This is a genomic window from Flexivirga sp. B27 (assembly GCF_052905685.1).
In genome coordinates this window covers 681,623-728,733 of the sequence record NZ_JBPYUM010000002.1, presented here as the reverse complement: position 1 = coordinate 728,733, position 47,111 = coordinate 681,623, and the positions used below count along the sequence as shown (strand labels likewise).

The following is a 47,111-nucleotide window of genomic DNA, read 5'->3' as shown; positions in this document are numbered from 1 at the left end:
TGGCATCAATCATTCGACACGCTGTTGAGTTCTCAAAAAACGACCGCGCCCTTTTGCTCCGCTTTTTTGTGCTTCGCTCTTGGGGCTTCTTAAACTTAACACCCTCTCCGGCGCCTTCCAAATCGGTGTTTTCGGCGAAACCGAAAGCGATCTGAAAGATCGTGAGAAAGTGGATTTGCTGCTCTGGGACCGGCCACCGTGACTCACGTCGGGGTGTCCGTGCCTCCCTGGGCAACGAGGGTCAACCTTACCTGATGTCCGCTGCTGCAGACAACCTGGGGCCGTCCCTGCGCTTCGTGATGTCGAGCACTCCGGCTGTGAGCCGTGGTGCGCTTCGTCCGAGGCGCGAGGCGAAACATTACCCAGCGGCGGAGGCGCACGCAAATCGGCCCCGTCCCGCGCTTTTCGCGCGGAACGAGGCCGACGTGGGTCGCCCGTTGGGCCGGTCGCAGATCAGCCCTCGGAGCGGGCTGCGGCGAGGTGCTTGCGCCCCCGCTTCAGCAGGGCGACACGGCCGTGCAGGAAGTCCTCCGCCGAGAGCTCCGCCTCGGCATCGGTGACCTTGACGTTGTTGACCGAGACGCCACCTTCACCGATGAGCCGGCGCGCGGCGTTCCGTGACTCGGCGATCCCCACCGCGATCAGGGCGTCCACCACGCTTGTTCCGGGTGCCACTTGTCCGCCAGGCAGCTCGGCCGTCGCGTCCTGCAGTGTGCGCTCGTCGAGGCCGGCGACGTCGCCCTTGCCGAAGAGCGCCTCCGACGCTGCCTGCACAGCGGCCGTGGCGTCGGCACCGTGCACGAGAGTGGTCATCTCCGCCGCGATCGTCTTCTGCGCGGCGCGTCGGAAGGGCTCCTCCGCGACTTGGCGCGCGTAGTCGTCGATCGTGCTCTTGTCGAGGTCGGTGAAGACGCGCATCTTGTCGATGACATCGGCGTCGTCCAAGTTGATCCAGAACTGGTAGAAGGCGTATGGCGACATACGGTCCGGGTTGAGCCAGAGAGCATTGCCTTCCGACTTGCCGTATTTGCGGCCTGCAGCGTCGGTGATCAACGGCGTCGTCATCGCGTGCACGGAGACACCCTCCGCCGAGTGGATCAGGTCGACGCCGGCAAGGAGGTTGCCCCACTGGTCGCTGCCGCCGAGCTGCAGTGTGCAGCCCTCTGCCCGGTAGAGGTGCAGGAAGTCCAGGCCCTGCAGGATCTGGTAGCTGAACTCGGTGTAGCTGATCCCCTGGTCGCTGTTCAGCCGGCGCGACACCGCGTCCTTCTTGAGCATCGCGTTGACGCGGAAGTGCTTGCCGTAGTCACGCAGGAAGTCCAGCGCCGAGATCGGCTCGGTCCAGTCGAGGTTGTTGACCATCATGGCCGGGTTGTCGCCGTCGAAGTCGAGCAGTGCCTCGGCCTGCTGACGGATGAGGGCGACGGCTGCCGCGACCTCGTCCTTGCTGCGCATCACCCGCTCGGAGTCGGGTTTGGGGTCACCGATCAGGCCTGTCGATCCGCCGACCAGGCACAGCACCCGGTGGCCGGCGCGCTGCATCTTGCGCGCGACGATCAACTGCACGAGGTTGCCGATGTGCAGCGAGTCTGCGGACGGGTCGAACCCGACATACATCGTCAGCGGCCCGTCGGCGAGTGCCTTTCGCAGCGCGGACTCATCGGTGGTCTGCGCCACCAAGCCACGCCACTGCAGCTCGTCGAAGATCTCGCTCACGATGTTTTCCGTCCTCTCGGGTTGTATGGCGGAGGTGACCGCCGGGACAAGCCTGCCGTATCAGCTCTTGCGGCGACGACGCGGTTTCGCCGATCGGTATGCCGACACCGTCGGGTCGCCGTCGATCCAGAACCGCCAGGGGTATGTCTCGCCGTCGCCGCCGGGACCGCTCACCCCGACCCGCGGGCCGCTGCGGATCAACGCCGCAGGCACCGGCTCACCCCACTGGACCTGCACTGCGGACGTTCCGTCGTGCAGGTCGACCCCGTTGTCGTCCAGGCCGATGCCGAGCGCGCGCGTCAGGCAGGCAGGTCCGCGTGCCAGGTTGCGATCGGGCGCGGACCCGCGGCGTTCCCGGGCGAGATCGATCCCCTCCACGACCTCCCCGGCGCGCAGCAGCACCGCGGCGGCCGTGCCGTCCGGGCCACACACGTAGTTGCAGCACACGTGCATGCCGTAGCTGAAGTAGCAGTAGAGGTGCCCGGCCGGGCCGAACATGATCTCGGTGCGCGGAGTGCGGCCGCGGAATGCGTGTGAGCCTGGGTCACGCTCACCGGCATACGCCTCGACCTCCGTCACGCGTATGGCGACTCCGCGCCCGACCAGTCGCGAGCCGAGCAGCGCGTGCGCGGTCCGGAACGGTTCAGTGGTGCGCATCGATCCAGGCCAGAATCTCTGCCGCTGCCTCGTCGGCGTCGAGCTGCGTGGTGTCCAGTTGCAGAGCGTCGTCCGGCGTCGGGAGCACGGGCATCCGGATCAGATCGGCCAGGGCATCCGGGTCGCGCATCTTGTTGCGCGTCCGGCGCTCCGGCAGGACCACCCGTCGGCACAGCTCGTCCGCGTCGCAGGTCAGCCAGACCGGATAGAAGGGCACACCGCGACGCTGTGCCAGTGCACGCATCTGAACCTCCTGCGCGGCGTCACCCGGCTCGTCCACCCAGAATTTGGTGAAGATGTGGCCGAGCTCGGCGGGCGCGGCCAGGACGGCCTCGTGGACCACCTCGGCGACTCGTTTGGCCAGTACGAACGCCGACTTCGGTAGCTGTCCGAAACCGTCGGCGCCGATCGCGGTGAAGACGGGGTCGTTGACCAGGTGGTTGTCGATCAGCGCGGCGCCGGTCCGCTCTGCGAGAAGCGCACCGATGGTCCGCTTGCCGGACGCCGGCGGGCCGACCAGTTGCACGATGAAGGTCACGACCGCAGTGTCGCAGACCTCAGCGGACCCGCTGCGGGAAGTCGAGCTCCTGCCCGGCCCACTCCCGAACTGCGGCAGAGGCGTCTCGTGCCTGCTGCAGTTGCTCGGCCACCCGGACCGGCGCCGTGCCACCGACACCATCGCGCGAGGAAAGCGAGCCCTCGACGCTCAGGACCGAACGCACCTCCGGTGTCAGCGCCGGGTTGATCGCAGCCAGGTCCTCGTCGGTCAGGTCCCACAGCTCGATGTCCCGCGACTCGCAGACCCGAACGCACTCCCCTGCGACCTCGTGCGCGACCCGGAAGGGAACGCCCTGCTTCACCAACCACTCCGCCACGTCGGTCGCCAGCGCAAACCCTTGCGGGGCAAGCGAATTGAGCCGATCCGGGTGGAACGTCAGCGTCGCGACCATCCCGGAGAAGGCCGGAAGCAGCACCTCGAGCGTGTCCACGGCGTCGAAGACCGGCTCCTTGTCCTCCTGCAGGTCCCGGTTGTAGGCCAGCGGCAGTGCTTTCAAGGTGGTCATCAGTCCGGCCAGGTCGCCGACCAGCCGGCCGGCCTTGCCTCGGGCGAGCTCGGCGACGTCGGGGTTCTTCTTCTGCGGCATGATGCTCGACCCGGTGGAGAAGGCGTCGTCGAGCGTGACGAAGGAGAACTCCTTGGTCGCCCACAGCACGACCTCTTCGGCAATACGAGAGACGTCGACCGCGGACATCGCTGCCACGAAACAGAATTCGGCGACGAAGTCACGGCCCGCCGTGCCGTCGATGGAGTTGCGGGTCGACCGGCTGAACCCCAGGTCGGTGGCGACGGCGAGCGGGTCCAGCCCCAGCGAGGATCCGGCCAGCGCCCCTGAGCCGTATGGCGATTCGTCCGCACGCCGGTCCCAGTCCCGGAACCGCTCGACGTCCCGGAGCAACGCCCAGGCGTGCGCGAGCAGGTGATGGGCGAGCAGAACAGGCTGTGCGTGCTGCAGGTGCGTGCGCCCTGGCATCGCCACCGTCAGATGCGTATCCGCCTGCGCCACCAGCGCGTCGACGACGTCCAACAGCAGGCCGGAGACGAGCCGGGCGTGATCACGCAGGTACATCCGGAAGAGCGTCGCCACCTGGTCGTTGCGGGACCGTCCGGCACGCAGTCGACCACCGACGTCGGCACCGGCTCGCTCGATCAGCCCGCGCTCCAACGCCGTGTGCACGTCCTCGTCATCGGTGGCCGGCGCGAAGCTGCCGTCCTTGACGTCCGTCGCGAGCTGTTCGAGTGCGGTGAGCATCGCCGCCAGGGCGTCCTCGTCGAGCAGGCCTGCTGCATGCAGCACCCGGGCATGTGCCTTGGAGCCGGCGATGTCGTATGGCGCCAGCCGCCAGTCGAAGTGTGTCGACTTCGACAGCGCTGCCAGGGCGTCGGCCGGCCCGCCGGCGAAGCGGCCGCCCCAGAGGCTGAGTCGTTCTGCTGCGTCGGTCACGAGTGCTCACTCTCATCTGTCGTCGTGCGGTGGTGATTTCGATTGTGCGGCCTCCGGCGGTGCACGGGTCAGCCGGCCAGCTCCAGCAGCTGCTCGCCGACCGCGTCCGCTCGCTCGTCGGCCGCGATGATCAGGATCGTGTCGTCTCCGGCGATCGTGCCGAGCACGTGCTGCAGATCGGCATGGTCTATGGCGGAGGCAAGGAAGTTCGCTGCGCCCGGAGGGGTGCGCAACACCACCATATTTCCCGAAACTGTTGCGGTCACGAGCAATTCGCCGCAGATCCGCCGAAGTCGAGAGTCCGCATCCGCGGTGGCACCACTGACCAATGACCGGTCCCCGCCTTCACCGGGAAGCGCGTAGACCAGCTCTCGGCCGTGGCGCACCTTGACGGCACCGAGCTCCACCAGGTCACGGGAGAGCGTCGCCTGCGTCGTCTGCACACCGTCGGCCTTCAGTCGCTGCGCGAGCGACGCCTGCGAGCCGATCGCCTCACGGGTCAGGATCTCGACGATCCGCTGCTGGCGAGCAGTGCGGTTGGCGGCGAGGGAACTGTCGTTGGTCGTCATGTCAGTGTCCGATCCGGTTGCCGCACATCATGATTCGAGCAGGAACGACAGCACGGCCTTCTGCGCGTGCAAGCGGTTCTCGGCCTCGTCCCAGACGACAGACTGCGGGCCGTCGATCACGTCGCCGGAGATCTCGAAGCCGCGATAGGCCGGAAGGCAGTGCATGACGATCGCGTCAGTGGCTGCATGGCTGACCAGGGAACTGTCGACCGCGAACTTGGTGAAGGGGCTCTCGTCCCCCTTGCGGTCACCGGCTTCCGCCTCCTGGCCCATCGACACCCACGTGTCGGTGATGACCACGTCGGCTCCCAGGACCGCAGCCACCGGATCGTCGGTCACCTGCACGGACCCACCCGTCTCGGTGGCGATCTCGGCGGCGCGCTGCAGGATGTCGGCGCGGGGTTGGTGCGTCGTCGGCGCACCGATCCGCACCTTCATTCCCGCTGTGGCACCCCCGAGCAGGTAGGAGTGCGCCATGTTGTTGGCGCCGTCACCGACATACGTCATCGTCAGTCCGGCGAGCTCCCCCTTGTGCTCGCGGATGGTGAGCAGGTCGGCGAGGATCTGACACGGGTGGAAGTCGTCGGTCAGCGCATTCACCACCGGCACAGAGGAATTCGCGGCCATCTCCTCGATGCTGGCCTGCGCGTAGGTGCGCCATACGATCGCGGCGACCTGACGCTCGATCACCCGAGTCACGTCGGCGACCGACTCGCGCGAACCGATCTGTGCGAGCTTGCCGTCGACGGCCATCGGGTGCCCGCCGAGCTCGGCGACACCGACGGTGAAGGACAGTTGCGTGCGCAGCGTCGGCTTGTCGAAGATCAGCGCCACGACTCGCGGACCGTCCAGCGGTCGCAGCGCGAAGCGGTCTGCCTTGAGCTGCGCGGCCCGATCGAGCACTGCCGCCTGCTCCGCCGGTGTGAGGTCGTCGTCGCGCAAGAAGTGCCTGGTGGTGCCTGGTGCGCTGGTCATGCGGTCGCCTCTTCGATGATGTCGGGGAGCGCGGCGACGAAGTCGTCCAACTGCTCCGGTTGTATGACGAGCGGCGGTGCCAGCCGGATCGCGTCCGGCGCCACGGCGTTGATGATGAATCCGCCCGCGCGGGCAGCTGTCATCACCGCGGCGGCGATCGGCTCGTCGAGGGTGATCGCGCGCAGTAGGCCGGCGCCGCGCACGCCTGTCACGTGCGGAATCTTCGCAGCCGCAACGGATTCCGCCAGATGATCACCGGCAGCTTCGACGTGTGCCAAGAGGTCCTGCTGCTCGATCGTGTCCAGCACGGCGAGGCCGGCTGCAGCGGCCAGTGGGTTGCCGCCGAAGGTCGTGCCGTGCTGACCGGCCGTGAGCAGACCCGAAACGTGCGGGCCGAAGGTGATCAGCGCACCGATCGGCACACCGCCACCGAGTCCCTTGGCCACGGTGACTGCGTCCGGCACGATGCCGGCGTGCTGGAAGCCGAACCACTGCCCGGTGCGCCCGATGCCGGTCTGGATCTCGTCGATGATCAGCAACGCCCCTGCGGCCGTGGTGATCTCACGGGCCTCCTGCAGGAAGTCGATCGCGGGAGCAATGACACCCGCCTCTCCTTGCACCGGCTCGAGCACGACAGCGCTGGTCGTCTCGTCCACCGCGGCACGCAGCGCTGCGACGTCGTCATACGGGACATGTGTGACGCCGGGGAGCAGCGGCTCGAACGGCTCGCGGTAGGCGGCTTTGTGCGTCAGTGCCAGAGCACCGGTCGTCCGGCCGTGGAAGGCGCGCTCCGCTGCGACGATGCCGGTGCGGCCGGTCCGCCGCGCGAGTTTGATTGCAGCCTCGATGGATTCGGCGCCGGAGTTGGCGAAGAACACCTTCGAGCCGTCCGGCGCACCGGACACCTGCAGCAGCCGCTCGGCCAGTGCGATCTGTCCCGGCGAGGTGAAGAGGTTCGAGACGTGCACTGCCTCGGCAGCTTGCTTGGAGATCGCCGACACCAGGGCAGGGTGGCCATGACCGAGCGCGTTGACCGCGATGCCGCCGACCAGATCGAGGTAGCGTCGCCCGTCGACATCCCACACGTAGCAACCGTCGCCGCGGTCGAGCACCAGCGGCGGCGTGCCGAACACGCCGAGGATGCTGTCCGAATAGCGTTGCAAAAACTCAGTATTCGATGTCACGGTGTCTCCTTCTCGTTGGTCTCGATACGGGCAGAGTCGTCTCTGTCGGCGCTGCGCCCAACTCGACCAGCGGTGTCGGGATCATCGGGCGTGACCATGGTGCCGATGCCCTCGTCAGTGAAGATCTCCAGCAGGATCGAATGCGGCGATCGCCCGTCGACAACGTGTGCCTGCGGCACCCCACCTCGTATGGCGCGCACACACGCCTCCAACTTGGGGACCATGCCCGCGTCGACGCGGCTCATCAACTCCACCGCCTGGGTGACCGGCAGCGCGCTGAGCAGACTGTCGCGATCCGGCCAATCGGCATAGATGCCTTCGACATCGGTCAGCACGACCAGTTTGTGTGCATCGAGGGCGACGGCCAGCGCGGCGGCAGCGGTGTCGGCGTTGACGTTGAGGACGTCGCTGTCGGAGTCGATGTCGGGAGCGACCGATGACACGACCGGGATCCGACCCGCCGCGAGCAGGTCCTGCACCGCGTCGGGGTTGACCGTGACCACGTCACCGACGTGTCCGATGTCGACCGTCTCGCCGTCCACCACGGCACCCCGCCGGCGCGCGCCGAACAGTGCACCGTCCTCCCCCGACATGCCGACGGCGAGCGGACCGTGCTGGTTGATCAGGCCGACCAACTCGCGAGAAACCTGTCCGGTCAACACCATTCGCACAACGTCCATCGCCTCCGAGGACGTGACCCGCAAGCCCGCCTTGAACTCCGAGGCAATGTCCAGCCGGTCGAGCATCCGCTGGATCTGCGGGCCGCCGCCGTGCACGACCACCGGGCGCAGCCCGGCATACCGCAGGAACGCGACGTCCTGGGCGAAGGCCGCCTTCAGCTCGTCGTCGATCATGGCGTTGCCGCCGTACTTGATCACGACCAGCGCGCCACGGAAGCGCTCGAGCCACGGCAATGCCTGGACGAGGGTGGTCGCCTTGGCGGCCGCGGTGGCGAGGTCGGTGGGTATGCGTTTCATTGCGTGTGGGTCTTCATGTGGAGTAGGCCGAGTTCTCGTGGACGTAGTCGTGGGTCAGGTCGTTGGTCCGGATCGTCGCGTGCTGATCGCCGGCGGCCAGGTCGACGACCACGTGGACGTCACGGCCGCTGAGGTCGACGAGCGAACGGTCCTCGCCGACACCGCCGTCGCGACAGACCTGGATCCCGTTGATCGACACCGCAAGTCGATGCGGCTCGAACTGGGCGGATGTCGTGCCGACCGCAGCGAGAATCCGGCCCCAATTGGGGTCCTGACCGAAGATCGCGCACTTGAAGAGGTTGTTGCGCGCGATGGACCGGCCCACCTCGAGCGCATCGTCGAGGTCCGCCGCGTGGACGACCTCGATCGCGATGTCGTGCGCGGCCCCCTCGGCGTCGCTGATCAGTTGCTGCGCCAGGTCCGCGCACACCTGAGTCAGCGCTGCATCGAAGTCTGCGGGATCCGGTCGGACCCCGGACGCCCCGGACGCCATCAGCAGCACGGTGTCGTTGGTCGACTGGCAGCCGTCGGAGTCGATCCGGTCGAAGGTGACCGATGTCGCCGCGTGCAGCGCCTCATCGGCCTCGGACTCCTCCAGCAGCGCATCGGTGGTGACGACGACCAGCATCGTGGCCAGCGCGGGAGCGAGCATGCCCGCGCCCTTCGCCATACCGCCGACGGTCCAGCCGTCCTTGCTGACCACTGCCTGCTTCGCCACGGTGTCGGTGGTCATGATCGCTTCCGCAGCCGCCGAACCGCCCTCTGCGGACAGCGCATTCACGGCATCGTCAGCACCTGCAAGGAGTTTCGGCATCGGCAGCAGCTCACCGATCAGACCGGTCGAGCAGACCACGACATCCCCGGCGGACACCTCGAGCAGGCCCGCGACGTGCTCTGCAGTCGCGTGCGTGTCGGCGAAACCCTGCGCCCCCGTGATCGCATTGGCGCCGCCGGAGTTGAGGATGACCGCGTCGGCGCGACCGTCGGTGGCCACCTGCCGTGACCACGTCACCGGCGCAGCCTCGACCCGGTTGCTGGTGAACACCGCGGCGGCGACGTGTGCCGGACCGTCGTTGACCACCACGGCCACGTCGGCCTTGCCGCTGGGCTTCAGCCCGGCAACCACTCCCGACGCCCGAAATCCTTGTGCTGCAGTCACACTCACGGTTTGTCTCCGTTGCTGGTCTCGATCCGGGTCGCTACTCCACCGACGCGTGTCATGGGGCGACTCCGACCGTCGGCAGCGCGAGGGACTCCTCGAATCCCTTTGCCAGGTTGAGGCATTGGACCGCTCCCCCGGCCGTGCCCTTGGTGAGGTTGTCCTCGGCGGCGATCACGATCACCCGACCGACCCGCTCGTCGACCGTCACCTGCACCTGCACGTTGTTGGAGCCGAGCACTGCAGCGGTCGAGGGCCAGGAACCCTCCGGCAGCAGCTGCACGAACGTCTCGTCGTCATACGCCTCGGCGTATGCGGCACGCACCTGCGCGGTCGTCGTGCCGGGTGCGACCGCGGCCGTGCAGGTCGCCAGGATGCCGCGGGGCATCGGCGCGAGCGTCGGGGTGAACGACACCGAAATGTCCTGCCCGCTCGCCCGGGAGAGGTTCTGCTCGATCTCGGGCGTATGACGATGGCCGCCGCCCACGCCATACGGACTCATCGACCCCATCGACTCGGCGCCGAGCAGGTGCGGTTTGAGCGATTTCCCGGCACCGGAGGTCCCGCTGGCAGCCACGATGACGACGTCCCCTGCCGCCAGGCCCGCCGCGAAGGCCGGAGCCAGCGCGAGCGAGGCCGCCGTCGGATAACAACCCGGGACCGCGATGTGCCGGGCGCCGGCTAGTTGGGCCCGCTGCTTGCCGCCGCCCTCCACGACCAGCTCCGGCAGGCCGTAGGCCCACGTGCCGGCGTGGGTCGAGCCGTAGAACTCCTGCCATGCATCGGCGTCGGCGAGCCGGAAGTCGGCGCCGCAGTCGATCACCGTCACCTCGTCGGCGAGTTGTGTCGCCAGACTCGCCGAAGCCCCGTGCGGCAGCGCGAGGAACACCACGTCGTGCCCGGCGAGTGTCTCCGCGGTCGTCGGTTGCAGGACCCGGTCGGTCAGCGGTGCGAGGTGCGGCTGGTGCGCGCCCAGCGGGTCACCGGCCGAGGATGCCGCCGTGACGGCACCGATCTCCACCTCCGGGTGACCGACGAGCAGGCGCAGGATCTCTCCACCGGCATACCCACTGGCTCCGGCGACGGCGACTGAAGTCATGTGCATGACTATACACGTCAGCGAATATCAATGCACGATGTTTCTCTCGCCGACAGGCCCGCCGATTGCCGAGAGGACCACCGATTGGGCCCATTTCCCGACGGAATCGACGGTCCGCTCGGTAAAAGGGGTGCCTCTCGGCGAAGGAGCGGGGCTCAGGCGCGCTGGGTCGCGCCCGTCGCAGCGCCCGCCGACGCCACCGCGGCGTCGCGCGCCTTGTTGACCTCCTCGGTCTTCAGCGTGCGGTCCGCAGCGCGGAACACCATCCGGTAGGCGAGCGACTTCTTGCCGTCACCGGCCTGGTCACCCTGATAGGAGTCGAAGAGCTGGATCGACTCCAGCATCGGCCCGGCACCCTCGCGCAGCGCGGCCTCGACCGACGCAGCGACGACCTCCCGGTCGACGACGAGAGCGACATCGCTGGTGGCCGCCGGCATCGTGCTGATCGGCGTCGAAGGAACCGCACGGTCGCTCGCGGCGATCAGCACGTCGAGGTCGATCTCGGCGCCGACGGTGCGCGGCGGGATGCCTACTTTCTGCACGACCTTCGGGTGCAACTCACCCGCGTGGCCGACGAGGGTCCCGTCGGCCAGGGTGAACTCCGCGCAGCGCCCCGGGTGGTATGGCGTCGCGTCCGACGCAGCGACCTGCAGCGGCACCGCGAGGGCCTCGGCGACACCGCGGACGGCGGCGACCGCGTCGCTCCAGTCGGCCGGACGACCGCTGCCCCACCACCCGCCGTGGGTGGCCTCGCCGCTCATCAGCACCGCGAGGTGGCGCGGCTGCGGTGGCACCGCTGCACGGATGCGGTCCAGCAGTTCGGGGTCGGGCAGCACACCGACCGGCGAGGACGGCGCGGGCTGCTGCGGGCCGTCCAGCGCGACGACCAGACCCTGCTCGAAGAGTGCGACGTCCTTGAAGCCGCGTGCGACGTTGCGCTTCAAGGCGTCGACCATCGTCGACAGCAGCGAGATGCGCATCAGCGGCTGCTCCTCGGACAGCGGGTTGGCGATCCGCACGGTCCGCGCCCGGGCTGCCTCGACGGGGTAGCCGAGCGCCGCGTGCCGCTCGTCGCTGGTGAACGGCGCGGACCAGATCTCGCTGAACCCGCGCGCCGCAAGGAGGTTGGCCACGACCCGGCGAACATGTTGGCCGTGAGTCAGACCGCGGCCACCGGGCGGGGTTGGCAGCACCGAAGGGATCTGGTCGTAGCCGACGACCCGCGCGACCTCTTCGACGAGGTCCGGTCCGGTGTGCAGGTCGGGGCGCCAGCTCGGCGGGGTCACCCGCCATACCTGTGCAGCGTCGTCGACCTCGCAGCCGACGTCGCGCAGCACCTGCGCCACCTGCTCGTCGGTGTAGGGCATGCCGATCAGGCGGGACGCGAGTTGCGGCTCGAACGCAATCTCCTCCGGCGCGCTGACGTTGTCGAGATCCGTGACCCCGGCGTCCACGGTGCCGCCACCGAACTCGACCAGCAGCCGCACGACGAGCTCGACCGCGGCGGGAGCGAGCTGCGGGTCCACGCCACGCTCGAAGCGCTTGGACGCCTCGGAGGGCAGCTTGTGCCGGCGGGCTGAGCGCGCCACGGTGATCGGGTCGAAGTGCGCACCCTCGATGAGGAAATCGGTGGTGCTGTCGCTGACCTCGGAGTCGAAGCCGCCCATGACACCTGCGATGCCGAGCCCGCGCTCGCCGCCGTCGGTGATCAGCAGGTCCTCGGGAAAGAGCGAACGCTCAGTGCCGTCAAGGGTTTTCAGCTTCTCACCGGCACGCGCGCGACGCACCACGATCGGTCCGTCGATGGTTGCGAGGTCGTAGGCGTGCAGCGGCTGGCCGAGGCCGAGCATGACGTAGTTGGTGACGTCGACCGGCAGCGAGATCGGGCGCATCCCCGCCTCGGTGAGCCGGGTCGCCATCCAGGCCGGGGTCGGCGCCGACACGTCGACACCGCGCACGATGCGCGCCACGAACCGGTCACACCCGACGACACCGCGCAACGGCGCGTCGTCGCGCACCTGCACCGGATGACCGTCGGCGTTGCCGGCTGGCGCCGCGGCGGCGAGCTCCGCGGCCGGGTCGGTGAACGCGTTGCCCTCGGACAGCGTGTATTCCCGCGCCACTCCTCGGATGGCGAAGCAGTAGCCACGGTCCGGCGTGACGTTGATCTCGACGGTCTCGCGGTCCAGCCCCAGCAGCGGTATGGCGTCCTGACCGGGCTTGAGGTCAGCCCCCGGCAGCCGGTCGGCCAGCCGGATGATCCCACCGGATCCGTCGTCGGGCAGACCCAGCTCGTCGGCCGCGCAGATCATGCCGGCCGAGACGTGCCCGTAGGTCTTGCGGGCCGAAATGGCAAAGCCACCAGGCAGTTCCGCGCCCGGCAGCACCACCACGACCTGGTCACCGACGGCGAAGTTGTGCGCTCCGCAGACGATCCCCTGCGGCTCGCCGGTGCCGTTGGCGTCGCCGACGTCGACCGTGCACCAGTTGATCGTCTTGCCGTTCTTCTGCGGCTCCGGCTCCATGGTCAGCACAGTGCCGACGACCAAGGGCCCGGTCACCTCGCCGCCGTGCAGGCCCTCCTCCTCGAGGCCGACACGCACCAGTGACGCCGCCACGGAGGCGCCGGTGACGTCGTCGCCGAGCTCGGCGTACTCCCCCAGCCAGTCCAACGGAATCCGCATCAGATCTCCATCCCGAACTGCGCGTCGAAGCGCACGTCTCCCTCGATCAGCTCCCGCATGTCGGACTGCCCGGTGCGGAACTGCAATGCCCTGTCGATGCCCATGCCGAAGGCGAAGCCGGTGTAGACGTCGGGGTCGATCCCGCACGCCTGCAACACATTTCGGTTGACCATGCCACAGCCGCCCCACTCGATCCAGCCGGTGCCGCTGCAGGACCGGCACTCGGGATCCTCGCCGCGACAGACGAAGCAGCGCAGGTCCATCTCGGCGGAGGGCTCGGTGAAGGGGAAGAACGACGGACGCAGCCGGGTCGTGATGCCTTCGCCGAACAGCTCGGTCGCCATCCGGTCCAGGGTGCCCTTCAGGTTGGCCATCGTGATGCCCTTGTCGACGGCCAGGCCCTCGATCTGGTGGAACGCGGGCATGTGCGTCGCGTCCAGGTCGTCGGTGCGGTAGACACGGCCGAGGCACCCGATGTAGAGCGGCACTCCGCGCTCGAGCAGCGAGCGCGCCTGCACCGGCGAGGTGTGCGTGCGCAGCACCAGCCCGCTGTCCTCGGGTGCGATGGAGAAGGTGTCCTGCATCTGCCGGGCCGGGTGGTCGACGTCGAAGTTGAGTGCGTCGAAGTTGAACCACTCGGCCTCGACCTCGGGACCTTCGGCGATCTCCCAGCCCATGCCGACCAGCAGGTCGGCGATGCGCTCGCCCATCAGGTCGACCGGGTGGCGGCGACCGACCGGCTGCCGCCCCGGGACCATCGTGACGTCGACGGACTCCTCGACCAGGATGCGTTCGTCGCGCTCGGTCTCCAGCTCGGCCTGGCGCTTCTTGAGCGCCGCACCGACCTGCCCGCGCGCCTGCCCGACCCGCTTGCCGGCCTCGGCCTTCGCCGATGGCGGCAGTGCCCCGATCTCTCGGTTGGCGAGCGCGAGCGGGCTCTTGTCACCGCTGTGCGCGGTGCGCGCCGCCTTCAGCTCGTCCAGCGTCGAGGCGTCGGCAAACGCCCGCAACGCATCCTGGACGGCTTGCTCGACGGCTGCAGGGTCGAGGGCAGCAACCTCGACGGGATCGTATGACGTGTTCGGACCAGACACAGCGCCTGAGTCTAGGTCACCCCACGAAGTTCTCCCCCGCTGCGCTCCTCCGATACTTCGTGGAGGCCCCGACCTACTCTCCGAGAGACTGCGCGGGGCCAACCTCGTCCAGCTGACCGGTCTGCTCGGCGGTCAGCCGCAGCGAACCCGCGGCGATGTTGTCGCGCAGGTGATCCACGCGCGTAGTGCCGGGTATGACGAGGGTGTTGGCGCCGTGCCCGAGCAACCAGGCGAGGCCGACCTGCGCTGCAGTGACACCGGCCTCTCCGGCAATGCGCCGGACGACCGGATGGTCCCCCACCCGCGGGGATCGTGCGATGGCGTCGCCGACACCGGGCGGCAACGCGCCGCCGAGCGGCCAGAACGGAACCCAGGCGATGCCCGCGTCACGGCAGGTCGTGAAGACCTCCTCGGCTTCCCGCGACAGCAACGAGTAGGCGTTCTGGACGCAGGCGATGCCTGCCGGCATCGCCTGCTGCAGCGTCGGCACGTCGACCGCGCTGAGTCCGATCGCGCCGACCAGGCCTGCAGCGCGCAACGTGTCCAGCTCGGCGAGCTGATCCTCGATGTCCACGACCTGATCGCCCGTCGCCCGCAGCCCGGGGCCGGTGTCGAGCCGGCGCAGGTTGACGATGTCGAGCCGGTCGCGGCCCAGCGCCCGGAGGTTGTCGTGGACCTGTGCCCGCAACTGTTCCGGTCGTTGCGCCGGCGCCAGCGGGACCGGCGCGTCCACCCGCACGGCGCCGACCTTGCTGACCACCGTCACGTCGGTGGACGCACCGAAGGCACGGCCGATGATGCGGTTGGCGGTCCCGTCGCCGTAGAACTGCGCGGTGTCGATGTGGTCGACGCCGAGCTCTCGGGCGGCGTGCAGCACGGCCACCCCGGCCGCCGGGTCACTGTCGAAATGGGCGAGCTTGCCGGCGCCATACCCGACGCGGGCGACCGCCCGGCCACCGAGCTCGAAGACTCCCCCGGGTCGCTTTGTGCCACTCATCCCGGCAGCCTAGCACCAAACGGAGGGTGCCTCCGATTAATTGATCAGCTGCCCTCCGGTGCCACCCGGGGCAGCGTCAGCCGGAACGTTGCGCCACCGGGCCGGTCGACGACCTCGACCCGACCGCCGTGGGCAACGACCAGACCGCGCACGACATACAGACCGAGGCCGTTGCCACCACGGCCACGCGCCTGCCAGAAGCGGGTGAAGACCGCGGCGCGGTGCTCGGGTGCGATCCCTGGTCCCTCGTCCGACACCTCGATCTGCACCTCCCGACGGCGAAGTTCGACGGCGACGGTGACGGTGCCGCGGCCGTGCCGCATCGCGTTGTCGAGCAGGTTGGACAACACCTGGGCGAGCCGGTCGGGATCGGCGACGAAGCACACCTCGTCGAACTCGCTGACGATCCGGAACCTGTCGGGGTCGGCGCCACCGGAGACGACGCGGTGGATCGCGCTGCGGATCAGAGCGAGCACGTCGACGTCGCGCCGACGCAGCACCAGCCTGCCGGTGTCGAGCCGGGAGATCTCCAGCAGCTCGCCGACCTGGCGCTGCAACCGCCCGGCATCGGTCTCGATGGCGTCGAGCATCCACAACTTCTGGTCGTCGCGCAGCTGCGACCACCTGTTGCGCAGGGTCTGGGAGAACCCGCGCACGGCACCCAGCGGCGACCTCAGCTCGTGCGCGACAGTCGTCACCAGAGCGGCCGTCTCGGACTCGATGCGGTCACGCGTCCGCGTGCTGCGCATGGTCATCACCAGCCATTGCAGCCGCCGATCCGGCCCCGAGCGGACGTGCCGCGTCGCGGCGAGCACGCTGCGCCCCTCAGGCAGCAGCAGACGTTGCTCGGGTGAACCGGACAGAGTGCGTAGGCCGCCCCACGGATCGGCGCTCGCCCAGAACGAGTGCCCGTCGCTCGCCACCAGCGGCAGGGCATCGCGGACGTCCTCGCCGGTGTGCTCGGACAGCCGTATGCCGGTAAGGCGCTCGGCCCGCTCGCTGGAAAGGACGAGCCTGCGGTCGGCATCCGCGACCACCACACCCTCGGGCAACTGCTCCAGCAGCGCCCGGTAGAGCACCAGCGCGAGCTCGGGCTCGGCCGGTCCGTGATCGGGAGGACTCACGGGTGCGAGCCTAGCCAGCACGGTCCGGGCGGTCGGCGCTGGCATACATGCACACGGTGGCCGCGAGGGCGAGGTTCAGAGACTCTGCATGCCCGTGGATGGGGACGCGCACGACGTCATCGGCCAGTCCTCGTGTCGCCTCGTCGAGGCCCCAGGCCTCGTTGCCCATCAGCCAAGCGTGCGGACCGGACAGGTCGGCGTCGGGCAGCAGGGTCGTGCCGGCGCCGTCGGCCGCCAGCACCCGGCGACCGCGGAACCGGCACGCCTCGATGATGCCCGCGACGTCGCCGCCGAGCGCGATCGGCAGGTGCCACAAGGAGCCGGCGGTGGAGCGCACCACCTTGGGGTTGTAGAGGTCGACGCTCGCATCGGACAGGATCACCGCACGGGCACCCGCCGCGTCCGCGGAGCGTATGACGGTCCCGGCGTTGCCCGGGTCGCGCACGTGCGCGAGGACCACCACGAAGCCCGTCTCATCGGCGAGCGCATCGGCCACCGGGACGTCGACCGGGCGGCATACGGCGACGATGCCCTGGGGGTGCTGCGTGTCGACGAGGGTGGCCATCACCGCCGAATCGCATTGGTGCAGATGGATTTTCGCGTCCCGGGCAAGCTGCACCAGGTCGCCGTGCCGGTCCTGTGCCGCCCTGTCGACATACAGATCGAGCACGGAGTGCGGGGCGAATCGGAGGACCTCGCGGACGCCCTGCGGGCCGTCGACGACGAATCGACCCGCGCGTTGACGCGCCGAACGCCGGCCCAGTGCTCGGACCGCCTTCACCCGCTCAGCGCGAGGATTGGTGAGGACGGACGGAGTCACGGACCGGCGTTCGGTGTGTGCGAATGAGCGCGGCGAGCCGCGTCAGGCGACGGAGTCGGCCTTGGCGTCGGTCGCCGGCACGTTCGCCTTGGCGATCTCGACGAGCGCGGTGAACGCGGCGGCGTCGTTGACGGCCAGCTCCGCGAGCATGCGACGGTCGACCTCGACCTCGGCAGCCTTCAGGCCCTGGATGAACCGGTTGTAGGTCATGCCGTTGGCGCGAGCACCGGCGTTGATCCGCTGGATCCAGAGGCGACGGAAGTCGCCCTTCCGGGCCCGGCGGTCGCGGTAGCTGTAACCCATGCTGTGGGTGACCTGCTCCTTGGCCTTGCGGTAGAGCCGCGAACGCTGTCCGCGGTAGCCGCTGGCCTGCTCCAGAACGGTCCGGCGCTTCTTCTGGGCGTTGACCGCCCGCTTCACGCGTGCCACGTGAATCTCCTTCTTATTGCTGGTGGTCCGTCAGTGCAGCCCTGAGGGCCGTCGCACCGACGAGTGCGGTGAAGTGGGGCTTACTTGCCCAGCAGCTTCTTGATCTTCTTGCTGTCGGCCGCGGACGCCTCGACGTCGGGCACCAACCGGCGCGCCTGGCTGCTGGTGCGCTCCTGGAACTTGTGGACGTGACGTGCGCGCTGCCGGATCACCTTGCCGGACCCGCTGATCTTGAAGCGCTTCTTGGCGCCGCTGTGGGTCTTCATCTTCGGCATAGCCGATCTCCTTCGTTGTTACGTGATGACACCAGCCCACGCAGGGCATGGCTCGTTGCGGACTCGCGCGGATCGGGCTCGCGCGAGGGGCTCAGCTGACTTCAGGCCTCGGCGCTGGCAGTCTGCGCTGCCTGGGCCTGCTCGCGGCGGCGACGGCCCTCGGCCCGCGCCTCCGCCTTCTTCTTGGTCGGTCCCAGCACCATGACCATGTTGCGACCGTCCTGCTTGGGCGCGCTCTCCACGAAGCCCAGCTCCTTGACGTCGTCGGCGAGACGCTGCAACAGCCGGAAGCCGAGCTCCGGCCGAGACTGCTCTCGTCCACGGAACATGATCGTCACCTTGACCTTGTCGCCCGCCGACAGGAAGCGCACGACGTGGCCCTTCTTGGTGCCGTAGTCGTGCGGGTCGATCTTGGGGCGGAGCTTGATCTCCTTGATGACGGTGTTGACCTGGTTCTTCCGCGACTCGCGGGCCTTCATGGCGGCTTCGTACTTGAACTTGCCGTAGTCCATGAGCTTTGCCACGGGCGGCTTGGCCTGGGGTGCGACCTCGACCAGGTCGAGGTCCGCTTCGGCGGCCAGGCGCAGCGCGTCTTCGACGCGCACGATCCCGACCTGCTCTCCGTTCGGCCCAACCAACCGCACTTCCGGGACCCGGATGCGGTCGTTGATACGGGGCTCTGCGCTGATGTGAAGCTCCTTCGTCGTGTTCAATGCAACCTGCGGGAAACGAAGAAAGGCTCCTCGTCACCCATCGTGGTGCACGAGAAGCCTCTGACAGCACAGTCAACGCCTGGCGTATGCCGGGTAGATCGACGATCTGCCTTGCAACGACCTGGTCATCGCTGGACCGAACCTGGCGACATCGCTGCCGCGCGAGGTGGAAGCTTGGGGCTTCTCTTGCACACCGGCCAGACGCATGTCGGACCAGTCGGTGCCATAACCATAACAGTGCGGGCACCGCAGACCGAAATCCGCGCCTCTCCCGCTGCCGAGTGACGGCGCCCTCGCCGAGCGACGGCCTCATACAACCGTCGTTCGGCGAGGAAGCCGTCACTGGCCGGAATGGGGGCCTGGTTTGCGGGGGCCGGGCAGTGGGGCCGGCGGGGTCAGCCGACGGGCACTCGGTCATCTTCCATCGAGGCCGGCTGATCGGCGACTTCTGGGGCGGCGGCGGCGTCTTCGGAGCCGCCCTCCAGCATGCTCTCGTCGAACGGCGCGGCACCGCTGAGCACCGACTCCAGCTGGGTCCGGTTCAGGTTGTCGGTCCAGTGGCCGACCAGCACGGTCGCGATCGAGTTGCCCGCGAAGTTGGTCAGGGCGCGGGCCTCGCTCATCATCCGGTCGATGCCGACGACGAGTCCGACGCCCTCGACCAGGTCCGGGCGGTGCGACTGCAAGCCACCGGCCAAGGTTGCCAGGCCGGCGCCGGTGACACCCGCCGCACCCTTGGACGCGATGACCATGAAGACCAGCAGCGAGATCTGCTGCCCGATGCTGAACGGCTTGTCGAGCGCATCGGCGATGAACAACGAACCCATCGTCAGATAGATCGCGGTGCCGTCCAGGTTGAACGAGTAACCGGTCGGGACGGTGATGCCGACGACCGGTCGGGACACCCCGAGGTGCTCCATCTTGGCGATCAGCCGCGGCAGCGCCGACTCCGAGGACGATGTCGACAGGATCAGCAGGAACTCACGACCCAGGTAGCGCAGCAGCGAGAAGACGTTGACACGAGCGACGACCCACAGGATCGCGCCGAGCACGCCGAAGACGAAGATGAAACACGTCAGGTAGAACGCGATCATCACCACCGCGAGTCCCTGCAGGGCCCTCCAGCCGGTCGCCCCGACAACGGCGGCCATGGCGCCGAACGCGCCGACCGGTGCGACATACATGATCATCTGCATCAGTCGGAAGACCAGGCGTTCGCAGTGCTTGATGCCGGTCAGGATCGGCTCGCCCGCCGGTCCGAGCTTCTGCAGGGCGAAGCCGACCAGCAACGCCACCAGCAGCGCCTGCAGCACCGAGCCCGAAGTCAGTGCGGAGACCAGGGTGTCCGGGACTAGGCCGAGGATGAAGTCGACGGTGCCGCCGGCCTCGCCGTCGACCTGCTGGTGACCGGTCGCGGCCAGCTCCTTGGTCAGGTGCAGACCGGATCCCGGATGTATGGCGTTGCCGACCAGCAGACCGATGGCGAGCGCGACCGTGGACATCGTCAGGAAGTAGCCCAGCGCGAGACCGCCGATGCGCCCGACGGCGGCCGCCTTGCGCACCGATCCGATGCCGAGAACGATCGTGCAGAAGATGATCGGTGAGATCATCATCTTGATGAGGTTCACGAATCCGGTCCCGAGCCATTTCAGCTGGATCCCGAAGTCCGGCCAGATGATGCCCACGGCAATACCGGCGATCATCGCGATCACCACGGCGGCATACAAGTAGTGCGTGCGGTCCTTCGTGCGCTTCGGGCCCGGCGCGCCGCCGGCGACACCGTCCTCGACCTGTGTGCTCATCACATCTCCCACAACTCGTGTCCCGGGCCCGATGGTGTTCGTTGCTCCGGCTGGCCCGACCGACGATGGCGTGCCACGTGACCCGCGTCACGTTTGTGTTCATTGAGTTCACGGGCATTGAGTTCACGGGCATTGAGCTCACCGGCGACGGTCGCACCCGGGTGCAGGTCCGATGAGCACGGATTCGTCGACCGCTGCCCGACGGCACGGTCCACGGCTGCGCTCGCCGCGCAGGTGGAGCGTGGCGACGCAGACGTTCGTGCTGCAGGTGGTCGTGGCGCTGATCGTCGTCGTCGCCGGAGTGCTCGGGGCCTATGTGCAGGCCCGCCACTACAGCACCAGCCGCGCCACCGCCCAGGTCGTCGCAGTGGCCGACTCCGTTGCGGCCGACCCGGCGGTGCTCGCCGGGCTGCGCAGCGACCACCCCAGCACGACGTTGCAACCGCTGGCCGAGGCGGTCCGACGACGGACACACACCGACTTCGTGGTGATCATGAGCCCGACCGGCACGCGCTACAGCCACCCCAACCCCGAACGCATCGGGCATCGCTTCGTCGGGCACATCGCCGGTGCCGCCGCGGGCGGTCAGGTGGTCGAGGACTACACCGGCACCCTCGGGCCCTCCCGCCGATGCGTCGTGCCGATCACCGACACCGGGGCGGTCGACGGGAAGGTCGTCGGCCTGGTCTCGGTCGGCATCCGCAAGGAGGAGGTGCGTCACCAGGTCAGTGACCAGCTCCCGGGCGTGCTCGGGGCCGGTGCTCTCGCGGCATTCCTCGCCGGGCTCGGCACGTTGCTGGTCACTCGACGAGTGCGCCGGCAGACACGTGGTCTCGGTGCCCGCCAGCTGCAGGAGATGTACGACTACTACGACGCCGTCCTGCACGCGGTGACCGACGGACTGCTCCTGACCGACCTGGACGGTCGCATCCGCATCGCGAACGACGAGGCCGTCCGGCTGCTCGGACTGCCGGTGGACTTCACCGAGCGTCCGGTCGACGAGGTCGGCCTCCCGGCACCGATGGTGGCCACCTTGACCGACGACAGCACACGGCACGACGAGTTGCAGATCGCCGGCAGCCGCACGCTCGTGGTGAGCAAGGCGCTGGTCGCGCCCGGAGGCAAGGCGCTGGGGTATGTCGTCACGATGCGCGACCGCACCGAACTCGTCGCATTGACAGGCGAACTCGACTCCGCGCGCAGCATGGCCGAGGCGCTGCGGTCACAGACCCACGAGGCGTCGAACAGGTTGCACACCATCGTGTCCCTCATCGAGCTCGGGCACACCGACCGCGCCCTGGCATTCGCCACCGACGAGTTGGATCAGGCGCAGGGGCTGACCGACCGTGTCGTCGGGGCCGTCCACGGTGAACCGGCGGTGACCGCACTGTTGCTCGGCAAGGCCGCCCAGGCACGCGAACGAGGCATCGCGCTGGTGATCGAACCCAACTCCGTCGTGCCGGAAGCCGCCGCGCCGACGACAGATCTGGTGACAATCATCGGGAACCTCGTCGACAACGCGTTCGACGCGGTCGGCGATCTTGACGGCGACCGGTCCGTGCGATTCGACGCACACGTGGAGGACGGATGGACGACCATGACGGTGACTGACAACGGCCCCGGCCTCAGCGGTGAGGTGGAGCAGGCCTTCCGCCGTGGCTACTCCACCAAGGAGACCGGACGTGCAGGCCGCCGTGGGGTCGGCCTCGCACTCGTTGCCCAGGCAGTCGAGCGACTCGACGGGACAGTCGAAGTGCTCGGTCCGCCAACGCAATTCGTGGTCCGCCTGCCGTTGCAGGAGGTCGACCGGTGAACGATCTGCGCGTGCTGGTCGTCGAGGACGAGCCCATCGCAGCCGAGGCACACACGGCATACGTCGGACGCGTGGCGGGCTTCGCCGTCGCCGCCACGGTGGGCACCTGCCAGGAGGCCGTGCAGGCGCTGCAGGAGCACCCGGTCGACGTCGTGCTGCTGGACATGCACCTGCCGGACCGGCACGGACTGGACGTGTTGCGGGCGCTGCGGTCCGCTGGTCACCGGGCGGATGTCATCGCCGTCACCTCCGCACGCGAGCTGGACGTCGTGCGCTCGGCGGTGTCACTCGGGGTCGTGCAATACCTGCTCAAGCCCTTCACCTTCGCGACCTTCCGGGAGCGACTGGATGCCTACCGCGCGTATGTCGAACAAGCACAACGCGTTTCGTCGGTCACCAACCAGTCGGAGATCGATCAGATGCTCGGGTCGCTCCGGCCGTCGCGCCCGACCGAGCTGCCCAAGGGGCTGTCCCCGGAGATGCTCGACCGGATCAGCACGATGCTGCGTGCCAGCGGGTCTGCACTGTCCGCCCGCGACCTGGCCGAGCAGCTGCCGGTGAGCCGGGTGACCGCGCGCAGGTATGCCGAGCACCTGTGCGAGACGGGTCTTGTCGAGCGGCGGTCACGGTATGCCGGGGCGGGTCGTCCGGAAGTGGAATACCGCTGGGTGTGAACTCCCTGAGCGAACCCCGTGGAAGCGGTCACGCCGAGCGAGCCACGAGGCCGGCCAACGCGGGTGCGAGGTCGCCGCGACCGGTGACTACGAGGTCGTCGAGGCCGAGCCACTGCCCCAGCTCCCGCAACGCCTCGAGCAGCTCGGCCGCCGTGTCCTCGGGGGCGTCCGGCTCGGCATACGCCCCGAGCACCTGCAGCACACTCCCCTGGCGCTCTGCCTTCAGGTCGACGCGGGCGACGATGCGGTCGCCGAGCAGGAAAGGCAGGACGTAGTAGCCGTGGACCCGCTTGGCCTCGGGCACGTAGATCTCGATGCGGTAGAGGAAGTCGAAGATCGTCTCGGTCCGCTCGCGGAACCACACCAGCGGGTCGAACGGGCTCAGCAACGCCCGGGCCTCGACGCGACGCGGCACGGTCACGTCACGGTGCAGGTAGGCCGGTCGACGCCAGCCCTCAACTGTCACCGGGAGGAGCTCACCGTCATCGACGAGTGACTGCAGCGCCGGCCCGACCTGATCCAGGTGGACCCGGGAGTATTGCATGCGGTAGTAGTCACGCAGGTCGAATTCGGTTGCCACACCATAGGATCGGGCCGCTCGACGCAGCATCTCGCGGGACGCCTCGAGCAGCGTCGGCTGTGGCACGGCCAGCACCTCAGCGGGAATCACCCGCTCCGGCAGGTCATAGACCCGCTCGAAGGCAGCATTGCGCCTGGCCACGCTGAGCTCCCCTGCCATGAAGAGGAACTCGAGCGCCCTCTTGGTCTTCGACCAGTTCCAGCCCCAGTTGACCTTGGTGCGGGGCAGCCCGTCGTCAAGGTCTCGCGCGGTCGCCGCACCACCCTGCTCGATCTCACGCAGCAGCGCCGTCGGCAGCCCCGGATCCTCCGGCAGACCGAACCACTCGTGCCCGCGCGAGGCATGGTCCTGCATGCGATGGCTCATCACCGGCCACAGGTCCACCGGCATGTATGCCGCGCAGTGCGCCCAGTATTCGACCAGTCGCCGCGGGGCCTTCCCGGCGGCTCGATCGAGCAGGCCGACGTCGTAAGGGCCCATCCGCGAGTAGAGCGGCATGAAGTGCGCGCGCTGCAGCACGTTGACCGAGTCGATCTGCAGCAGCCCGGTGCGATCGATCGTGCGCGCGAGAGTCCGCATGGTCGGCGTGCGGTGCCGGGGATCACGAAACCCCTGCGCCACCAGCGCGATCCGCCTCGCCTGTGCCGCCGACAGTGATCCCGCCACTGACCCCGCCCCTGATCTCGACGAGGGCCCTGACCTTGGTCCTGAGCTCGGTGCTGCACCCACTCTCGGCAGCCTAGGCGGCACCACCGACATACCGCGCGAATGCGGAGCGCACCGCATCGTCGTCCAGGCCCGACCCGAGCAATGCGAGCAGCAACAGGCGTGCCTTGTAGGGGTCCAGCCCGCCGGCCGGCAGCAGGCCGCGGCCGACCAGGTCGCTCTCACTGCCCGGGCCGCCGTATGTCGCCGTGTGGACGGTGCCTGCGCCCGTGCGAGACGCCAGCACGACCGGCCGACCGGCGGCCAGCTCCGCCGCCCGGTCGGCGATCTCCGGGCGCAGGTGTCCGACGCCGAATGCAGCGATCACCAGGCCCGCGCTGTCGGCGACAGCGTCGAACAGCCCGCCGTCGTCGTCGAGCACCGTGACGATCAATGGCACCCGGACCGACCGGACAGGCACGCCCACCGGTGGCCGGCGCGGCACCGTCGTCGCGAACCGGACGGTGGCCTCCTCGACCCGTCCGAGCGCCCCGGCGTTGGGCGACACGAAGGCGTCGACGCTGCTCGTATGGCGCTTGGCGACGAACCGTGCAGCGTGGATCTGGTCGTCGAGCACGACCAGTGCGCCGAGGGCTCGAGCCTCCCGCGATGCCGCAACTCGCAGTGCCGCAACGAGATTCGCCGGCCCGTCCGGACCGGGCAGGCTGGGGTTGCGCATCGCGCCGGTGAGCACGAGCGGCTCGTCCCGGGTCCACCACAGGTCGAGCAGGAACGAGGACTCCTCCAGCGTGTCGGTGCCCTGCACGATCAGCACCGCATCCGCTCCGTCTGCCACCGCCTGCTCAGCCGCCGCGTGTAACTCGGTCAGGTCGGCCACCGTGAGCCGCGAGCTCCCGACAGCACGGAAGTCCACGACCTCGGCCTCGACGCCGATCGCGGCGACGTCGGGTGCTTGCAGCAGGTCGGCACCGGTCAACCGCACGACGGCACCTTCGCTGTCCGTGCCGGTCATGCTGATCGTGCCGCCGAGGAAGAAGACCGCTACCCGAGCCACGAGATCACCATACGGAAACTTCGTGGGGTGAGGTTCAGGCAGCGAGAGCGTGCTGGGCGACATACCTGCGGTGCACGTGCAGTGCCGCGGACCCGGTGACGGCAACGAGCGCGCCGATCGCCGCGACCAGCAGGAAGCCGCCGCCGAACCCGAACGAGTCGATCGCGGCGCCGGCCATCGGCGCACCGAGAGCCGACCCGGCGGTCATGAACGACCCGTGCCAGCCCATCGCCTCACCGCGGGCGGCCGACGGGACGACGTGGCTGACGGCGTCCACGGTCGCGGTGATGGTCGGTGCGCAGAACAGGCCGGCCACCAGGGCGAGGACCGCCAGCGACCAGGTGCCGCCGGCGAGCGCCATCGGTGCGGTCGCCAGCGCGAGGCCGAGCAGTAGCGAGAAGGGCTGGACCGCGCGCGACGTCGCGCCGTAGATGAGCCCGCCGAGCAGCGAGCCGCCGGCGAACGGCACCAGCACGATGCTCATCTGGGACACCTGGTCGAACTCACGCATCGCCGCGACGATGGCGACGTCGCTGCCGCCGAGCACGATGGTCGACGCCGCCGCGGCACCGCAGATGGACAGGAAGCCGGCACGGAACCACGCCCGACGCGGGACCACCTGGCCTGCGGCATCCGTCTCCGGGTCTGCCGGTCGCAGCGGCGGGTTCATCACATAGAGGGCGACGCCCGCGAGCACGCCGGCGAGCTGCAGGCCGCACAGCACGAAGCCGGTGTCGAACGCAGTGGCCAGCCAGACGGCGACGACCGGGCCGACCATGAAGGCCACCTCGATGCTCATTCCGTCCACTGAGAGGGCCGTGCGCCGATCCGCGTCCGGGACCGCGGCGATGATCCCCTGGCGGATGACCGAGAAGGTCGGGACGATGAAAAGGCCTGCCACTGTTGCGAGAACGAGCAGCATCCAGTAGCCGACGAAGGGTGCGACGGCCCAGCAGACGGCGTTCACGACCAGCGACGGCAGGACGACCCGGCGCAGGCCGAGGCGATCCAGCAGCCGCCCGCGCCACGGGCCGGAGATCGCGATGGCAAGGGTGGCGCCGGCCGCGACCAGACCGGCCTCGGAGTAGGAACGGTGCAGGGACTGCACGACGTGCAGGGTGAGCACGACCGCGGCAGAGGCGATCGGGATCCGCAGCAACAGTCCGAGGAGCAACACCCGCCGGGCATCACTGATGTTCAACACGCGCTGGTAGGGGCTGAACGACATACGGGAGTCACTCCTTCTCAGGGATCTGGGAGACGGGGTCGGAACTGGAGTCCGCGGGGCCACTCGGGCGGCACGAAAAGAACCAGATGCAATACTTCCATATCGAAATAGTCCACGCGACGGATTTTCCGCCGGTGAGAGCAAAATCTCACCGCGAATTCCCAGTCGACGTTCGACGTCGCCGCAGCCTGGCCGAGCAGACTCCGATCAGGTTCAGGGCAGATTCAGGGCAGCTCCAGGGCATCGGCAGGTGTCCGCGGCCGGCCCGCTGGGCGAGGACACAAAAAATGTCGCATCACCCGGGAATTATTCGGAGGACCCCTCCGTTACACCTCATGTCCGCCCAGCAAGCGAAAGGACACCCGGATGCCACCACGTACCTCTCCGGTCGTGCACGCGACGACGTCGCGGATGCTCGATCAACTGCACCGCGACCACATCATGCGCACGCATGCGCAGGACGACGAGCAGCCTGCACTGCCGCGCATGCGTCCGTATGCCGAGCAACTCGCCTACGAGCGCGGCGAGGACTGACCCCGCAGCGCACCTCCTTTTTGAGAGCCGGCCGCACCGGCGCTTCACTGCGAAGCGCCTGGAAGCGGCCGGCTCCTCTGCGTATGCGGGTCAGCGCTTGACGGCTCCTGGATGCCGGGCGTCCACCAGGTCGCGGTATCGCCCGGCCGCGACGGCGCCGGCGTCGGGGTCGGACGGCTCGACGGTCGCCGCGACCGGCACGTCCCACTCCGGTGGTGTCGACTCACCGCTCAGTGCCCACGCGGCCTGCCGCGCCGCACCGAGCGCGACATACTCACCCGGCTGGGGCACCAGGACCGGCACACCGAAGATGTCCGCGGCGGCCGACCGCACCGAGGCGGCTGCGGCCGCGCCCCCGATCAGCAGCACCCGGCGAGTGGGTATGTCGTTGCGGGCGAGTGCGTCGATGCAGCCCTTCAGGTTGCACAGCATGCCCTCGACATACGCCCGAGCGAAGTGCGCCGGCGTCGCATTGGAGCGAGTCAGCCCGGCAAGGGTCCCCTGAGCCGTCGGCAGGTTGGGAGTGCGCTCGCCGTCGAGGTAAGGCAGCAGGGTGAGACCGTCGGCCCCGATCGGCGCCGACGCCGCGAGTTGGTCGAGTCCGTCCAGGTCCACCCCGAGGGTGCTCGCCGCTGCGACGAGCACCCGGGCGGCGTTGAGCGTGGCCAGCAGCGGCAGGTGCCGGCCGGTCGCGTCCGCAAATCCGGCGACCGCGCCGGTCACGTCACCGACCGGGCGGTCGTGGACCGCGAACACCGCCCCGCTGGTGCCGAGCGACACCACGACGTCGCCCGGGCCGATCGACAGCCCGAGCGCCGCAGCAGCGTTGTCGCCGGTGCCCGCCGCCACGAGCATGCCGTCCGCCGTCCGCCCGGCAACCTCCGACGGGCCGACCACGCGGGGCACCCGGACGTCTCGGCCGAACGCACGCTTCAGCAGGTCGTGTCGATAGTCGCCGGTGACCGGTGACCAGTAGGCGGAGCCCGACGCATCTCCGCGATCGGTGGTCCACTCCTGGAAACCGTTGCCGTCCTTCAGGATTCGACCAGTGAGCCAGTCGTGCGGCAGCACAACGGTCTGCGTCCGGGCGGCATTGTCGGGCTCCTCCTCGGCCAGCCAACGCAGCTTGGTGCCGGTGAAGCTCGCCACCGGCACCAGGTCCACAGCGTCGACCCAGGCCGACGCTCCCCCGAGCTCCTCCACCAGCTGCGCTGCTTGAGGGGCCGAGCTGGTGTCGTTCCACAACATTGCGTCACGCACCAACTGATCGTCCTCGTCGAGCGTGACCATGCCGTGTTGCTGCCCGCCGACCGCGATCGCGCGCACACCGTCCAGCAGTCCCCCGCGCCGGGCTTCCTGGAATGCGTCCCACCACGCGGCGGCGCTGACCTGGGTGCCGTCCGGGTGCCCAGCCCTGGCCTCCCGGACTATGCGACCGGTCTCCGCATCGCAGACCACGATCTTGCAGGACTGTGTCGAACTGTCCACTCCGGCGACCAGCGACTCACTCATGCCGGGAGGCTATCGGCTGCCCGACCGGTGGGCGGGTGTACGCCGCGAAACGATGGGTTTATGCTCATCGTGCTTAGTTAAGGCTGCCCTAAAGAAGGTTTGCCTCATCACACTCTCCGAGAGGTGCCCGTGCTCGCGACATTCGTGATCGGCCTGCGCGAAGGCCTTGAGGCGGCACTGATCGTCGGGATCATCGCAGCCTTCCTGAAGAAGAACGGCCGTCCCCTGACGACCATGTGGCTCGGCGTCGGCGCCGGCATCGCGATCAGTATCGCCGTCGGCGTCACCCTCAAGGTCGTCGAGTCCGCGCTGCCGCAGCGGCAGCAGGAGATGATGGAGACCGTCATCGGAGCGGTGGCCGTCGTCTTCGTCACCACGATGATCATCTGGATGAGCAAGCACTCCCGCGGCCTGAAACGGGAGTTGGAGTCGGCCGCGCAGAACGCGCTCGGGCAGGGCACCACCCGCGCCATGGTGATCATGGCCTTCCTGGCCGTCCTCAAGGAAGGCTTCGAGTCCGCGGTCTTCCTGCTGGCTACCTTCCAGGCCGCCACCAACACCACCGGCGCCATCGCCGGAGCAGTGCTCGGCATCGCGATGGCCGTGCTGCTGGGACTCGGCATCTACCGGGGCGGCGTCAAGCTCAACCTCGGCAAGTTCTTCAAGGGCACCAGCATCTTCCTCATCCTGGTCGCCGCGGGCCTGGTCGTCAGCGCCCTGCGCACCGCGCACGAGGCCGGCTGGCTCAACGCCGGGCAGGGCACCACCGTCGACCTGCACTGGCTGGCTCCGGTCGGGTCGATCCGCAGCGCCGTCTTCACCGGTGTGCTCGGCATCCCCGCCGACCCGCGGGTGGTCGAGGTGCTGGGCTGGTTCCTCTACGTCATACCCATGGCGTTGGTGGCGTTCTGGCCGGCGGCACACCGGCCCAGCGCCATACAGAGTGCGCGGCTGAAGCTGACGATCGCCGGCGCGTGTGCCATCGGTGCCGTCGCGGCGTTCTTCGCCGTGCCGTCCGCACAGCTCGACGTGCCCGCGGCTGCCCCCGTCGCGGATGCCGCCGGCAGCTCCGCCGGATCCGTGCACCTCAACGGGTTGACGCTGCACCGATCTGCCGACGGGAGCGCCCAGGAGAGCATCCGGCTGGAGGCGGCGGGCCACGCCACCGTCACCGGCGTGCGCACCCGGCACTTCACCGGCGTGACCGAGTCCGCCTCCGACACCAAGCCGCCCGCCACCCTGACCCTGGCCGAGGTGACTGCGCTCAACGGCGGTCGCGTCCCGGTCGGCGTGGACCCCGCCGTCAACCCCGGGCCGTTCCGCGCGACCTGGCACCTGTCGGACAAGGTCGACGTCTGGACCACCCACGGCAAGCTGTATGACGCCGCCCGTGCCGCACAGGCCAGCGTCAGCCTGGCCGGCGGAGGCCTCAGCACCCAGCGCACCGTGACCATCGCGGACGGTGCGAAGCTCCCGGCCGGCATGACCGCTCCGAGCACGTCCTGGTCGGTCCGGCCGGCATACACCGACGACTTTGCTGCAGAGCTGAACCACTTTGCGACAGAACGTGATTCGGTGCGCTTCTGGGGTCGCGCCATACCTGCTGCCCTGCTCCTGACAGCCATCATCCTCACTGTCCTCGCGCTGCGTGCGCGTCGACGCATCCCCACCGTCATGACCAACACCGGTGCACCTGCACCCCATCACTCCTCGAGGAGCTCAGCACATGCCTAGCCACCCCGCGAAGTCACACCGACGACCCGGATCCAACCTCCGTCGCGTCGCCGGCAGTGGCCTCATCGCCGTCACCAGTGTCGCTCTGGCGGCGTGCGGCTCCGGCTCGTCCGGCGGCGGATCACCGACCGACGGGTCTGGTGGCGCGTCCGCGAAGGGCGCAGCCGCCAAGGTCTCCGGCGGTGCCGCACAGGTGAAGGTCACCATGACCAACGCCGGCGGCTGCGAGATGGACCACGCCTCCGCACCTGCGGGGCCGGTGACCTTCACCGTGACCAACAAGGACGCGTCGGCGATCACCGAGATCGAGTTGCAGAGCGACCAGCGCATCCTGGGCGAGAAGGAGAACCTCGCGCCCGGCTTGGCCCCGGTGAAATTCACCGTCACGCTGTCCGGCGGGAAATATCAGGTCTTCTGCCCCGGCGCCGACAAGGAGCGGGTGCCGTTCACGGTGACCGGCAAGGCGGCCTCCGTCGCGAAGGGCTCGACGGCGACGGTGCTGGCGAAGGGCACCAAGGGTTACGCGAAGTTCGTCAACCAGAACGCCACCGACATGGTCACCGGCGTCGCCAAGCTGCAGACGGCGATCAACAAGGGCGACGTCGCCGCCGCGAAGAAGGCGTATGCCGGGGCACGACCCTTCTACGAGAAGATCGAGTCCGACGTCGGTGGTTTCGTGCTGCCGGGTTATAAGCCGGGCGACAACGCCGGCAACCTCGACTACCTGATCGACATGCGGCAGTCCAACCTGGACCCGAAGGTCGGCTGGCACGGCTTCCACGCCATCGAGAAGGACCTGTGGCAGGGCGGCAAGATCACCAGCAAGACCAAGAAGACGGCCAAGGAGCTGCACACCAACGTCAGCAAGCTGGCCGGCCTGGTCAAGGGCATCACCTACAAGCCGGAGGACCTGGCCAACGGTGCCGCGAGCCTGCTCGAGGAAGTGCAGACCAACAAGATCAAGGGTGAAGAGGAGAAGTACAGCCACACCGACCTGTCCGACTTCGCCTCCAACGTCGAGGGCGCCCAGCAGGCCTTCGCCTACCTCAAGCCCGGGCTGCAGAAGATCGACCCCTCCCTCACCGCCCGGGTGAGCAAGCAGTTCACCAACGTCACCAATGCGTTGACCCCCTACCGGGACGGCTCGTCGCTGGGTGGTTTCAAGCTGTGGACCCCGGAGCTGCGCAAGACCGACGCGGCGAAGCTCAGCAAGAAGGTGCAGGCGCTGCAGGACCCGCTCTCCCAGATCGCTCAGAAGGTGGCGACCGCGAGTTGAGCAAGCACGAACGACCTGACGGGCGCACCGGGCTGCCCCGCCGCCGGCTCTTCCAGGGAGCCGCCGGTGGGGCAGCCGTGGGTGCGCTCGCCGTCGGCGCGTCCTGGGGCCTGGACGCCGCGCGCTCGCCAGCCGAGGCGGCCGACAAGGACGCCATCGACCTGACCACCCAGTACCCCTTCTACGACCAGCCCGAGCCGGTCGGCATCCGCACTCCCCCGCAACGCTACTCGATCTTCATGGCGTTCGACATGATCGACGGCTCGCTGGACACGGACCTGCAGTCACTGCTGGCGCGCTGGACCGCCGCGAGCGCGCAGTTGATGCGGGCCGAGCCGATCGGGCAGGTCCGACCCTCCTCGGACTCCGGCGTCGGCCGGGACACCGGGGAAGCTCTCGGGCTGGACGCTGCGAGCCTGACGGTGACCATCGGACTCGGACCGTCGTTGTTCGACGACCGCTTCGGCATCGCGCACAAGCGGCCGAAGCTGCTGCGGCCGCTGCCCAAGCTGCCCAGCGACAACCTGACGGCCCACACCAGCAACGGTGATCTGTCGGTGCAGGTGTGCGCGGACGACCCGCAGGTGTGCTACCACGCCATCCGCAACCTCGCCCGTATGGCGCGAGACACCGTCCAAACCCGTTGGACCGTCATGGGATTCGGCCGCGCATCGGCCGGCAAGGGCCAGCAGACGCCGCGCAACCTCTTCGGCTTCAAGGACGGCACCCGCAACATCACCACGACGGCCGACTATGACAAGTTCGTCTGGCTGGACGACGCCGACTGGATGACCGGCGGCACCTACCAGGTGGTGCGCAAGATCGAGATGAACATCGAGACCTGGGACGCCGACCGGATCAGCGACCAGGAGCGCATCTTCGGCCGCGGCAAGACCGAGGGCGAGCCGCTGACCGGCAAGACCGAGCACGACACCCCGAAGTTCCACGCCAAGGCCAAGGACGGCGAGCCGGTGATCGCACCGACCTCGCACATCGCGCTGGCGGCCCACGAGAACAACGGCGGCATCAAGATCCTGCGCCGGGGTTACAACTACACCGACGGCATTAACGAGTTCGGTCAGCTGGACGCCGGGTTGCTGTTCGTCTGCTACATGAACGATCCCGCCCACTTCGTGCAGTTGCAGCGCAAGCTGGGCGCCGCGGACCTGCTCAACGAATACGTCAAGCACGTCGGGTCGGGCCTGTTCGCCATACCCCCGGCGCCGAAGACCGGCCACTACATCGGCGAGCAGCTTTTTACCTGACCCTTCTCACACCCTTCGCCGACAGGCCCCCCTTTCATCGAGAGGACCGGCAAATTTCGCCGAACACGGCGAAATCCGCGGTCCTCTCGACGCATCGGGGGCCTCTCGGTATGAGGGTGTGGTGGGTCAGTCGCCGAGGCGGGTGATCGTCTCGCGCAGGGTGGCAGCGGCGCCGTCGCTGTGCAGCGACTCCAACGCCGCGACGTATGGCGCGATGAACGCCTCCTGCTCCGCGAGGTCCCCGAACAGACTGGGATCGCGGATGAAGGCCAGCCGGTCCTCGCTCTGCCGCGCGGCCGCCGCCATCACCTCCTCCTTGCGGTGATCCACGATGTCGATCGGTTCGCCCTGCTCGTCGACGCCTTCGGCATACCTCGCCCAGGACGCGACGACCAGCGCCGCACGGTCGACCGGACGGCCGGCCGCGAGGTCGTCGCGGATCACCGGGACGAGCCATTTCGGGATCCGGTCGCTGCTCTCCGCGCACAGCCGGGCGAGCGTGTCGCGGATCTCCGGGTTCGCGAAGCGCGCCACCAGCTCGTGCTCGTATGCCGTCAGATCAACGCCCGGCACCTCCGGCAGCGTCGGCTCGCCCTCGTGCTTCATGTAGCCGAGCAGGAACCGCGCGAACTCCTCGTCCTGGGCGACCTCGTGGGCATAGCGGTAACCGGCGAGGTAGCCGAGGTAGCACAGCGCCTGGTGACTGGCGTTCAGCAACCGCAGCTTCATCAACTCGTAGGGCATCACATCCGGCACGACCTGCACGCCGGCACCCTCCAAAGGCGGTCTGCCCGTGGGGAAGTGGTCCTCCAGCACCCACTGGGTGAACGGTTCGGTGACCACCGGCCAGCCGTCGTCGATGCCGAACTCGTCGGCCAGCCGCTGGATGTCCTCCTGCGTCGTCACCGGGGTGATCCGGTCGACCATGCAGTTGGGGAACGCCACGTTGGCGTCGATCCAGTCACCGAGCTCACGATCCTTCAGCCGCGCGAAAGAGGTGATCGTGCCGCGTGCCACGTCGCCGTTGCCGGGCAGGTTGTCGCACGTCATCACCGTGAACGGTGGGACGCCCGCTGCCCGCCGACGCCGCAACGCCTCCACGATGAAGCCGAAAGCCGTTGTCGGCACGGCGTTCTCGGCCAAGTCCGGCTGGATCGACGGATGTGTCGGGTCGAACTCACCGGTCACCTGATCCACCAGATAACTGCCTTCGGTGATCGTCAGGGACACGATGCGGGTGGCGGCATCACTCATCACCTCCAGCACGGCCTCCGGCTCGCTGGGTGCGTGCAGCAGCCGCTTGATCGACCCGATGACCCGCGGCTCCAGGTGCCCGTCCGGATGCTTGACCACCAGTGTGTAGAGGCCGTCCTGGGCGTTCAGGACCTCCACGATCCGGTCGTCCTTGGGCAGCACCCCGACACCGGTGAACGCCCAGTCGCCCGCGGCACCCTCGGCGAGGAGACGGTCGACATACATCGCCTGGTGCGCGCGATGGAAGCCGCCGACGCCGAGGTGGACGATGCCGGGCGTGACCACCGAGCGGTCGTATGTCGGCACGGCCACCCGTGGATCCAGCGAATCAACAGTGTTTGCAGATAGTTTCGTCGGCATTTCAGTCACCGCACAGCTCCCATCGACAGACCTTGCACCAGCTTGTCCTGCGCCGCGAAACCGGCAGCGAGGACCGGCAGGGACACAACGAACGATGCCGCACAGACCTGTGCGAGGAACAGGCCCTGACTGGTCACGAATCCGGTGAGGAACACCGGCGCCGTCTCCGCGCGGGTGCCGGTGAGCACCCGGGCGAAGAGCAACTCGTTCCAGCTGAAGATGAAGCAGATCAGTGCTGCGGAGGCAATGCCGGGCATCACGACCGGCGCGATGATCTCGCGCAACGTCCGCACCAGACCGGCCCCGTCCACCTGCGCCGCTTCGAGCATCTCGGCCGGGATCTCGGCGAGGAAGGAGCGCAGCATCCAGACGGCGATCGGCAGGTTCATCGCGGTGTAGAGGATGACCAGCAGCCAGATGTTGTCCAGGAAGTGCACCTTCTCAGCGAACAGATAGACCGGCAACAGCGCTGCCACGACCGGCATGAACTTGGTCGACAGGAAGAAGAACAGCACGTCGCTCCAGCGCTTCACCGGACGGATCGACAGTGCGTATGCCGCCGGCAGTGCCAGGACCAGCACCAGGATCGTGCTGATGACGCTGGCCGTCAGCGAGTTGAGGATCGGCGGCCACGGGTTGCTGCCGAAGAACGACCGGTAGCCCTCGACGCTGAACGCCGACAACACTTTCGGCGGGTTGGCCGCCGCGTCGGTCTCGGAGTGGAAGGACGTCCAGATCATCCAGACGACCGGGAAGACGAACAGCACGGAGATGATCCAGGTCGCCCCGGTCAACAGCACTCCGGAGCGCTTCTTGCTTCCTGCGACCTGCAACTGCGGGCCGGCCTGCGCTGCCTTGACGGTAGTCATTAGCGGGTCTCCTCACGGAAGAGGCTGAGCACGGTGCGCAACGCGAACGTCGCGATGATGATCGAGCCGAGCACCACGACCACGCCGGCTGCCGACGCAGTGCCGTAATCGTGTGCGGAATAGAAGGTTTGGTAGATGTAGTACGGCAGGTTGGCGGTGCCGAGCCCACCGGAGGTGATGGTGAAGACGGCGTCGAAGTTCTGCACGATGTAGATCGCGCCCAGTAGCCCGGCCAGCTCGATGTACTGCCGCAGGTGCGGCAGCGTCATGTTGGTGAAGATCTGCCAGTTGGACGCCCCGTCGATCTTCGCCGCCTCGACCACGTCCATCGGACGGCTCTGCAGGCCGGCGAGCAGGATCAACATCATGAACGGCGTCCACTGCCAGACCAGCGACACGATGATCGCGATCAGTGGATGATTGCTGATCCAGTCCGGTTGTGGTGCGTTGTCGCCGAGGACGAACTTGAGAACGCCGTTGAAGAGGCCGTACTGCGCGTTGTAGAGCGCGTGCTTCCACAGCAGCGCCGCCGCGACAGGCACGATCAGGAACGGCGTGATCATCAGCGTGCGCGCCACGCTGCGACCGCGGAACTTGCGATCCAGCAACAGTGCGATCGCCAGTCCGATCACCAGACTGACCAGGACGACGCCGACGGTCAGCGCGATCGTGACGAGGATCGCCTGGCGTGCGTTGACGTCGGTGAGCACCGTCTTGAAGTTGTCGACGCCGGCGAAGCCGCGGTCGTCCGGGTAGTAGGCGTTCCAGTTCATGAACGAGATCACGAGAGTCGCCAGGAACGGGATCTGCGTGACGATGATCATGAAGATCAGCGCCGGCATCAGGGGTGCGCGGCGCGCCCAGCCACCGGCCTTCACCAGCGCCGAATTGCTCTGTGCGACAGCGGGTTCCGCTGTCATTGTGTCCTGCGCCATGGCTCAGTCACCCTCCCGCTTGCGGTACTGCTTGGCGACGTCGTCGGCCAGGTCCTGGCCACGACTCAGCGCACTGTCGACCGACTTCTTGCCGGCGATGGCGGAGCTGATGTCCTGGCTCACCTGCGTGCCCAGGTTGGTGAACTCGGGTATGTCGACGAACTGCACGCCGCCGACCGGCCGCGGTTGCACACCGGGGTTGTTCGGATCGACTGCGTTCAACGCGTCCAGTGTCGGTTTCGCGAACGCCTTGGCCTGTGCGACGTACTTCGGGTTGGAGTAGAGGGATGTCCGGTCACCCGACGGCACCCGGGTCCAGCCGAGCTTCTCGCCGACGAGGTTCTGGTATTCCTTGCTGCTGGCCCAGGAGATGAACTTCCAGGCCGCGTCCTTCTTGGTGCTGGCCTGCTCGACCGCCCACGCCCAGGTGTAGAGCCACCCGGAGGACTTGGTCTTGACGACCGGTGCGGGCGCGTAGCCGATCTTGCCCTTCACCGGTGAGCCCTTCGCCTCCAGTGAACCCGCGGCCGAGGTCGCGTCGTACCACATGGCGGAGCTGCCCTGCGTCAGGTCGTTGAGGCACTCGGTGAACCCGGCCTGCGCCGCGCCCTTCTCACCATGTTTGCGCACCAGATTGACGTAGAAGTTGGTGGCTTCCTTGAAGCCCTTGTCATCCACCTTGGCGTTCCAGTCCTTGTCGAACCAGGTGCCGCCGAAGGTGTTGACGACTGTCGTGAGCGGTGCGATCACCTGTCCCCAGCCGGGCTGGCCGCGCAGGCAGATGCCGGACATGCCGGGTTTGGCGCCGTCGACCTTCGCTGCGATGTCGGCCACCTGCTGCCACGTCGGATGCGCCGGCATTTTGATGCCCTTCTTGGCGAGCACGTCCTTGCGGTACATCAGGAACGACGACTCGCCGTAGAACGGCTCGGCATAGACCTCGCCGTCCACGGTCAACGCCTTGCGCATCGCGGGCAGGATGTCCTGCTGGTCGAACTTCTTGTCCTTGGCGATGTATGACGACAACGGCGCGACCCACCCGGTCTTGGCGTAGATCGGGATCTCGAAGTTCGACAACGTCGCGACGTCGTACTGACCGGCCTGCGCCGAGAACTCCTGGCTCGCCTTGTCGCGCAGGTCGTCCTCGGGCAACACGGTGTAGTTGACCTTGATGCCGGTCTTCTTGGTGAAGTACTTGTCGGTGAGCTTCTGCAGATCGATCATCTGCGGGTTGTTCACCATCAGCACGTTGATGGTGTGGCTTCCTCCGCCACCACCTCCGCCGCCCCATCCGGCAGCGGCGCCGCAACCTGTCAGCGTGCCCATCGCAACGGCCCCGGCAGCGACGACGGCGATCCGTCTCCTGCGAGCAGTCATGCGTCCTCCTGTTTTGCTCAAACGAGCGCTTCGGTGCGCAGATGAGTAGTAGTGTGACACAGTCCACACAGGTTGTGGGGCAGATTCAGGAGGGATCAGATGAGAAAGTTCGTGCGATGAGCGGGACACCGGGCAGCGACGGAGCCGAGCGCGAGCGAGAGTTGCTGGCGTCGGTCGCCCGCCGCTTCTATCTGCAGGACGAGTCCAAGGTCGACATCGGCAAGGAGTTGGGCCTGTCCCGATTCAAGGTCGCGCGCCTGCTCGAAGCAGCGCGCGCGAAGGGGATCGTGCGGATCGAGATCGTGGGCGAACCGAGTGTGGATTACGTTCTCTCCGAACGCCTTTCGACATTCCTCGGCGTTGACAGCGTCCTGGTGTTGCGCACTCACGACGGTCAGTCGATGGCCGAGACCCGGCGCGACCTGGGCGCGGTCGCCGCGGCGGAGCTGACGCGGATGCTGACCCCCGACGACGTGCTCGGCCTGCCGTGGTCGCGCAGCGTCGCCGCCACTGTCGGCGCCCTGCGCACCCTGCCGCCGGTGCCCATTGTGCAGCTGTGCGGCGCGCTGGCGATCCCCGACCTGCACTCACCGGTCGATCTGGTGCGGTCGGCCGCGAACCTCAGCGGCGGCACCGCGCACCACTTCTATGCACCGCTGGTGGCCGCCGACGCGGACAGTGCTCGGATGCTGCGCCGCCAACCGGGAGTGAGTGAGGCCAACTCGCACATCGCACAGGTGACGGTCGCCGTCGTCGGCATCGGCGGCTGGGCGCAGGAGGAGTCGACGCTCTTCGACCTGGCCACCCGCAGTGAGCGCAGCGCGATGCACAAGGCTGGAGCGATCGGCGAGATCTGCGGTGTCTTCATCGACTCCGCCGGCCGCTGCGTCGAGGGCGGGCTGGCTGATCGCATCATCACCCTGTCCGATGAGCAGCTCACCGACATACCGACCGTCATCGGCCTGGTCAGCGGAGCAGCGCGCGCACCGGTCGTCCGGGCGGCGATCGCCGGCAAGAAGGTCAACCGGCTGATCGTGGACACACCGCTTGCTCTCGAACTGTTGCGATAGGTCTATCGTTACCAGGCGTGGCACAACACTTTGACGTCGTCGTCCTCGGTGCAGGCCCCGGTGGGTATGTCGCAGCGATCCGCGCGAGCCAACTCGGCCTCAAGACCGCCATCATCGAGAAGCAGTATTGGGGCGGTGTGTGTCTCAACGTGGGGTGCATCCCCTCCAAGGCGCTGCTGCGCAATGCGGAGATCTCGCACATCCTGACCAAGGAGGCCAAGACCTACGGCATCTCCGGTGAGGTGTCGATGGACTTCGGCGCGGCATGGAAGCGCAGCCGCGGCGTGGCGGACGCCAGCGCCAAGGGCGTGCACTACCTGATGAAGAAGAACAAGATCACCGAGCTCGAGGGCGTCGGCACCTTCACCGACGCACACACCATCCAGGTGCAGCTGACCTCCGGTGAGAGCGAGACGGTCACTGCGGACAACGTCATCATCGCGACCGGTGCGACCACTCGGCTGGTGCCGGGCACGAAGCTGTCCGACAACGTCGTGACCTACGAGGAGCAGATCCTCACCGAGCAGCTCCCGAAGTCGATCGTGATCGCCGGCTCGGGCGCCATCGGCGTCGAATTCGCTTACGTCCTGGCCAATTACGGCGTCGACGTGACGATCGTGGAGTTCCTGGACCGCATGGTCCCGACCGAGGACGCCGATGTGTCCAAGGAGCTGCTGCGGCACTACAAGAAGCTCGGCGTCAAGGTCATGCTCTCGACCAAGGTCGAGCAGATCGAGGACTCCGGGTCCGGCCCGGTCAAGGTCACCGTCTCCCCCGCCGCGGGCGGCGAGTCCACTGTGCTGGAGACCGAAAAGGTGCTGCAGGCGATCGGCTTCGCCCCCCGCCTGGACGGCTACGGCCTGGAGGCGACCGGCGTCGCCACGACCGACCGCGGCGCGATCGCCGTCGACGAGCGCGGCCGCACCAACGTCGATGGCGTCTACGCCATCGGTGACGTCACCGGCAAGCTGATGCTCGCGCACACTGCCGAGGCGATGGGCGTAGTTGCCGCCGAGACGATCGGCGGTGCCGAGACCATCGAGATCGACTTCGACATGATCCCGCGGGCGACGTTCTGCCAGCCGCAGATCGCGTCCTTCGGCTACTCCGAGCAGCAGGCCAAGGACAAGGGGTATGACGTCAAGACTGCGTCGTTCCCCTTCTCGGCCAACGGCAAGGCCCGCGGTATGGCTGAGACGGCCGGCTTCGTGAAGATCGTGGCCGACGCCGAGCACAACGAGATCATCGGCGGGCACCTCATCGGGCCCGAGGTCACCGAGTTGCTACCCGCGCTGACGCTGGCCCAGAAGTGGGACCTGACTGCGGACGAGGTCGCCCGCAACGTCTTCGCACACCCGACGTTGTCCGAGGCGATGAAGGAAGCCGTCGAAGGCATCGCCGGCCACATGATCAACCTCTGACCCGTCTCCCCCGAGAGGACCCTCTTTCATCGAGCGGACCGGCGATTCCGGCCCATTCAGGCTCGAATCGCCGGTCCGCTCGATCGTCCGCGGTCCTCTGGGCGCTGGGTCATTGGCGCTTCGGGCGCTGCGTGCGCTTCCTGGCCGGCCCCGCTGACTTCACCGAGTCGGAATTGCGTGCCTCGACGCCTGCGATCAGCAGATCGACCCCGAACCCGAAGCGCTGCTCACTGTCCCCGAGCATCATCACGTCCAGGTTGGCTGTGATCGCCGGATAGCGGTCGGCCGGCAGTTTCTGGAAATATTCGCGGATCTGCGCGACCCATTCCGTCCCGGCCTGCTCGGCGGCCTCGGCGTCATACGCGTTGAACCGCTCGCGCAGCAGATGCCCCTCCAGCGCATCTGCGCCGATGTAGAGAGCGAGCCTGTCGAACAGCCAGGTCGCGTCCTGCGGTGAGACTCCCTGACCGATCATGGCCGCCAGCATCGCCTCGACACCATCCAGGGCGCGCTGGCCCGTGGGAATGTCGGCGAAGCTCAGCTTCGCCAGATCACGGTGCCGCCGCAGCAATTGATACATCCCCCAGGCAAATTGACGCAGCATGTCCTGCCATGGCTGATCCGGATCCGGATTTTCCACCTCCGTCAGCGCGAGCTCGTAGGTTGCCGACAGCAACTCGTCCTTGCCGGAGACGTACGCATAGAGGCTGGCCGGCCCGGTGCCGAGCTCGGTTGCGACCCGCCGCATGCTCACCGCGTCGACGCCCTCCGCGTCGATGATCTCCAGCGCCTTGGCCACGATCGTTTCCCGGCTGAGCGCCGCCCGGGCCGACCTCGCGGGACGCTTGCGGGTCTGTCGCCACGGGGCGATCGGCCACTCGTCCGTCGTCATACGAACACTGTACTTGACACGAACATCGTTCGCGCGTAGAACAGTGTTCGCCCATTCACGAACGCTGTTCGTTCACGCACTCTCGAAAGGGTGGTGGCTCATGACCGTGCAAGCTGCCTCACCGGGGACAACCGATCAACAGCCACCGGCCTATCGGTGGCGATGGATCGCACTTCTCGTCGTCCTGGCCGCGGAGGTCATGGATCTGCTGGATTCGCTGGTCACCAGCATTGCCGGGCCGACCATCACACGGGATCTCGGCGGTGGCGGCGAGACCATTCAGTGGCTGTCGGCCGGCTACACCCTCGCGATGGCCGCGGGACTGCTCTTCGGCGGTCGGCTCGGCGACATGTTCGGCCGCAAGCGGATGTTCCTCATCGGGATGGCCGGCTTCACCTTCTTCTCGCTGCTCTGCGCGGCTGCCCAGGATCCCACGATGCTCATCGGCTTCCGCGTGCTGCAGGGACTGCTGGGCGCGACCTTGCTGCCGCAGGGCCTCGGCATCATCAACGAGATGTTCCCGCCGGAGGAACGCACCAAGGCGTTCGGTGCGTTCGGGCCGATCATGGGGATCGGTGCCGTCGGGGGTCCGATCCTTGCCGGCTGGCTCATCGACGCCGATCTGCTCGGGCTCGGCTGGCGGGCGATCTTCGCGATCAACATCCCGATCGGCATCGTCGGCCTCATCGGTGCGATGCGCTACCTACCCACGAACCGGCCGGACCGCACCCTGCGGCTGGACGTGCCAGGTGTGCTGCTCGCCGGAGCCGGAATGTTCCTGCTCGTCTATCCCCTGGTCCAGGGACGCGAACACGACTGGCCCATCTGGTGTTTCGTCATGATTGCTGCCGGGCTCGCCGCCTTCTGCGGCTTCGGGCTGCTCGAGCGTTCCCGGGACCGCGCACACCGGTCGACGCTCGTCGTGCCGTCGCTGTTCGGCAAGCGAGCCTTCACCGGCGGACTCATCACCGGACTCGCGTTCTTCAGTGCACTGATGGGGTCCTCCCTGGTCTTCACCCTTTACCTGCAACTCGGCCTCGGCTACACGCCGCTGCAGGCAGGCCTGACAACCATCCCCCAGGCGGCGGCGATGATCGTCGGTTTCGGCGTCGGCCAACCGCTCACCGCCAAACTCGGCCGGACCACGATGCACGTCGGATACGTCATCGTGGCCATTGGGCTCGGGGTGCTCATCGGCACCATCGGCTGGTCCGGCGACTCCATCGACGCATGGCGGCTGGCTCCGGCGCTGGCGCTCATCGGTCTCGGCATGGGTATGGCGATGACGCCCTTCTTCGACATCGTCATGAGCGGTGTGGAGGACCACGAGTCCGGCTCCGCCTCCGGATCCATGACAGCGGTGCAACAGATCGGCAGCTCACTCGGCGTGGCAGTCCTGGGCACCGTCTTCTTCGGCCAGGTGGACGATCGGTCCCGGTCCGCCCTGGGCATCTTCGGGCACGCGACGCAGGTGACCAGCTGGGTGGCCATCGCGGCGATTGCCGTGGCCTTTCTCCTGACGTTCCTGTTGCCGAAGCGAGCCAGGGAAGACCTCCCGGCCGCCCACTGAATTTCGTACGCCGATCCACCCGCTCCTTCGCCGAGAGGCCCCTCGATCACCGACCGGACCGGCAATTCGGGACGAAATTCGGCCCCATCGGCGGTCCCCTGGACCATCGGGGGTCCTCTCGGTGTGGAGGGAAGTCAGCGGTCGGCGGTGCGGATCGAGAAGGCGAGTCCGTCGATGCGGGCCCGCGTCTCGCCGTCGGTGGCGATATGCTCGCCGACCCGTCGGGCGAGAGCCTGCAGCTCCTGTTGGGTGAGCCCGGGCTGCACGGACAGCACGACCCGCAACTCCCCCGGTGCGGCACCAGCCTCGCACTGCGCGTCAGCGACATCCGGCTCGTCCTGAACGGCCTTCGAAACGCCTTGCCGCACATGCTCGTCCAGGTGCGGCGGCCGCCAGGCCTGGCGCTGGGCGATCGCCCAGACCATGCTCGGACGCAGCACCAGCGAGCGGGTGGCGACGTCGAGCACCATCACGTCGCAGCGCTCGGCGATGGCCGCCTGCGCCGCGACGTCGGCGCGCACGGGGGACGGCCTGGCCTCCGCGTCCCACGCGGCCAGCGCAGCGGTGTCGGTGAAAACCGGCAGCGCGCGTTCGCCGGACGGGGCGGTGAGGGTCACGACCGCCATGTCGGTCGACTTCTCCACCGCCAACTCGCCGGACTCGTCGACCTCCGTCGGCGCGGCGACGATCGGCACCAACAGCCGAGCCTGTGCCAACGCGGTCATCAGCTGCTCCTCGTCAGCCGGGTCGCGCAGGGCCGTCTCCAGCGCCGCGTCGACGGACCCGTCGTCGTTGTCGAAGCCTGTCCCGGACAGCGACCGGCCAGAGAAGGACTGCCCCGCTGAGTCAGCCGGATTGTCGGCCGGGCCGCCCGTGGGACCGGTGGTCACTGTCCCTGCTCCGGTCGTCCGGCGAGGTCGAGCGCCTCTCCGAGCTCGAATGCCCCCTTGTAGAGCGCAGATCCAACGATCGCACCCTCGACCCCGACCGGCACGAGCTCACGCAATGCTCGTATGTCGTCGAGCGTCGACACTCCACCGGACGCGACGATCGGACGATCGGTCCGCGCGCAAACGTCCTGCAACAAGGCGATATTCGGACCTTGCAGCATGCCGTCCTTGGCGACGTCGGTGACGACATACCGCGCGCAACCTTCGCGGTCGAGTCGCTCGAGGGTCTCCCAGAGGTCACCGCCCTCCTGCGTCCAGCCGCGTGCGGCCAGCGTCGTGCCGCGCACGTCCAGGCCGACGGCGATCCGGTCACCGTGCTCCGCGATCGCCCGGGCGGTCCACTCCGGGTCCTCCAGCGCAGCCGTACCGACATTGACCCGCCGGCAACCGGTGGCGAGTGCAGCGGTCAGCGACTCCTCGTCCCGTATGCCGCCGGACAGCTCGACCTTCAGGTCCAGCTTGCCGACGATGCCGGCGAGCAACTCGGCGTTGCTGCCGCGGCCGAACGCAGCGTCCAGGTCGACCAGGTGCAGCCACTCGGCACCGGTGTCCTGCCAGGCCAGCGCGGCCTTGAGCGGGTCGCCGAACTGCCCACCGGTGCCGGCCACTCCCTGCACGAGCTGAACGGCCTGTCCGCCGGCCACATCGACCGCCGGCAGCAACTCCAGCCTCGGCGTCAGGTCAACCATCGAATTCTCCTCGGATTGCGTGCTTCTCACGTATGCGTGGTCTCGATACGGNGAGCTGAACGGCCTGTCCGCCGGCCACATCGACCGCCGGCAGCAACTCCAGCCTCGGCGTCAGGTCAACCATCGAATTCTCCTCGGATTGCGTGCTTCTCACGTATGCGTGGTCTCGATACGGGCTCGGCTAGCGCCTCGCCCTACTCGACCACCTTGGCTTCCGCTCGGCTAGCGCCTCGCCCTACTCGACCACCTTGGCTTCCGCTCGGCTAGCGCCTCGCCCTACTCGACCACCTTGGTTTGTCATCTCGGCCGGCGGCTCGTCCTACTCGACCACCTTGGAATTCTCATCACAGGGTGTGCAGCCAGTTCTCGACGAGGTGCGCGCCTGCGTCCCCGGACTTCTCCGGGTGGAACTGCGTGCCGGCCAGCGTGCCGTCCTCCACCGCTGCGACGAAGGTGCCGCCGTGCTCGGCGGTCGTCACGGCCGGATCGCCGCCGGCGCGACTCTCGAGCAGCCGGCGGGCGGCATACGAGTGAACGAAGTAGAAGCGCTCGTCCTGCACACCCTCCAGCAGCCGCGACCCGGCGGCGGCACCGACTCGCGACCAGCCCATGTGCGGCACGACGGGCGCCTCGAGTCGTTCGACGACACCGCCGAAATATCCCAGCCCGGGCGGGGGCTCGGAGAGCCCGGTGCGTTCGGTCGAACCGTCGAAGAGCACCTGGAAACCGACGCACACCCCGAGGACCGGCAACGCAAGTCGCATCCGGTCGGCGATGATCTCGGCACCGCCTGCGCTGCGCAGCCCGGCCACACACGCGTGGAACGCCCCGACCCCGGGCACGTAGAGCCCGTCCGCCCGCACTGCCGCCTGCCGGTCGGCGGTCAGCGCGACGTCGGCGCCGACCCGCTCGAGCATGCGCACGACCGAGCGGACATTGCCGCTGCCGTAGTCGAGCACGACCACCTGCTTGCTCACAACTGCTCCAACTCGGTGCGAATCTCTTTGTCTTCCTTGGTGACTCGCGAGAAGCGCTCCACGGCCTTCGTTGCCGGCTCGACGAGTGCCGCACCCTCGGCATCCTTGACTTTGCCGCTCAGCAACCGCTCCCCCGGCAACGCCAATGCGCCCATCAGATCAGCCAGCACGTCGTCGAGCACGGCGGTCCGGTCGGACAGGATCTCGCGCAACGAGCGCACCGACTCGGGCACGACACCCGCAGCCATTGCCATGTCTCCCGGTCGGGCGAGCGGCAACCCGGGGAGCCCGAAGACACCGTCGCCGCGCTCCCAGACCAACCACCGGGTCATCGCCCGCCAACCGCGCGGATGCACCACGATCACACCGCGCTCGTCCAGCCGGAAGAAGCCGATCGCCGCACGCATCCGGCTCGGGACACGTCGCGCGAGCAACATCCGCGTCGCGTCGTCATACGGGCTGCTCGCCTGTGCCGGGCCACCGGGCACGACCGCGGTCCAGCCGGCCAGCGGCACGACGTATGACGGCACGACACCCTGACGCAGCCACGCGGTGGTGGTCTTGACGTCTCCGTGCAGCAGAAGCAGTCCCGAACTCCGCGATGAGCCACGAGGCATGCGGTCTACAGCGCTCCCTTCGCACTCGGGATGCCCACGACGCGCGGGTCGGGGGCGATCGCGGCGCGCAGCGCTCGTGCGACGGCCTTGAACTGCGCCTCGACGATGTGGTGCGGATCGCGACCCGCCAGCAGTCGCACGTGCAGCGCGATGGCGGCGTGGTGTCCGAAGCTCTCCAGGACGTGTTGGGTCAGCGAGCCGGTGTAGGTCCCACCGATCATCGCGTAGATCTGGCCCTCCGGCTCGCCGGTGTGCACGACGTAGGGGCGCCCCGAGACATCCACGACCGCGTGGGCGAGTGCTTCGTCCAACGGCACTGTGGCGTCACCGAATCGGGAGATCCCACTCTTGTCGCCGAGCGCCTCACGAACCGCCTGCCCGAGGACGATCGCGGTGTCCTCGACGGTGTGGTGCGCGTCGACGTCGATGTCACCGGTCGCCCTGACCCGCAGATCGATGAGGCTGTGCTTGGCGAAGCTCTCCAGCATGTGGTCGTAGAAGCGGACGCCGGTCGACACCTCGCTCTCGCCGGTGCCGTCCAGGTCGACCGACAGGTCGACCTGGCTCTCCTTGGTCGCTCGCTCGATGTGGGCTGTGCGGACCACCCCACGAAGTTCTCCGCTCGTCCCTCGCTCCGATACTTCGCGGGGACCCCGGTCGTTCGTACGGTCACTCATCAGTCTTCTCCTCGGGTCACTGCACTCAATGCGTGCAGCACGGCGTCGTTCTCGGCGGGCGTGCCGGCGGTGATGCGTAGGTGGTGCGGTATGCCGACGTCGCGGACCAGCACACCGCGGTCGAGCAGCGCCTGCCAGGTGGCGGCGGCGTCCGCGAATCCTCCGACGAGCACGAAGTTGGCATCGCTCGGCACCGGGTGCAGACCGAGGTCGAGACAGCCGGCCACCAGGGCGTCGCGGGTGGTCTTGATCTGCTCGACCATCGCCAGCATCGGCTCGGTGTGCTCCAACGCCGCACACGCGACGGCCTGGGTGACGGACGACAGGTGGTAGGGCAGTCGCACCAGCCGCAACAGGTCGGTGAATTCCGTTGCTGCAGCGAGATATCCGAGCCGGGCACCGGCGAACGCGAATGCCTTGGACATCGTCCGGCTGACCACGAGCCGCTCGCGCCCGGGCAGCAGCGACACCGCACTCGGTGTGCCCGGACGGGAGAACTCGGTGTAGGCCTCGTCGACCACGACGATCGCGCGATCCGTGGCGTCATACACGCGCTTGACGACGTCGAGGTCCAGCGCGGTGCCCGTCGGGTTGTTGGGCGAGCACAGGAAGACCAGCTCGGGGTCGTGCTCCTGTGTCTGCGCCACGGCCAGGTCACCGTCGAGGTCGAACTGCTCCGGGTCCGCGTCGCGCAACCCGTCGACCCAGGTGGTGCCGTTGCGTCCGCTGATCAACGGGTGCATGGAGTACGACGGGGTGAAACCGAGCGCGGTCCGCCCCGCTCCCCCGAACGCCTGCACGATGTGCTGCAGGACCTCGTTGGAGCCGTTGGCGGCCCAG

General features: G+C 68.2%; 43 protein-coding genes (1 of these 43 cut by a window edge). 9 read left to right on the top strand and 34 right to left on the bottom strand.

The genetic code is table 11. The features are described 5' to 3' along the window. Positions 1-453: 453 nt before the first annotated feature. From tyrS to ACSZL9_RS12215, 19 genes are all read right to left on the bottom strand, one after another. Entirely contained in the window at positions 454-1,716 is a 1,263-nt protein-coding gene (gene tyrS / locus ACSZL9_RS12305; protein WP_446665781.1) for a tyrosine--tRNA ligase, read from the bottom strand. Between the two features lie 60 nt (positions 1,717-1,776). Further along, positions 1,777-2,373 (bottom strand): DNA-3-methyladenine glycosylase, encoded by a 597-nt coding sequence (locus ACSZL9_RS12300; RefSeq protein WP_446665780.1) that lies wholly within the window; start codon positions 2,371-2,373, stop codon positions 1,777-1,779. Further along, entirely contained in the window at positions 2,360-2,911 is a 552-nt protein-coding gene (locus tag ACSZL9_RS12295; RefSeq protein ID WP_446665779.1) for an AAA family ATPase, read from the bottom strand. The genes ACSZL9_RS12300 and ACSZL9_RS12295 overlap by 14 nt, the downstream gene beginning before the upstream one ends. A 19-nt stretch (positions 2,912-2,930) precedes the next feature. Then, entirely contained in the window at positions 2,931-4,376 is a 1,446-nt protein-coding gene (argH, locus tag ACSZL9_RS12290; RefSeq protein ID WP_446665778.1) for an argininosuccinate lyase, read from the bottom strand. Between the two features lie 68 nt (positions 4,377-4,444). After that, positions 4,445-4,945 (bottom strand): arginine repressor, encoded by a 501-nt coding sequence (locus tag ACSZL9_RS12285; protein ID WP_446665777.1) that lies wholly within the window; start codon positions 4,943-4,945, stop codon positions 4,445-4,447. A 27-nt stretch (positions 4,946-4,972) separates the two neighbouring features. After that, a complete protein-coding gene (gene argF / locus ACSZL9_RS12280; protein ID WP_446665776.1) occupies positions 4,973-5,920 on the bottom strand; it encodes an ornithine carbamoyltransferase in 948 nt (315 codons plus the stop codon). Continuing rightward, complete coding sequence (locus ACSZL9_RS12275) at positions 5,917-7,104, bottom strand: acetylornithine transaminase (protein ID WP_446665775.1); 1,188 nt, start codon at positions 7,102-7,104, stop codon at positions 5,917-5,919. The genes argF and ACSZL9_RS12275 overlap by 4 nt, the downstream gene beginning before the upstream one ends. Continuing rightward, positions 7,101-8,081: an acetylglutamate kinase gene (argB, locus tag ACSZL9_RS12270; RefSeq protein WP_446665774.1), complete on the bottom strand. Its 981-nt coding sequence runs from the start codon at positions 8,079-8,081 to the stop codon at positions 7,101-7,103. The genes ACSZL9_RS12275 and argB overlap by 4 nt, the downstream gene beginning before the upstream one ends. Before the next feature lie 13 nt (positions 8,082-8,094). Continuing rightward, a complete protein-coding gene (argJ, locus tag ACSZL9_RS12265; protein ID WP_446665773.1) occupies positions 8,095-9,246 on the bottom strand; it encodes a bifunctional glutamate N-acetyltransferase/amino-acid acetyltransferase ArgJ in 1,152 nt (383 codons plus the stop codon). A 52-nt stretch (positions 9,247-9,298) separates the two neighbouring features. Continuing rightward, entirely contained in the window at positions 9,299-10,339 is a 1,041-nt protein-coding gene (argC, locus tag ACSZL9_RS12260) for an N-acetyl-gamma-glutamyl-phosphate reductase (RefSeq protein ID WP_446665772.1), read from the bottom strand. Between the two features lie 155 nt (positions 10,340-10,494). Beyond that, the gene (gene pheT / locus ACSZL9_RS12255; RefSeq protein ID WP_446665771.1) at positions 10,495-13,023 is read right to left on the bottom strand and encodes a phenylalanine--tRNA ligase subunit beta; all 2,529 of its coding nucleotides are present in this window, start codon (positions 13,021-13,023) and stop codon (positions 10,495-10,497) included. Beyond that, positions 13,023-14,117 (bottom strand): phenylalanine--tRNA ligase subunit alpha, encoded by a 1,095-nt coding sequence (gene pheS, locus ACSZL9_RS12250; RefSeq protein ID WP_446665770.1) that lies wholly within the window; start codon positions 14,115-14,117, stop codon positions 13,023-13,025. The genes pheT and pheS overlap by 1 nt, the downstream gene beginning before the upstream one ends. Positions 14,118-14,190: 73 nt before the next feature. After that, complete coding sequence (locus tag ACSZL9_RS12245; protein ID WP_446665769.1) at positions 14,191-15,114, bottom strand: aldo/keto reductase; 924 nt, start codon at positions 15,112-15,114, stop codon at positions 14,191-14,193. A gap of 44 nt (positions 15,115-15,158) precedes the next feature. Further along, the gene (locus ACSZL9_RS12240) at positions 15,159-16,238 is read right to left on the bottom strand and encodes a sensor histidine kinase (protein ID WP_446665768.1); all 1,080 of its coding nucleotides are present in this window, start codon (positions 16,236-16,238) and stop codon (positions 15,159-15,161) included. Positions 16,239-16,248: 10 nt separating this feature from the next. Beyond that, entirely contained in the window at positions 16,249-17,058 is an 810-nt protein-coding gene (locus ACSZL9_RS12235; protein ID WP_446665767.1) for a TrmH family RNA methyltransferase, read from the bottom strand. Positions 17,059-17,100: 42 nt separating this feature from the next. Next, complete coding sequence (gene rplT, locus ACSZL9_RS12230; RefSeq protein WP_440283112.1) at positions 17,101-17,487, bottom strand: 50S ribosomal protein L20; 387 nt, start codon at positions 17,485-17,487, stop codon at positions 17,101-17,103. Between the two features lie 80 nt (positions 17,488-17,567). Beyond that, a complete protein-coding gene (rpmI, locus tag ACSZL9_RS12225) occupies positions 17,568-17,762 on the bottom strand; it encodes a 50S ribosomal protein L35 (protein ID WP_325551201.1) in 195 nt (64 codons plus the stop codon). A 101-nt stretch (positions 17,763-17,863) separates the two neighbouring features. Beyond that, entirely contained in the window at positions 17,864-18,475 is a 612-nt protein-coding gene (gene infC, locus ACSZL9_RS12220; protein WP_446665766.1) for a translation initiation factor IF-3, read from the bottom strand. Between the two features lie 395 nt (positions 18,476-18,870). Further along, positions 18,871-20,277, bottom strand: coding sequence for a cation:dicarboxylate symporter family transporter (locus ACSZL9_RS12215; protein ID WP_446665765.1), 1,407 nt, complete (start codon positions 20,275-20,277; stop codon positions 18,871-18,873). A gap of 172 nt (positions 20,278-20,449) precedes the next feature. On the opposite strand from ACSZL9_RS12215, the gene ACSZL9_RS12210 reads away from it, so the two are divergent. Together ACSZL9_RS12210 and ACSZL9_RS12205 are read left to right on the top strand one after the other, a co-directional pair. After that, entirely contained in the window at positions 20,450-22,090 is a 1,641-nt protein-coding gene (locus ACSZL9_RS12210) for a sensor histidine kinase (RefSeq protein WP_446665764.1), read from the top strand. Beyond that, positions 22,087-22,764 (top strand): response regulator, encoded by a 678-nt coding sequence (locus ACSZL9_RS12205; protein ID WP_446665763.1) that lies wholly within the window; start codon positions 22,087-22,089, stop codon positions 22,762-22,764. The genes ACSZL9_RS12210 and ACSZL9_RS12205 overlap by 4 nt, the downstream gene beginning before the upstream one ends. Before the next feature lie 28 nt (positions 22,765-22,792). On the opposite strand, the gene ACSZL9_RS12200 is transcribed toward ACSZL9_RS12205, so the two are convergent. The 3 genes from ACSZL9_RS12200 to ACSZL9_RS12190 all read right to left on the bottom strand — a co-directional run bounded on the left by ACSZL9_RS12200 (position 22,793) and on the right by ACSZL9_RS12190 (position 26,292). Further along, a complete protein-coding gene (locus ACSZL9_RS12200; protein ID WP_446665762.1) occupies positions 22,793-24,010 on the bottom strand; it encodes a winged helix-turn-helix domain-containing protein in 1,218 nt (405 codons plus the stop codon). A gap of 73 nt (positions 24,011-24,083) precedes the next feature. After that, on the bottom strand, positions 24,084-25,064 hold the full coding sequence (locus ACSZL9_RS12195) for an asparaginase (protein WP_446665761.1): 981 nt from the start codon (positions 25,062-25,064) through the stop codon (positions 24,084-24,086). Positions 25,065-25,098: 34 nt separating this feature from the next. Beyond that, positions 25,099-26,292 carry an MFS transporter gene (locus tag ACSZL9_RS12190; RefSeq protein WP_446665760.1) on the bottom strand — a complete coding sequence of 398 codons (1,194 nt, stop codon included), beginning with the start codon at positions 26,290-26,292 and terminating at the stop codon, positions 25,099-25,101. A 366-nt stretch (positions 26,293-26,658) separates the two neighbouring features. Between ACSZL9_RS12190 and ACSZL9_RS12185 the strand changes: the two genes are divergently transcribed. Then, entirely contained in the window at positions 26,659-26,826 is a 168-nt protein-coding gene (locus ACSZL9_RS12185) for a hypothetical protein (protein WP_446665759.1), read from the top strand. 90 nt (positions 26,827-26,916) lie between these two features. Here the strand turns inward: ACSZL9_RS12185 and ACSZL9_RS12180 are convergent, their stop codons facing one another. Further along, positions 26,917-28,338, bottom strand: a complete 1,422-nt coding sequence (locus ACSZL9_RS12180) for a xylulokinase (protein ID WP_446665758.1) — start codon at positions 28,336-28,338, stop codon at positions 26,917-26,919. A gap of 129 nt (positions 28,339-28,467) precedes the next feature. On the opposite strand from ACSZL9_RS12180, the gene efeU reads away from it, so the two are divergent. From efeU to efeB, 3 genes are read left to right on the top strand one after another with little or no spacing between them, the layout of a single operon-like run. Continuing rightward, entirely contained in the window at positions 28,468-30,072 is a 1,605-nt protein-coding gene (gene efeU, locus ACSZL9_RS12175; RefSeq protein WP_446665757.1) for an iron uptake transporter permease EfeU, read from the top strand. Then, positions 30,065-31,348, top strand: a complete 1,284-nt coding sequence (efeO, locus tag ACSZL9_RS12170) for an iron uptake system protein EfeO (protein ID WP_446665756.1) — start codon at positions 30,065-30,067, stop codon at positions 31,346-31,348. Before efeU ends, efeO begins: the two co-directional genes overlap by 8 nt. Further along, positions 31,345-32,613 carry an iron uptake transporter deferrochelatase/peroxidase subunit gene (gene efeB / locus ACSZL9_RS12165; RefSeq protein WP_446665755.1) on the top strand — a complete coding sequence of 423 codons (1,269 nt, stop codon included), beginning with the start codon at positions 31,345-31,347 and terminating at the stop codon, positions 32,611-32,613. Before efeO ends, efeB begins: the two co-directional genes overlap by 4 nt. A 126-nt stretch (positions 32,614-32,739) precedes the next feature. Here efeB and ACSZL9_RS12160 read toward each other — a convergent pair whose 3' ends face one another. Genes ACSZL9_RS12160 through ACSZL9_RS12145 form a run of 4 tightly spaced genes read right to left on the bottom strand, consistent with a single transcriptional unit; the run spans position 32,740 to position 37,408 of the window. After that, positions 32,740-34,227 (bottom strand): mannitol dehydrogenase family protein, encoded by a 1,488-nt coding sequence (locus ACSZL9_RS12160; RefSeq protein ID WP_446665754.1) that lies wholly within the window; start codon positions 34,225-34,227, stop codon positions 32,740-32,742. A gap of 5 nt (positions 34,228-34,232) precedes the next feature. Continuing rightward, complete coding sequence (locus ACSZL9_RS12155) at positions 34,233-35,096, bottom strand: carbohydrate ABC transporter permease (protein ID WP_446665753.1); 864 nt, start codon at positions 35,094-35,096, stop codon at positions 34,233-34,235. After that, positions 35,096-36,016, bottom strand: coding sequence for a carbohydrate ABC transporter permease (locus ACSZL9_RS12150; RefSeq protein WP_446665802.1), 921 nt, complete (start codon positions 36,014-36,016; stop codon positions 35,096-35,098). The genes ACSZL9_RS12155 and ACSZL9_RS12150 overlap by 1 nt, the downstream gene beginning before the upstream one ends. Positions 36,017-36,034: 18 nt before the next feature. Then, entirely contained in the window at positions 36,035-37,408 is a 1,374-nt protein-coding gene (locus ACSZL9_RS12145) for an ABC transporter substrate-binding protein (RefSeq protein WP_446665752.1), read from the bottom strand. A gap of 116 nt (positions 37,409-37,524) precedes the next feature. On the opposite strand from ACSZL9_RS12145, the gene ACSZL9_RS12140 reads away from it, so the two are divergent. Next, entirely contained in the window at positions 37,525-38,478 is a 954-nt protein-coding gene (locus tag ACSZL9_RS12140; protein ID WP_446665751.1) for a sugar-binding transcriptional regulator, read from the top strand. 17 nt (positions 38,479-38,495) lie between these two features. Continuing rightward, a complete protein-coding gene (gene lpdA / locus ACSZL9_RS12135) occupies positions 38,496-39,899 on the top strand; it encodes a dihydrolipoyl dehydrogenase (RefSeq protein ID WP_446665750.1) in 1,404 nt (467 codons plus the stop codon). Between the two features lie 109 nt (positions 39,900-40,008). Here the strand turns inward: lpdA and ACSZL9_RS12130 are convergent, their stop codons facing one another. Beyond that, positions 40,009-40,791: a TetR/AcrR family transcriptional regulator C-terminal domain-containing protein gene (locus ACSZL9_RS12130; RefSeq protein WP_446665749.1), complete on the bottom strand. Its 783-nt coding sequence runs from the start codon at positions 40,789-40,791 to the stop codon at positions 40,009-40,011. A 100-nt stretch (positions 40,792-40,891) separates the two neighbouring features. Here ACSZL9_RS12130 and ACSZL9_RS12125 point away from each other — a divergent pair, with 100 nt between their 5' ends. Next, a complete protein-coding gene (locus tag ACSZL9_RS12125) occupies positions 40,892-42,361 on the top strand; it encodes an MFS transporter (RefSeq protein WP_446665748.1) in 1,470 nt (489 codons plus the stop codon). A gap of 134 nt (positions 42,362-42,495) precedes the next feature. Here the strand turns inward: ACSZL9_RS12125 and ACSZL9_RS12120 are convergent, their stop codons facing one another. From ACSZL9_RS12120 to ACSZL9_RS12095, 6 genes are all read right to left on the bottom strand, one after another. Next, on the bottom strand, positions 42,496-43,251 hold the full coding sequence (locus ACSZL9_RS12120) for an SseB family protein (RefSeq protein WP_446665747.1): 756 nt from the start codon (positions 43,249-43,251) through the stop codon (positions 42,496-42,498). Further along, the gene (priA, locus tag ACSZL9_RS12115) at positions 43,248-44,000 is read right to left on the bottom strand and encodes a bifunctional 1-(5-phosphoribosyl)-5-((5-phosphoribosylamino)methylideneamino)imidazole-4-carboxamide isomerase/phosphoribosylanthranilate isomerase PriA (protein WP_446665746.1); all 753 of its coding nucleotides are present in this window, start codon (positions 43,998-44,000) and stop codon (positions 43,248-43,250) included. The genes ACSZL9_RS12120 and priA overlap by 4 nt, the downstream gene beginning before the upstream one ends. A gap of 344 nt (positions 44,001-44,344) precedes the next feature. Further along, complete coding sequence (hisH, locus tag ACSZL9_RS12110; protein WP_446665745.1) at positions 44,345-44,977, bottom strand: imidazole glycerol phosphate synthase subunit HisH; 633 nt, start codon at positions 44,975-44,977, stop codon at positions 44,345-44,347. After that, entirely contained in the window at positions 44,974-45,594 is a 621-nt protein-coding gene (locus ACSZL9_RS12105; protein ID WP_446665744.1) for a hypothetical protein, read from the bottom strand. Before ACSZL9_RS12105 ends, hisH begins: the two co-directional genes overlap by 4 nt. Before the next feature lie 5 nt (positions 45,595-45,599). Further along, positions 45,600-46,199, bottom strand: a complete 600-nt coding sequence (hisB, locus tag ACSZL9_RS12100) for an imidazoleglycerol-phosphate dehydratase HisB (RefSeq protein ID WP_446665743.1) — start codon at positions 46,197-46,199, stop codon at positions 45,600-45,602. 71 nt (positions 46,200-46,270) lie between these two features. Next, positions 46,271-47,111, bottom strand: the 3' portion of a protein-coding gene (locus ACSZL9_RS12095; protein WP_446665742.1) for a histidinol-phosphate transaminase. The gene runs 266 nt beyond the window's last position; 841 of the gene's 1,107 nt are visible here — the last part of the coding sequence; its start codon lies off the right edge, out of view; it ends in the stop codon at positions 46,271-46,273.

Bases quoted from the DNA above. Each gene is read 5' to 3' on its own strand.
- pheT (WP_446665771.1), bottom strand. From the start codon at position 13,023: ATGCGGATTCCGTTGGACTGGCTGGGGGAGTACGCCGAGCTCGGCGAC.
- ACSZL9_RS12245 (WP_446665769.1), bottom strand. From the start codon at position 15,114: ATGAGTGGCACAAAGCGACCCGGGGGAGTCTTCGAGCTCGGTGGCCGG.
- ACSZL9_RS12185 (WP_446665759.1), top strand. From the start codon at position 26,659: ATGCCACCACGTACCTCTCCGGTCGTGCACGCGACGACGTCGCGGATG.
- priA (WP_446665746.1), bottom strand. From the start codon at position 44,000: ATGGTTGACCTGACGCCGAGGCTGGAGTTGCTGCCGGCGGTCGATGTG.
- ACSZL9_RS12130 (WP_446665749.1), bottom strand. From the start codon at position 40,791: ATGACGACGGACGAGTGGCCGATCGCCCCGTGGCGACAGACCCGCAAG.
- rpmI (WP_325551201.1), bottom strand. From the start codon at position 17,762: ATGCCGAAGATGAAGACCCACAGCGGCGCCAAGAAGCGCTTCAAGATC.
- ACSZL9_RS12210 (WP_446665764.1), top strand. From the start codon at position 20,450: ATGAGCACGGATTCGTCGACCGCTGCCCGACGGCACGGTCCACGGCTG.
- ACSZL9_RS12140 (WP_446665751.1), top strand. From the start codon at position 37,525: ATGAGCGGGACACCGGGCAGCGACGGAGCCGAGCGCGAGCGAGAGTTG.
- argB (WP_446665774.1), bottom strand. From the start codon at position 8,081: ATGAAACGCATACCCACCGACCTCGCCACCGCGGCCGCCAAGGCGACC.
- ACSZL9_RS12180 (WP_446665758.1), bottom strand. From the start codon at position 28,338: ATGAGTGAGTCGCTGGTCGCCGGAGTGGACAGTTCGACACAGTCCTGC.
- ACSZL9_RS12285 (WP_446665777.1), bottom strand. From the start codon at position 4,945: ATGACGACCAACGACAGTTCCCTCGCCGCCAACCGCACTGCTCGCCAG.
- ACSZL9_RS12160 (WP_446665754.1), bottom strand. From the start codon at position 34,227: ATGCCGACGAAACTATCTGCAAACACTGTTGATTCGCTGGATCCACGG.
- argF (WP_446665776.1), bottom strand. From the start codon at position 5,920: ATGACCAGCGCACCAGGCACCACCAGGCACTTCTTGCGCGACGACGAC.
- ACSZL9_RS12300 (WP_446665780.1), bottom strand. From the start codon at position 2,373: ATGCGCACCACTGAACCGTTCCGGACCGCGCACGCGCTGCTCGGCTCG.
- ACSZL9_RS12125 (WP_446665748.1), top strand. From the start codon at position 40,892: ATGACCGTGCAAGCTGCCTCACCGGGGACAACCGATCAACAGCCACCG.
- efeO (WP_446665756.1), top strand. From the start codon at position 30,065: ATGCCTAGCCACCCCGCGAAGTCACACCGACGACCCGGATCCAACCTC.
- ACSZL9_RS12105 (WP_446665744.1), bottom strand. From the start codon at position 45,594: ATGCCTCGTGGCTCATCGCGGAGTTCGGGACTGCTTCTGCTGCACGGA.
- ACSZL9_RS12155 (WP_446665753.1), bottom strand. From the start codon at position 35,096: ATGACTACCGTCAAGGCAGCGCAGGCCGGCCCGCAGTTGCAGGTCGCA.
- ACSZL9_RS12150 (WP_446665802.1), bottom strand. From the start codon at position 36,016: ATGACAGCGGAACCCGCTGTCGCACAGAGCAATTCGGCGCTGGTGAAG.
- argC (WP_446665772.1), bottom strand. From the start codon at position 10,339: ATGACTTCAGTCGCCGTCGCCGGAGCCAGTGGGTATGCCGGTGGAGAG.
- ACSZL9_RS12145 (WP_446665752.1), bottom strand. From the start codon at position 37,408: ATGACTGCTCGCAGGAGACGGATCGCCGTCGTCGCTGCCGGGGCCGTT.
- ACSZL9_RS12190 (WP_446665760.1), bottom strand. From the start codon at position 26,292: ATGTCGTTCAGCCCCTACCAGCGCGTGTTGAACATCAGTGATGCCCGG.
- ACSZL9_RS12215 (WP_446665765.1), bottom strand. From the start codon at position 20,277: ATGAGCACACAGGTCGAGGACGGTGTCGCCGGCGGCGCGCCGGGCCCG.